We start from the raw sequence: 56,545 nt of genomic DNA, 5'->3' as shown, positions 1-56,545 counted from the left end.
TTCTGACGGGCCGGCGGGCCGCCGAGCGCGTCATCGCGTGAACGACCGAGTCGGGAGCCGTCTCGGCCGAGACAGCGCGCGGCTGCCGACAGCCGCACGAGGTCGGCGGCGCGACCGGCCTGTCCACCATGCACCGGCCCGGGCGAAGCAGGCGCCGCTGTCGTTCCCGCCGGCGATCGTGGCCGGAGACAGCGAAGCGACCGCCACGATCGGGCGTACGGCCAACCGCATTTCACCTTGAGGGAGAGAATTCACATGACAACACGGGAGCAGCATCCGACCCTGCCGTCGGTGGCGGCCGACGCGTCGACGGACGAGATCGTCAAGCCCCTGACCCGCGATGGAGGCGTCATCGTCAGGAACTTCCTGACGAGGGAGCAGATGAACCGCTTCAACACCGAGATCGAGCCGCCGCTGCGGACGCTTCGCCCGGGCTCGACCCACGAGGACGGCATGGTGGCCGCCTTCCACGGCAGCAACACCAAGCGACTCACGAACCTGGTCACGCACAGCGCCACGTTCCGCAACGAGATCCTCGAGCACCGCCTGGTCCACGAGATCTGCGACCGGATCTTCCTCCCGGAGTCGGGTACGTACTGGATGACCACCGCCCAGGTGATCGAGATCGGCCCCCAGAGCCGGGCGCAGATGCTGCACCGGGACCTGGAGAACTGGTTCCCCTTCATCGGCATGGGGCCCAGCGGTCCGGAAGTCACCCTCAACTTCTTGATCGCCCTGACCGACTTCACGGAGGCGAACGGCGCCACCCGCGTCATCCCGGGGAGCAACCGCTGGAGCGACTTCGAGGACCGCGGGACTCCCGAGCAGACGGTTCCCGCCCTCATGAACGCCGGGGACGCCCTGCTGTTCAGCGGCAAGACCGCACACGGTGGTGGGGCGAACCACACCCGCGACGAGTACCGGCGGGCCGTGGCCTTCGCCCTCAACCCGGGGTACCTCACCGGCGAGGAGGCATACCCCTTCCTGGTCGACATGGAGGTCGCCAGGACGCTCTCGCCCCGCGTCCAGCGCATGCTCGGATTCCGCTCCCAGTACCCGACGGGCTCCCCTGGCCTCTGGCAGGTCGACTACGCCGAGCTGGGCGACCATCTCGGTCTCTGAGAGCCCGGCCGGCGGGGAGCGGCCGCAGCCGTCCGGAGTGGGGTTCCGCTGTCGTCCGCGGATCACCCGCGGCACACGGGGATGTGCGCGCCGACCCCGCGCCGGATGACAGGAAGCCAAGTCGTGGCGGTCGAGGCGGTTGACGCGCCGTTCGGCCGGCGACCGGGCCGAGAGCGCTCGGGCCGGCCGCCGAGGAGCAGCCCCCGCCGGACCTGCGCAGAAGGCGGTGTGGTCCGTGGAGCCGGGGGCTCAGCCGCCGCGCCGCACTCGGGCGGCCTTGCGGGCCTCCGCGAGCTTGCGGGCCTCGGTGGTCTTGCGGGACGGCTTGCCGCCGGAGCCGTTGTTCGTGTCCTTGGTGCTGCCCAGGCCGCGGAACGGGGTGTTGTGGTTCTTGGGGCGTGATGCGGCCGGCCCGCCGTCGAGGGGATCGCCGGAGGGGGCCCGGGCGCCGGTGATACGGCTCAGCTCCGCCTCGCCGGAGCGCACCTTGCTGACCTTGGAAGCGACGCCGGCGTCCGCCATGACCTGGCTCGTTTCGCGGCGCTGCCCCGACAGGACGAGGGTCACGACGGTGCCGGAGCGGCCGGCCCGGGCCGTGCGGCCCGCGCGGTGCAGGTAGTCCTTCGGGTCGGTGGCCGGGTCGACGTTGACCACGAGGTCGAGGTCGTCGACGTGGAGGCCGCGTGCGGCGACGTTCGTCGCCACCAGCGCGGTGATCTGTCCGTTCCTGAACTGGGCCAGGGTGCGGGTGCGCTGCGGCTGGGACTTCCCGCTGTGCAGGGCGGCGGCGGCCACGCCGCTGGCCCGCAGGTGCCGCGTGAGCTGGTCGACGCCGTGCTTGGAGTCCAGGAACAGCAGGACGCGGCCGTCCCGGGCGGCGATCTCCGTGGTCACGGCGTACCGGTCGGGGCCGTGCACGACGAAGACGTGGTGCTCGATCGCGGGCACCGCGGCGGACGAGGGGTCCACGGAGTGGACGGCGGGGTCGCGCAGGTAGCCCCGCACCAGTTCGTCGACGTCGCGGTCGAGAGTGGCGGAGAACAGCATCCGCTGTCCGTCGGAACGCACCTGGTCCAGGATCTCGCTGACCTGCGGCAGGAATCCCATGTCACACATCTGGTCCGCCTCGTCCAGGACCGTGATGCGCACCCGTCCCAGTCGGCAGTCCTTGCGCTCGATGAGGTCGTGCAGCCGGCCGGGGGTGGCGACGACGATCTCGGCGCCGTCGCGCAGCGCGGCGGCCTGCCGTCCGACGGACACTCCGCCCACCACGGTCGTGAGCCGCAGCCGCAGCGCCTCGGCGTACGGGGTGAGCGCCTCGCCGACCTGCTGCGCCAGCTCCCGGGTGGGCACCAGCACGAGTGCCAGCGGCTCTTTGGACTGCGCGCGCCGCCCGGCCGTCCGGGCGAGCATCCCCAGGCCGAAGGCGAGGGTCTTGCCGGATCCCGTGCGGCCCCGGCCCAGGACGTCCCGCCCCGCGAGAGCGTTCGGCAGCGCCGCCGCCTGGATGGGGAAGGGCTTGCTCACACCCCGCTCGCCGAGCACCCGCAGCACCTCGGCCGGCAGCCCCAGCTCCGCGAAGGACGCCGCCGCGGGCCGCGCCGGGGTGGCGTCCGATGCCTCGGGCGCGCGGTCCTGTCGCCGGGCATCGGCACGTGCTGATCCGCTGCTCACAGAAAGCCTTCCTTCGAAGAGACCGTACCGAGGAAGGCGCGGCCGGGTCGCGGCCACCAGCCTGGGACACCGCAGGGAGCACCGACACGGCGACGATGCAAACGGGTAAGGGTAGCACGGGGTGCGCGGTCATCGACGAGGCGAGCCAGTGCTCCGTTCCGTCGGTGCGGCCACCGTCGTTCCGGGCCCGTCGGGGCACCGATCACCGGTGACCCCATGCGGCTCGGGCACATCCCCGGTGGGCCACCGCAGCAGGAGCGGCAGACGCGGGTGCGGGCCGGACTGGCCCGGTGAGGACCCCGCGCAGCACCATCGGCTCGGCCACGCGCGCGGCGACCTGCTCACCGGACTGCCCTCCAGGGGCGGTGGGGCCGAACCCGGCCCGGTGAGCCGGACGGTGCGGGTACGACGCCGTGCTCGCCCACGAACAGGCCCTCGTGCGCCTGACCGTGCACACCCTGACCATGGACGTGTCCCGCATCGCGGCCTCCGACCACTTCGGGGCCGTCCTCGGAGTCCTGCGGGCGACGCACCCGCAGCCCGTCGCCATGCCCTTCTGCGGGCTGTGGCGGTTCGCGGACGGACGGCATCGTCGAGCACTGGGAGAACGCCTGCGACCCTGCCGGCCTGCAGGGCCTGTTCGCCCCTCGGGACCCGGGGATGTCAGTGGTGGGCCCTACCGTGGTGGCATGGCGCTTGACAGGTCGGAAGGCGCCAGGGGGAGGCGGCATGCCCGAGTGGGCTCTCGCGATACTCATTCCGGTCGGCCTGCTGGTCGTGGGCCTGGGGACGTTCTGGGTCTGGGCCCGTCTGGGGACGAAGGAACCGTTGCCTCACGACAACCGGATGCCGGAGACCCATTTTCGACAGGGGGGCGGGATCGGCGGCGGCTGACCGCCGCGCCGCTGTACGGGGTGGGTTTCCCCTCCCCGTACAGCGGCCGTACAAGGCGGCCTGGCGTCAGACGGGTTCGGCACAGGCGAGCCGGTCGGGCACCGCTACGCCTCCGGCGTGTCCCGCGGACCGGACGAGGAGCCGGACATGTGGCGGACCGTGGCCGCCGCCCGCCCGTCAGACGGCGCTGAGGGGGTGGGCCGCCGTGGCGGAGCGCGGCGGCCAGGTGCACGGGGTCAGGATGCCGAGGACGTAGGCGCGGGCGACGAGGGCCGGGCGGGTCGCCGCGCCCAGGAGTCGGCGCAGGCGGCCGAGGTGGTAGTCGACCGTCTGCCGGGACAGTTGCAGCGACGTGGCGATGTCGCCGTTGCTGCTGCCCTCCGCCAGGAGGGAGAGGATGCGGACCTGTGCGGCGGTGAGCGGCGCGTGTGCCTCGTGGGCGAGGCTCAGGTGGGTGACGACCGCCCAGACGTGCCGGGCCCGGGTGGTGGAGTGGCCGGTCGTCGTCAGGTGGAGCCGTGCGCGGCGCCGCAGCCCCTGGGCGTCCACGAGCGTCACGGACGTCTCCACCCTCCTGGTGCGGCGCGCTATCAGGCCGTTCCAGCGCCGGAGCAGCCGGTCGGGGTCGGGTTCCGGGGCGAGCAGGGTGTGCGCGCGGCGGCCGACCAGGTCGTGCGGGCTGAGCCGGAGCAGTTCGGCCGCCGCCGCGCTCGCCTCGACCACGCGCCCGTTCGCCGAGAGCAGCGCGCAGGGCAGGCCGCTGTGGTCGCGCAGGGCTTGCAGGTTCTCCTCGGCCTCCTGCCAGCGGACCGTGGCGCGCAGGTGGTCCGTGACGTCCACGTAGATCCCGGCGACGCAGGTCTGCGCGTTCTCCCGGACGGGGAAGCGGTGGCCCACCGCCCGGCCCGCGCTGCCGTCCCGGCGCCGGTAGCCGACGGTGTGGCGCACCGGCGTGCCCCGGCTGAGGATCTCCTGGTCGAGGGTGCGGAACCGGTCGGCCTCGGCGGGCTCGTCGAGGTCCTCTATGTACTTGCCGACGACCTCGTCCGGGACCGTGTCGTAGAGGTGCCCGTAGGCGTGGTTGGCCCACAGGTAGCGTCCGTCGCCGTCCCGTATGAAGGCGGCGGCCGGGGCGAGGTCCACCAGGTCCGCGAAGGCCGCATGGCTGCGCGGGGCCTCGGCGCGGGTGCCGACCTCCATCGCGAGGCCGCGCGTACGACCGCGGGCCCGGCTCTCGCCCGGTAGCCGGCCGACGTCGAAGGTGTGGCCGACCTCGAAAGTGTGGCTGACCTCGAAGGTGCGGCCGTCGAACCGGATCTGCCGGCGGCCTCCCTGCGGCGAGTGGCCCGGGCCGGGGAGTTCCCCGCGCAGCCGGTCCAGGAAGCGCCGTTCCGTGTCCCTGTCGGTGAAGGCGCCGCCCCCCTGTTCCAGCACCTGCCCCGTCTCGTCGGCCTCCCACCAGAACGCGGGAAGGTGCTCGAGCAGCGCTGTGAGCCTGGAATCGTCCACTGCGGTCTCCGTCCGTATATGGCTGGCTGACGCTCAGTCACATAACGCCGGATGTCCCGGCCGCGCTCCGCACACGCCCGGTTCTCGGCCGGGTGCCGCTGTGGCGGGAGCGGCGGCAGAGGCGGAGGCGCTCCGGGACTCAGGCAAATGCCTGAGTCGCGGGCTTCCCCTGAGGCGTCGCGGGCGTCCGCGGCCTGGTCCCCTTGAGTGAGCGGGTGAACACGCCCCGCCACGGGGGCCGCGGAGCCCCCGGAACCACTACACGTTCCCCCGGCATACGGCGATCCGTTGACACCGGACGATTGGAGACGAACTTCAGTGAGCAAGGTGCTGTTAGTGCATGCCAAGGGTGGTCCGCCGCTCGGTCACGTCCTGTCCCGGACGGCCGCGAAGGCGGAAGTGCACCTGCTGGCGCTCAGCGCTCTTCCTCCCGCCGTGGCAGGCTCCGCCCGCAGACTGTGCGCCTCGGTCGTGACCCCGGCCGACGCGCACCGCCGCGACCTGGTGTCCCTGATCGTCGCCCGGGCCGAGGCCGTGGGCGCCGACGCGGTGCTCACCTTCTCCGAGTACGCGGTCGTGGCCGTCGCCGAGGCGTGCGAGGCGCTCGGTCTCGCGGGGGCCGGCGGCGCCGCCGCGCTCGCCCGCGACAAGCGGCTGATGCGCCGCACCTGGCGGCAACACGGTTTGCCGCAGCCCGAGTTCCGTCCGGTGGACACCGAGGCCGACCTGCACGCGGCGGCGCGCGCCCTTCCGGGACCGCTGCTGCTCAAGGCGGCCTGGAGCGCCGGTTCCACCGCGCACCAGATCATCCGCTCCCCGCACGAGGTGCCGGCCGCCTGGGCCCGCTCCCGTGAGGTGATGGCCGAATCGGCCCAACTCGGCTACGCGGAGCTGCATGTGGCCGAGGCCGACGCGCACTACGTGGTCGAGCGGATCGTCACCGGCACCGCGTCGGACTGGTTCGACGAGCCCGGCTGGGGCGACTACGTGAGCGTCGAGGGCGTCGTGACGGACGGCACCTTCCACCCGGTGTGCCTCAGCGGGCGGATGCCCACGGTCGAGCCGTTCACCGAACGCGCGAGCATCACCCCCGCCCTGCTCGCCCGGGACGCCCAGGACCGGATCGTGGACCTGGCCCGCCGCGCGGTCGACGCGCTCGGCCTGCGCGACTGCGGGACCCACACCGAGATCAAGCTCGGCGCCGACGGCAGCATGTGGCTGATCGAGACGGCCGCCCGGTTCGGCGGCGCGATGACCGTGCCGCAGATCGAGGAGGTCTTCGGGCTCGACCTCGTCGGCATGCTCGTCGACCACCTCCTCGGACGCCCGGTCGCATGGCCCGAGCAGGCCCTCACCCCGGCGCGGGCGCGCGGCGCGGCGGGCTCCCTCGTCGTCCTCGCGGTCGACGGCCACGGCCGGGCCTGGCCGGACCGCAGGGTCTGGGACTTCCGCGCCGTCTCGGCGGACGTCCCGCTCAGCCGGGGCAGCCGCCTGTCGGTGGTCGCGGAGAGTTCGCTCCCCGACGGCAGTGCCGTGCCGGTGTACGACCCGGCCGCCGGCGCCAACACCATGGCGGCCCTGTGCCTGCTCTCCGCCGCCGACGCGCGGACCGTGGTCCGCGACTTCGAGACCCTGGTGGACGCCCTGCCCCGGGTGCTGCCCGCCGCCCGCCCGCAGGAGGTTTCGGTATGACCGCCCAACTGCTCACCGGTGCCGCCGAACCGGCCGCGGACCGCACGGTCGTCGGCGAGAACCTGTCCCTGCCGCTCTTCCGTACGCTCTCCGGCGTCCTGGCGGGACACCCGTACCTCAAGGTCGTCGTCGACCGTGCCGAGAACACCTGGCACCTGCTCGACACCGCCGCGCACCCCTTCCACGTCAACTACATCGCCACCCGCGTCCTGGGCATGGACCTGGCCGCGCTCGACGCGGACCTCGACGCCTTCAACGCGTCCGTCTACACGGACCCCGGGCGCCGCTTCCTGCTCGGCGTGCTGTCGCTGCACACCGACGAGGACACGGACGGCCGCGAACGCACGTTCCTCGTCCTGGAGACGACCGAGGCCGACACCATGCACGGTGAACTCCTCGTGTTTTTCTACGAGTTCGTCCGCGCACGGGTCGACGGCAGGCTGCCGCTGCTCCTCAAGCCCGCCAACCACGGGCAGGAGGAGGAGCTGGCGGCGATCAGCGAACAGCGCGTGCCGCGCATCCTCAGCCACGAGCTCTTCGGCTCCCGGACCCGCACGCCGCTCAACCCCGGCGAGGCCACCGGGCGGCTGCGGTACTTCCGTACGCACGACGAGTACGCGGCGTACGCGGCGGCGGGGGCCGGGCTCGGCTGGGCGGACATCGTGGCCATGCCCTGCCTGCCGGACGACGTCCCCCGGGTCGCCGGATTCCTCAACACCGCGCCGATCACGCCGCTTTCGCACACCAACGTCCTCGCCTCCGGCTGGGGCATACCCAACGCGATCGTGCGCGACCTGGAAGAGCTCGTCGAGAAGGACGGCCTGGACGGCGCGTGGGTCCGCTACCGGGTCCGCGAGGACGGGATATCCCTCGAGCGGCTCGACCACGAACCCGACCTGCGGCCTCCGGCCTGGCACCGGCAGCGCATCCGCCTCGACCCGCCGCTGCTCGAAGACGTCCCCGTGCTGGCCCTGCACCGGCTGCGCGCCGCCGACCGCGACCGCTACGGCACCAAGGCGGCCCACCTCGGCGAGCTGCACCACGTGCTCGACAGCCGTACGGCCGACCTGACCGCCTTCTACGGGCGGCCCCGCCCGCCGCGCGAGGACCTCTACGGGCATCTCGCGGCCCGCCTCGGCCTGGACGCCCCCTCCCCCGCCGAACTGCGCGCCGCGGCGGCCGACTTCGTGGCCGCCACGGTCGGCGCCCCCGAAGGCGTCGCGCTGCCGTTCGCGCTCCAGCAGCACTTCCTGGCCTCCTCCCCCGCCATCCAGCAGGGCATCGGCAAGCTCAAGATGGCACTCGAACTCGACGCGGGCGACGTCCTGGACTCGCTCTGCCTCCAGCTCCAGCACCTGATCCGGCACACACCCGTCCCCGAGCCGGTCGCCCGGCAGATCGGCCACGCCCTGCCCGCTCCCGCCGGCCCGGACGGCCGCCTGGTGGTGCGCTCCTCGTCCAACGCCGAGGACCTGCCGGGGTTCTCCGCGGCGGGCGTCTACGACTCCGTCATCGCCGCCCGCGGAGCCGGCGAACTCCTGGACGCCGTACGCCAGGTGTGGGCCTCGCTGCTCTCGCCCCGCAGCGTGCGCCTCCGCCACCAGGTCGGCATCTCCCTGGACGACACCTACATGGGCGTCATCGTCCAGGAGTACGTGCCCGCCTCGCTCGGCGGGGTTCTGGTGACCTGCGATCCGACCCGCCGCCAGGACTTCCGCAACGTCTACCTCAACTGTTTCCCCGGCTCCCCGGAGCAGGTGGTCGAGGGTTCGGTCCTGCCGCAGCAGTACCTGTACAACACCGTGGAGGGCGGCGGCCGTACCGTCTCCCTGGGTTCCCGGGGCCGCGAGCTCTCCGCCGCCACCCGCGCCCGGCTCGCCGACCTGTGCCTGACCGGGCGGCTCCTGCAGGGCCACTTCAGCGCGTCCGACGTGGACCGGCCGCTGGACATCGAGTGGCTGATGACCGACCGGGGCGACTTCCGGCTGGTCCAGATCCGCCCGTACGCGCTGTGAGGGCGGGTACCGGCCGAGGGGCGGCGGGCACCGGCCTCACCGTCACCGCCCGCCGCGTCATCCGGCTCAACTACGGCTTCCAGTTGCTGTTCAACCTGCTCTGGTGGATGCCGGTGTTCTACGCCTACCAGAAGGAGGCCGGACTTTCGGACGGGCAGATCTTCGGCATCCAGAGCGTCTACTACGTGGCCTTCTGCCTGTTCGAGATCCCGACGGGCCTGATCGCCGACCGGATCGGCACCCGCAACTGCCTGCGGGCCGGCGCGGTGGTCATGACCGCGGCGAACCTGGCCCCGGTGCTCAGCGCCTCCTACACCGGCTTCCTCGTCCACTTCCTGGCCATCGCCGCGGGCCGTTCGCTCACCTCGGGAGCGGCCAGCGCCTACCTGTACGACGGTCTGCGCGCCGAGAAGTGCGACGAGCACTACATGCGGGCGGAGGGCACCGCCCGGGCGCTGGGGCTCGTGGCGAAGGTCGTGTGCTGGCCGATGGTCGGGCCCCTGATGGCCGTGGCGCACCCGGCCCCGTACGTGCTCAGCGCCGCCAGTGCGGCGGGCTCCCTCGCCTGCGCCGTCGCACTGCCCCGCCTCGCGGGGACGGGCGGCGGTACGGAGAGGTCGGGCGGCGGGCGCGGGGGCGGCGCGTTCCTGCGGGACGCGGGGGCCGCGCTGCGCTGTGTCGCCTCCTCGCGATGGCTGGCCCTGCTGATGGTGCAGGGCGTCGCGGTCTTCACGCTCTCCCGGATCTGCCAGGTCAACCTCTTCCAGCCGATCCTTCTGGACCACGGCATCGCGGAGGCCTCGCACGGCAGTGTGATGGCGGCGATGACGGTGGCGGAGGCGGTGGCGTCGGCCCGTCCGCAGTGGCTGAGCCGCCGCCTGTCACCGGTCGCCTGGGTCTCGGTCCTCAGCCTCGCGCTGGCGGTCGCCCTGGCGGCCATGACGCTCGGCGGGCCGTGGGCCGTCGTCGCGCTGCTCTGCCTGTTCGCCGCCGCGACCGGCTTCGCGTACCCCGTCCAGCGCAAGCTGGTGAACGACGCGGTGCCCGCGGACGCCCCGCGCGCCACGCTGCTCTCGGTCGAGAGCATCGTGGACCGCGCGGTGTGCGCCCTGGCCGCGATCGCCGTGGGCGCCTATCTCGCCGCCGGGCGCCTGGACGCCCTGCTGTGGCACAGCGCGATCGCCACGGCGGTGCTGATCGGAGTCCTCCAACTGCTGCTGCGCGGCGGGGCGGTCAGGCGGCAGAGCACCGGCCGAGGAGTCCGACCAGCCGGACCGGCAGAAACGCCGGCCGGTACGGCCGGCCGACCTGATACGACACGAAGCCCAGCGAGGAAGCCGCTCTGACCTCCCCGGCCGTCTCCGCCTGATAGACGACGCGGCAGCGGCCCGAGCCGGCCTTCGCCCTCTGCCAGAGAGCGGGGGCCGGTTTGCGTTCCGCCTCGGTACGCGGGGTGAGGACGCGGTCGCCGAAATCCTTCCAGGCGAAGGGCTCGGGCCCCCGCCAGGTGGCGTCGACCTCCTTCCGCAGCCTGGCGGCGCGCTCGGCGTCGGTCGTGCCCCAGGAGGGCGGCACATTGGTGATCAGGCCGACGGGGACGCGGCGTACGCGCAGGGCGCGCAAGTAGGAGGCCGCGCCGGGCCGGTAGCCGATGCCGCCGTCGGCGGCGGTGTGCACGAGGGTCTCGCCCAGGTCGAAATACACGACGGGGCAGCCCCGTTCCCGCGCGGCGGCACTCGCTCTCGCGACTCCGCCCGCGTCGCCGAGCGGCGCCGCGCTCGCCGTGGTGCCGAGCACGGCCCACACCAGGGCCGCGCTCAGCGCGAGGCGTACCCGCACGGAGCCCTTGGAGACGGATCTGTTCATACGTCGTCACCCTTTCCTCACCCGCACCAGTTCACCCCGCCCTACCCCTGCACACCACGTGTCACCCCCATCTCGCGGTGCCTTCCTCGGAGATCACCGCCGCGCGCCCCGTCCTCCCCCGCCCGGCGCCAGGCGGTCAGGCAGGCGGGCAACCGCGTCACGATCGCGCGACTCCGTCGCTCTGGTTCTCGCCGCCCCCGGTGTGCACACTGCACGTGAGGCCGGTGTCCGGCTCCGCGTCACGAGAGAAGATCCGCGACACGAGAAAAGAGGCGGCATGTCCCTTCGCGTCCTGGTGATCGGCGCCACCGGATTCCTCGGCCACCACGTGACGCGGGAGCTCGTGGCGGGCGGACACGACGTCACCGCGGTGGCCCGGCGTCCCGGCGCAAGCGCGCACCGGCACGGGAGCGTGACCACCCGCACGGTGGACATCGCGACCTGCGACCACCTCACCGACCTGGTGAGGGGCCACGACGGCCTCGTCTTCGCCGCCGGCGCGGACGACCGCGCCGTTCCTCCCGCACCGGCCTACCGGTACTTCGAGGCGCGCAACGTCGCACCGGTCAGGCGGCTGATGGCGGCGGCCGCCCGCACCGGGTGCACGCGGGCCGTCGTCCTCGGCTCCTACTTCACGGCTCTGCACCGCACCTGGCCCGGTCTCGACCTGCCGGGCCGGCACCCCTACGTCCGGAGCCGCGTGGAACAGGCCCGGGCCGTCCAGGAGGAGGCGGCGGGCACGGTGGCGGCCACGGTCCTGGAGATCCCCTTCGCGTTCGGTTCCGCGCCGGGCCGGACACCGCTGTGGGCACCGCTCGTCCGCTGGCTGCGCTCACCCCTGCCCCTGACGGCCCCGCCCGGCGGGACGGCCGTCGTCACCGCCCGTACCGTGGCCCGCGCCACCGTCCGGGCGCTCGAACAGCGGACGACCGGACCGTATCCGGTCGTGGACGAGAACCTGGCCTGGGCCACCCTCCTCCACCGCTTCGCCGAGGCGGCGGGCCGCCCCCGCCCCGTCCACCGGCTGCCGCCGCCCCTCCTGCGAGCCGGCGCCGGGGCGCTGCACGCCGTCCACACGGTGTGCCGGCGCCAATCCGGCCTCCAGCCAGCCGCGTTGGCGACCCTGCTGACGCGTGAGCTGTTCCTCGACCCGGCCCCCTGCCGGGCTTTGACCGGCCGGGCCGGACCCTCCGTGCGGGAGGCCTTGAAGGACACCGTCCACGGCTGCCGCGGCTGACCCACCGGGTCCACAGGCTCTGGCCCGTCAGGCGCCTTCGCCCGCCGTCGTCGTCTCCGCCTGCCGGGTCGGGCCTCCCCCGCCCTCCTCCAGCGTCCGCGGCAAGGACTGGAGACGCCGGTTACGGATCAGGGCGCGGTCGACGAGGGGGTTGACGAGGCCCCGGGGCCCGTTCGCCGGCGCCAGGTCGGCGTCCACCAGTTCGCCCGGCCCGCCAGCCGCATCACCGCCGGGACGAGCAGCCCCCGCACGACGGTCGCGTCCAGGAGCACGATCGCGGCGATCGTCGCCCCCAGGACGACCAGCAGACTGATCCGGGCCGCCATCAGCGCCCCCATGCTCACGGCGACGACCAGGGCGGCGGCGGTGAACAGCCGGCCGGTGTGCTCGATGCCGAAGACGATGGAGGCGGTGTTCCGCCGGGTGCGCCGCCATTCCTCCGCCATGCGCGCGACGAGGAAGACCTCGTAGTCCACGCAGAGTCCGAAGGCCAGGGCGGCCGCCAGCAGCGGCATGGTGATCTCCAGCGTGCTCCCGCCCCCGCCGGCCGGAGGTCCGAGGAGGTGCGCCCGCTGGAAGAGCAGCACCGTCAGCCCGATCGCCGCCCCGATGCTGAGGCCGCCCAGGACCGCGGCCTTCACCGCGACCAGGGGGCTCCGGGTGAGGAGCAGGAGCATGACGAACACCCCGCCGAGCATCAGCGCCGCCCACCGGCCGAGGGCGCCCGTCACGGCCTGCCGGGTGTCGGCGAGGTGCGCGGCGGCGCCGGCGACCTGTGCCGGTCCGGGTGCGGCGGTGGCGCGTACGGCCTCGACCAGGGCGGCGGTGCGCGGTGACTGGGGGGCGTCCGCGGCGAACACCACGACCAGCGTTCCGTGCCGCCCGCCCGCGTCGATGTGCCGCGGGGCGGTGAGCCGCCCGCCGGCGTAGTCCCCGGCCTCGGTGCTCACCCGGGCCGCGCCGGGCAGCGCCGCCAGGCGCCGGGCGTAGGCGTCCAGTCCGGCCGCTCCGGCCGCCGGGTCCGTCCGGGGCAGCACCACCGTCAACTGCCGTTCGGGAGCGTGGGCGAAATCCGCCCGGATCGCTTCCGCGGTGGCCCGGGCCTCGGCGTGGCGCGGGAGGATGGTCTCGTCCATCAGCGCGGGCCGCAGTCCGATGACGGGCGCCGCCAGCCCCAGCAGCACAGTGGTTCCGGCCAGCGCCCACAGCAGGGGCCGCCCGGTCACGGTGACGGCGACCCGCCGCCAGAAGGGACTGCCCGCCGGCCGGGCGGTACGGGGGCGCCAGGGGAGGCGGAGGGACAGCTTCGCGTCGTCGAGCCGGCCCCCGAAGGCCGCCACCAGGGCGGGGACCAGGAACAGAGTGCCCGCCGCGCAGAACCCCACGACGACGAGCGAGGCGATCGCCAGGGAGCGGATCAGCCCCAGCGGGAAGACGAGGAGCGACGCCATGCACCAGGCCATCGTCAGCGCGCAGAAGACAACGGCGCGGCCCGTGGTGGACATCGACCGCCCGATGGCCGCCTCCGCGTCCAGGCCGCGGGCGCGTTCCTCCCGGTACCGGGAGAGGGTGAACAGGGCGTAGTCGACGGCCAGTCCGAAGCCGAGAGCGCAGCTGAGGTTGACGGCGAAGACCGAGACGGGCGTCAGCCGGGTCACCGCCGCCAGCAGGGCCAGGGCCCCCGATGCCGCGATCAGGCCGATGCCCAGGGGGACGAGCGTCGCGCTCAGGGAACCGAAGGCCAGCGCCAGGACGACGAACGCGGCCGGCAGGGCGAAGAGTTCCGCACGCAGCAGGTCCCGCTCCGCCTGGTCGGTGGCGGAGACGTTGACCCAGGCGGGGCCGCTCACCGACAGGTCGAGGCCGGAGGAGGCGGCCCGCAGGGCCGGTACCAGGGTCCGCGCGGTGCGGGCGGTCTCGGACTCGCCCCCTTTGAGGTCGATGCGCAGCAGCGCGCCCCGGCCGTCGGTGGAACGGAGCGGATCCAGCCCGGTGTTCCAGTAGGACAGCGCGGACGCGACCCCCGGGGACCGTGCGGCCAGTTCGGTCAGCCGCCGGCCCCGCTCCGCCACCTCGGGCGCGTCGACCGGGCGGCGGGAGCGGGCGTACAGGACCAGGTCCGGTGTGCCCGCCCCGAGCCGCTGGGCGGCCCGCTCGGCCCGCTGCGCGGCCGTACCGTCGGCGATGACGCCGCCGTTGGACCACCGGTCGCCCGCGTGCAGTCCCACGACGGCGCAGAGCAGGAACAGGCAGGCCGCCGAGGCGAGGACCAGCCGGCAGTGCCGGTACGCCCACCGTGCCACCGCGCCCGGCACGTCCGCCCGCTGCTTGGCTTCGCCGTCCGCGGCCGCCACCCGGCGGTGGCGCCCCGAGGGCACGGTGGGACGGAGGGGGACGCGTCCGCGCAGCGCCAGGCGCGCGGTGAGGCGGCGCGCCGCGGGTGCCTCGTCCGCTGTGAGCGTGGCGTTTTCGGTCTTCTTGTCGGCCATCGACTGAACCATTCCTTCTGCGGGCCGGGGGCTTTCGGTCTTCCGGGGTGACGGGCAGGTGGTAGCGGGGAGCCGGTCGCTCAAGGCCGCGAGGGGGCCGGCTCGCTCGGCCGCGCGGAGCGGGGACGGCCGGCCCGGGCGGGTGGTGGAGGGGCGGCACGGGGCGGCACGGGCGTCTCCGTCTCGGCCGGGGAGGCGAGCAGGGCCGCGAGCCGGACGCGGGCGGCCTGCCCGGTGCGTACCCGCCCCGCGCCCAGGGCGATGACGGTCACAGGAGAGCCGAGGCAGAGCAGGAGGAAGAAGAACGTGCCGGAGGTCTCCAGGGACAGGGTCCCGGCGCCGACGCGGTGCGCGGCGGTCACGGTGACCGCCGTCACCGCGAGTTGCCGGGCCGGCCCGACGAGCGGGCCCACGACCGCCTGTGACCGGGTGGCCGCGGTCGAGCGGGCGCCGTAGTCCGCCGCGGCGTCCCGCAGGGCGGCCGCGGCCGCCGTCTCGTAGCGGTAGGTCTTGACGACCGCCAGGGCCTGCGGGCAGTTGAGGAGGCGCTGGTTCAGCCGGCCGAGCGCCTGGAGCTGGGCGGCGACCGCGCGCCGGGTCCCGGCCGGCGGTCAGCTCGGACAGGACGGCGGCTCCCCGGACCTTCGGACGCAGGACGGCGTCGAGGCGTTCGGCCGTCGGCTCCGCGAGCGGGGCGTCATCGAGGGCCATGGCGGCGTGCGGGACGCCCCGCACCGGGTGCCCCGCGCCGTCCGCGTCGGCGAACACCCGGCGCATCGCCTCCCGGTCGCCCACGTCCGCGGCGACCGCGGTCACCCGCGCCCCCGCCTCCGCGAGGCGCGTCAGCAGCGCCGGGGCCTCGGGCGCGTCGGTGTCGCGCCGGCCGACGAGAACGAGGTGCCGGGCCCCGCGCCGCGCCAGGTGCTCCGCCAGGGCCGCGCCGAGTCCGCTCAGTCCTCCGGTGAGCAGGTGGCTTCCGGTGGGCGTGGCCGTCGGCGAGGAGCCTGCGGCACAGATGGGAGCCGAGGAAGCCCGCCCCGCCGGCCACGACGACCGTCTTGAAAGCGTTCACTGGTACGCCCCTTGTCAACTGGTCAGCGCCACCCGGCTCCGCGCCCGGTCGAGGGACCGCTCCACGATGTCGCAGGCCGCCTCGATGCCGGACTCCGCGCGCAGCCGGTGACCGAGTTGTTCGGCCCTGCGGCGCATGTCCTGGTCGTTGACCGCCCGCACGATGGCTCCCGCCAGATTGCGGACGGTCAGATCGGGAGCCGGGATGGGACGGGGTCCCACCCCCAATTCGTGCACGAGGGACCCCCAGAACGGCTGGTCGAAGAAATGGGGGCAGACGACCGTGGGAACTCCCGCCGTCAGACCGGCGCCCACGGTGCCGGCTCCCCCGTGGTGGACGACCGCGGCCATCCGGGGAAAGAGCCAGGAATGCGGAACGCCCGGGACGACATGGACGAGGTCGTCCGACGGCGTCATGTCGGGATCGCCGAGCAGCACGCCCCGCACACCGGCCTTGCCAAGGGCATCGCGCACCAGCTCATGACGGCGCGGCAGATCATCGGTGAGCATGCTCCCGAAGCCGACGTAGACGACCGGCGGACCCTCGGCGCCGAGGAACTCCGCCAACGCACGGGGCGGCTCCCATCCCGCAGGGGTGTCGAACAGCCAGTACCCCGTGACGTGTTCACTCGACGGCCAGTCGGGAGGAGCCGGCAGCACGGACGGGCTGTAGCAGTACAACGTGGGCCGCGATTGACGACGCCATTCACCGAACGGCCCCCCGTCCGCTCGGCGAGAAATGACGGGTAGGACGCAGCGGAACGGAAGAAGCCGCGAACGACACGGCCCCCCAGCACTCCGCGAGACTCTGCGCGGGAACCGCGAACGGCGAGTAGATGACGCAGTCACTCGGCCGCGCCACCGCGGAAATCCCCCGGAACAGCCGATCCGCGGCGGGCCCGCCCACCTGCCGCATCCACCGGGCCAAGGCCACGGGATTGTCCCCGCACGCCGGCAACCGCTGCCCGCCGGAGGTCATGAGCAGCGCATCGGGATCCGGCTCCACAGCGCTGTACACCACCCCGGTACCCCGCACCGTATCCGCGTACCGGCCGGCCCCGATCAATTGCACATCGAAACCCCGCCCCTTCAGCGCTACGCCCAGCACGGCGAGCGGCTGGACGTCCCCGCGAAGCCCTACGGAAATGATGGTAATTTTTTTCGACATCAATCTTCTTCCGCGCACGGATTTGCCCTGCCGAGGAACGTTTTGCCCGATTCAGGCTAGGGCCTGAACCGGGATTTTCCTGACAGGGCGTCACACGGAATGTCACGCAGGCGGCAGGATCTCGACGTACCCGTCGGTTCCGTGCACGCGGATGCGCTGTCCGTCCCGGATCAGCCGGGTGGCCCGCTCCACGCCCACGACGGCCGGCAAGCCGTATTCCCGGGCGACCACCGCGCCGTGGGTCATCAGGCCGCCCACCTCGGTCACCAGGCCCGCGATGCCGACGAACAGCGGCGACCAGCTGGGGTCGGTGAAGGCCGTGACGAGGATGTCGCCCGCTTCGAGATCGGCCTCCGCCATGTCGAGGACGACGCGGGCCCGCCCCTCGACGGTCCCGGCGGAGACCGGCAGGCCGATGAGGGCGCCGGCCGGCACGTCGTCGCGCCGGTACGCGCCGGTGAGGGCCTCGCCGTCCGAGGTGAGCACCCGGGGAGGTGTGAGCGCGTGGTACGACCGGAACGCTTCCTTGCGCCGCTGGATCAGCCCGCCGTCCACCCGGTTCGAGCGCACGGCGTCGTGGAATTCCCGGAAGGTGAGGTAGAAGGCGTCCTCCCGATCGGGAAGCACGCCGGCCCGCACGAGACGCCCGGCCTCCCCCAACAAGGCTTGTTTGTAGAGGAAGTAGCGACTGATGATGTCGTACTTCGGGTACTCCCGGTATCCGATGAACGTTCTGACGCAGTCGATCATCCGCTTGGCCTCGCCGGCCTTCCGGTCCCCGTCCGGCAGGGCGCGCAGGCGCGACAGTACGTCCCGCTCCTTCTTCTCCGCCTTCCGCCGCCCCTCTTCGAAGCGCCGCCCGGCGGCGCCCGGTGCGGAGTTCCTGACGCTGTCGAGGATGACGGGCACGAGCGTGGTGGGACGTTCGCGCCAGCGCGGCCGCGTGATGTCGATCTCGCCGACGCAGCGCATGCCGTACCGGTCGAGATAGGCCACGATGGCGTCGCGCGCCTCGGTCCCGCCCGGAAGCCCCGGCAGCTCGTCGAGGAAGTCCTCGTCCTGCACGCCCCGTAGGAACGCCACCACTTCCGGCAGCGGGCGGATCACGTCCGCGACGTCGAGCAGCGCCAGTCCCATCTCCGACGTGACGTTGCCGGGGGCGGACAGGGTGAGCGTGTCGGCGGCGCTCTTCTCCCCCAGCCACTCCCTCAGCTTGTCGTTGAGCCACCACGTGGCCTCCATCCCCGCCATGATCACCCGCAGGCTCAGCGGATCGGTGAGGATCCGCTTGTGCTCCTCGAACGCCTCCGGCAGGAAGTCGAACAGCGCCGGTCCGGTCTTCGTCCGGATGTCGCGCTCCAGGGCGGCGAGGGACGCCTGGCTCCGCCGGACCAACTCGGTGACGATCGCCGGATCGTTGTCGAGCGGGTCGGGCGCACCGCCGGCCGGCGGGCCGCCGGGAGCCGCGTCCGGGAGCGGCGCGACGAAGTCGGCACGGTCGAGGACGGTCTCCAGGGCGTCCCTGGTCAGCGGGTCGCCCCTGCCGATCACGTCCAGGAGGGCGGCGCGGCTCGCGGGCGCGGCCAGGCGCCGGGTGACGTCGACGAACAGCCTCCCGCCTGCCTCGTGCATGGGCACCATGGCGGTCAGCCGCCACATGGAGAGGCCCAGGGGTTTCATGGGGTCCGTCATCATCTGCCCGTGCCCGACGGAGACATAGACGCGGTTCTCCTGGTCGCCGGCCTCAGGGACGGGGAACAGCGTCGTGATCGGCCGGCTCTGGACGATGCGGAAGCCGTCGTCGGCCAGGCACCACTCGATGTCCTGCGGACGGCCGAAGTGCGCTTCGATCCGCCGCCCGAGCCGCACGAGGCGTACGGCCTGCTCGTCCGTCAGGGCCGGCTGCTCCCGCTGCCGGGGATCGACCGCGACCTCCCGCGTACCACCGCCGGGCACGGCGTGAACGGCTCGCTGTTTCACGGCGATCGTCCTGGCGACGACTTCGTCGTCCCGCACCGTGAAGACGTCCGGGTTCACGAGGCCGGAGACCAGGGCTTCGCCGAGGCCGAAGCCGGCGTCCACGGTGGCGACCTTCCGGTTTCCCGTGACGGGGTCGGCCGTGAACAGGATGCCGGCCGCGCGGGGGAAGACCATCCGCTGGACGACCACGGCCATGTGGACCGTACGGTGGTCGATGCCGTTCCGCCGGCGGTAGGTCACGGCCCGCTCGGTGAACAGCGAGGCCCAGCACCGGCTGATGTGCCGGAGGACCGCCGCGGGTCCCACGATGTTCAGGTACGTGTCCTGCTGGCCGGCGAAGGAGGCCGTCGGCAGGTCCTCCGCGGTGGCGCTGGACCGGACGGCGCAGGCCGCCCCCTCGCCGAGCCGGGCGAGCGCCCGGGTGACCGCCGCCGCGAGGTCGTCCGGGACGGCGATCCCCTCGACGGTCCGGCGGATCTCCGCGCTGAGCATGCGGACCGCCTCCCGGTCGTCCGGGTCCACGCGCGCCAGCCGATCGAGCCGATCGCCGATCGACGGCGCTTCCGCCACGATCCGCCGGAAGGCGTCCGTCGTCACGCAGAAACCGTCCGGCACGCGGATGCCGTCGATCCGCGACAGCGCGCCCAGGTGCGCGCCCTTGCCGCCGACGGCCGCGGCCCGCGTCTCGTCGACCTCCTGGAGATCCAGCACGTCGTGCCCGGTCATCGCGACACCTCCGGGGCGGCCGTGCTCCGGCGTGCCGCGGCGGCCGATCGGTGCAGCGGCGCCTCCGGCTCCGTCGGATCCTTTTGCGTCGACAACAGCACAGACATGTCCTTGCGCCCCTTTTCCGCGACTTGTGGCATCGGCCGACGATTCTGCGCCACCACCGGGGCCTTGCGGCAAGCCCCCGGGCGCGCTATATGTTGAGAGTGGCGAGGAGAGGGTTCTCCTCGCCTTTTCGTTTTTCGCGCTGCCGGCGGGGCGGCGAGGGCCGCCTCGTCATCACGGGGCGGCACGGGCGTTCCGCCGTCGTGTACGGCCTGGGGCCCCCTTTCCCGCCTCTGCCACGGTGCCCCGAGATCGCGATCTCAGCGGGGTGGGCGGGGGCCGTCAGCCGGCCGGAGGCGGAACGGCGGCGGGCTCGGATCCCGCGTTTCCGGCGGCCGGGAAGGTGGACGTCGAGCGTCGGCCGGCGAGAGGCGTCGGGGCTCGGGCCGGGCTCGGGGCCGATGTCCCGGCCGGCCACCGAGGCGGGGCGGGCTGGGGCCGGCGGCCGCGGCCGTCGACGCCGGTCTCGGTGCCGTGACCGCGAAGGCGGCCGGGCGGCTCGCCGCCGGCCTGGCCGGCTCCGTGGCCACGAGGCTCACCGGACCCAACCTCCTCAACGCGCGGTCACCCGCGCGCGCCGCCGGCTGATCGCCATCGGGGACTTCGCCACCTGGTCGCGGCACCGCCGCTTCCGGGACCTGGCCGGGCACGAGCGGATCGGCGGGTGGACGCCGCCGGCCCGCTGAGCCGGCGGTCCCGCCGGGCCCGTACCCGCATGCCCGCCGGGCCCGTACCCGCGTTCCCCGCCGTCCCGGTTCCCGGCGATTCGGACCCTCCCGTACGAAAACGGCTCCCGCACGAAATCGTCCGTCCGCCACGAACGATGGAACGCCCTTATCTGAATTGGCGTCAACTGCCCCGGCTCCTCTAGAATTTGAGCGCATACCGGCAAAAGGGAAAGGCGCCGTCCATGGGCACCAAATTCATCGAGGTAGACGAAACCCACAAGGGTCAGCCCAACGTGGAGGAGGGGGTGAAGACGATCGAGGTCGGCGGTCAGACGATCACGACGCCGATTTACGTGCAGCGCATCGATTTCGACGACCTCGCCCCCGAGGTCACCGACAACCTGACCACGGTCAAGTTCGCGGTGACGGTTCCCGAGGAAATGGAGGACCTTACCGGGGAGGTGGACGAGGACGGTTCGCCGGTGACGGAAATCAAGGAAATCCAGGTGCCCAAGTGGCTCGAAGTCGACCTGGGTCCCGAATCCCTGAAGCAGTACGAGGAAGCGATGGCCCCCTTCTTCGCCGCGGCCCGCGAGACCGAGGCCCCGCTCATCCCCGCGCCCCGCAAGCGCCGGAAGAAGTGACCCCCTGCCCCTCTCCCCGCCATCCGGGAGGGGGGCTTCGTCGATCCCGGCGCCCTGAGGGTCCTCGCCGGTCCGCGCCTCCCGGGGAAAGCGGTTGACCTCCCCCGCGCCCCCCCGGTCGGATGACTCCCCATGAGCATCGACGACGACCTCGTCCGCCGGCTGGTCGCCGGACGGTGCCCGCGCTGGGCCGGCCTGCCGGTGGAGCGGCTGCCGTCCGGCGGGACGGTCAACGCCGTGTACCGGCTGGGCGACGAGCTGCTGGTCCGGCTGCCGCTGGCCGAGGGCGGCGTGGCGGACATCCTGCGGGAACGCGCGTGGCTGCCACTGCTGGCACCCCGGCTGCCCGTCGCCGTGCCCGAGGTGCTCGGGGCCGGCGAGCCCGCCGAGGGGTATCCGTGGCCGTGGTCGGTGTACCGGTGGCTGCCGGGGCGCCTCCCCGAGGAGGGAGCGCTCGACGATCCGGTGCGGCTCGCCGCGGACCTGGCCGCGTTCGTGGCGGCGATGCGGGAGGTGACCCTGCCCGGGACGCCGCCGCGGGCGCACCGCGGCGGGCCGCTCGCCACGCTCGACGCGGCGACCCGGGCGGCGGTCGACGCGCTGCGCCGGACCCCCGGGGAGGACGTCGACTGTGACGCCGCGCTCGCCGTCTGGGAGGACGCGCTGGGCGCCCCCGGCCCGGCCGGGCCGCCGGTGTGGCTGCACGCCGACCTGATGCCGGGCAACCTCCTGGTGTCCGGGGGCCGGCTCGCGGCCGTCATCGACTTCGGGTGCGCGGGGACGGGCGACCCGGCCTGCGACCTGTTCCCGGCGTGGAACCTGCTCCCGCCCGCCGCCCGCGGGGTCTTCCGCGACGCGCTCGGCGTGGACGACGCCGCCTGGCGCCGCGGCCGGGGCCGGACGCTCTCCCAGGCCCTGATCGCCCTCCCCCACTACCGGACGGCCAACCCGTCGATGGCGCGGAACGCCCGGCACGTCCTCCGGGCGGTCCTGACGGAGGACCGGGCCGGCGACTCCCAAGTCGCCTGACGCGCGCGGTGATTGGGGGAAAGGCCGCCGTTCTTCCCCGCATCCGCCGACACGCCCGACACGCCCGGCCCTCCACCGGTGCCCCGGGAACCCCGGGAGGCCCGAGGTTCAGCCCCTTTCCGGCGTGTCCCTCCCCCGCTCGGACCAGCTCCGTCACCGAATGGAGCAATACGGCTACCCTCCGGATGCCGCCGGGAGGGTGCCGGGTGAACCTCGGATCAAGGAGGTACACCCAATGAAGTCAATTCGTACCGCTCTCTGCGGCACTCTGACGGCAGTCGCCGTCTGTGCGGCACCCGCCGCCGCCTACGCCCTCGAGGCCCCCTCGGCCCCCTCGGCCGGCCAGGTCGTCAAGCACGGCGACCACGACCGCGACCACGGTGACCGTGACCACGGCCGGGACGACGACCACGGCCGTGACCATGACGGCCGGGACGACGACCACGACCGGAACAAGGGGCGTGACCACGACGACGGCTGGAACGAGGACCGCGGTCGTGAGGGACACGACGACCACGGCAAGGACGACGACCACGGCCGGAGCCACGAAGGCCGGGACGACGACCACGGCCGCGACCACGGACGGGACGACGACCACGGTCGCGACCACGGCCGTGACCACGAGGGCCGGGGCCACCACGAGGAGCACGGCCGTGACCACGGCCGGCACCACGGCGACCACGACAAGGGCCACCACAACCGCCCGCACGGCTGGTCGCACGCGGGTGGCGGTGCCACCGCGCCGGTGGCCGCCGCGGAGTCGTCGTCCGTCGACACCCCCGTGCTCATCCTCGCGGGTGCCACGGCCGGTATCGCGGGTGGTCTGATCTGGTCCCGTCGCCGGTCCTCCCGCACGGTCAAGCAGTAACAGGGAGCGGACCGGAAACATGTCAGAAAAGCGCACAGGCGGTTTCGGCCGCCTGCTGACAGGGGCGGCCTGGGCAGCACTTCTGCTGGCCCTCTGGCTATGGGGCCATGACATCGCCGAGGAGCCGATATCCACGGCTCCGGTCACCGGTGACGTCAAGCCCTCGGGCCGCCCTCCCGCGCATGGCCTGCTCCCGGCGCATTCACCCCTGCCGGTAGCGGCCCCGCAGACCCTGGCCATCAGGGCCATGGGTCTGCGGGCCCCCATCGAAGGGCACGGCCTCGACCCCCAGGGCGGGGTCGAGGCCCCCCCGTACGACCGGCCCAACACCGTCGCCTGGTACAAGGACGGACCGGCGCCCGGTGCCGTCGGGGCCGCCGTGCTCGTCGGGCACGTCGACACCAAGACCTCGCGGGGCGTCTTCTACGAACTGAGCACCGCGAAGCCGGGGCTGAAGGTGAACGTCGTCCGCAAGGACGGCAGCACCGCCGAGTTCACCGTCGAGGACGTCGCCGTCGTCCCCCGGGACCACTTCGACGCCGACAAGGCGTACGGGCCCAAGGACCCGAAGCGCGCCGAGCTGCGCCTCGTCACCTGCGGCGGCGAGTACGACCGCGAGCGGCACGAATACACCGCCAACGTGGTGGTGTCCGCCTATCTCACCGGGACGGCCGGCGCCCCCGCCGCCCCGTCGCCGGCCGGGAAACCGGCCGAGCCGGCACGACCGGCGCAGCCGGCACAGCCCCAGGAACAGGCCGACGAGGGCGACGACCCCGACGCGTCCTGACGTCCGGCGGGCGGCCCGTGGCCTCAGCCCGCCGGGCGCCGCGCCCGCAGCGCGAACATATGCGGCACCCGGGGCTCCGCGTCCGGCAGCCGCCACCAGCCGCCCGGGTCCCGGACCATGCCGGGCAGCCGCGGCCAGGGCAACAGCTCGGTCTCGCGCAGCACTTCGAGCCCCAGCCCGGCCCCGAGGACGGCCCCGACCGTCTCCCCGAGCCCGTGCCGCCACTCGTAGCTGGTCACGGCCTCCCGGAGCGGGGGGCCGTCGGTGTACGTCAGGGGGTTGTCGCCGCGGATCGGGCCCCGGCCCTCCAGGTAGTCGTGGCGCAGCAGCAGCCCCTCCTCGCCGGGCGCCGGGACCGGTCCCAGGGCGTTGAGCAGCGGGTGGAACTCCACCAGGTACAGGATGCCGCCGGGCCGGAGCAGCCGGGCGATCACGTCGGCCCAGGCCGGCAGGTCGGGGAGGTAGCAGAGCGCGCCCTTGCCGGTGTAGACGACGTCGAACCGCCGTCCGCCGAGCGCCTCGACGGCCCGGTGGACGTCGGCCCGGACGTACTCGACGTCCCGGTCGCGCTCGGCGGCGAGCCGGCGGGCCTCCTCCACGGCGGCCGCGGAGAAGTCCAGGCCGACGGTGCGCGCGCCCCGGTCGGCGAAGGCGTGGGTCTCGGTGCCGAGGTGGCACTGGAGGTGGAGGACGTCGCGGCCGGCCAGGTCGCCGAGGTCGGTCCATTCGAAGGGGGCGAACCAGTCCTCGGCGGTCCGGGAGCCGTCCAGTCCGTAGAAGTCGCTGGCGACGTGGACGGGGGTGCGGGCGTCCCAGTTGCGCTCGTTGGCGCGGAGCATCTCCTCGATGCCGGGCGGCCGTTCACCGGGGAGGCGTTCGCCGGACGCGGTCGTGCGATCGTCTGCCGTCATGGGGCCCTCCTGCCGCGGGATGCCTTCATGGGGCCTTCCTACCACCGTCGGGCACCTCGTCACCTCGCCGGCCGGCGAGGAGGGGCCGGCGCGGAGAAGGCGAGGGCGGCGGCGCGGCGCCAGCGGTTGCCGGGGAGGGCGGGGTGGAGCGCGGCGAGTGCGCCGCAGTACTTGGTGAAGACGGCGGGCCGGACGCCGTGGGCGTGCAGCAGCCGGTCGGCGTCGGTCAGCCGGCCGGTGCCCTTGGTCTCGACGAGGACGAGGCCGGGGGCGCAGCGCACGGTGGCGCCGGTCCGGCGGTCGGCGCAGACGAGTCCGGCGTCGCAGGTGACGCGTTCGCCGTCGGCCACCAGGGTGGCGCGCAGGTAGTCGGTGGTGACCGAGGGGGTGAGGTCCGGCGGGGCGGTGATGCCGTACGCCGTGCGCAGGGTGGTGTCGAGCCAGGCGCGGTATGCCGGGTCGAGCGGGCCGGCGTCGCCGGTGAGCGGGAGCCGGTGTTTGACGGTGTCGCCCCGGCCGCCCTTGAGCTTGAGCTCGAACTGCCGCTCCCCGCTGTCCCGGTAGACCCGTTCGCGGATCTTGAAACGTTGCCGGCGGCCCTGCCGGTGTTCGTGGAAGGAGCGCAGGTTGGGGGTGTCGTAGTAGACGGAGTGGTAGTGGAAGGCCCGTCTGCCGTCGATGGTGAGGACGCGGTAGGCGCCGCCGGGCCGGTGCGGGGCGGTGAGGAGGGCGACGAGGTCGGTGAGCAGCCGGGCGGGGACCAGGTAGCTGCGGTCGAAGCGGGTGAGCAGGCCGGAGCGCGCGTTGACCTCGTCCAGGGAGACGGGCCGGGCGGCGCCGACGACGCGTTCCAGGGGGTGTGGCGTCGGGCTGGGGACGGCGGGGGCCGGGGCGGCGGTGCTCACGCGGCCTCCCAGGCGTGGGCGTCGCGCACCGACGGGCGGGCGACGGGAACCTGTTGGGCGGTGCCGGGCCGGAACTCGCGGTAGCGGACGTCGACGACCATGAGGTCGCGGACGTAGTCGATCTCGGTGACGGTCCAGTGCAGCGGTTCGCCGAGGCGGCGGCCGAGTTCGGCGCGGAGGGCGGCGGGGTCGGTGAGCACCACGTCGAGGGTGACGACGCTGCGGCGGGCGCGGGTGAGCAGCCGCGGGTGGTCGGCGACGTACACGACCAGCAGCAGGACGGCGCTCAGCGTGGCCGCGTAGCCCAGGCCGAGGTGCGGCAGGCCGCAGAGCAGGCCGAGGACGAGGGTGCTGAAGTAGTAGGCGACCTCCTCGTGCTGCACGGCGTCGGAGCGCAGCCGGATGATGGAGAGCACGCCGAAGAGGCCGAAGCCGAGCGCGGTGCCGCCCTTGGCGCCCACCTCGGCGAGCGCCGCCACGACGGAGAACAGGGCGACGTTCAGGGCGAGATAGGCGGGGACGAGGTCCCGCCGCCGGTGCCGCGGATGGTAGATCGCGAAGGTCAGCAGGCATACCGCGAGCAGGTCGAGACCCAGGTGGGTGGCGAGATCACGCACGGGTTCCACGGCTTCTTCCTCCCTGTCCGGCTGCGCCGGGCGGCGCGGCTCCAGGGAAACGATGGGTGAACGGAAGGGATCCTCCGGGTCCATTCGAGCGAACCGTGCGGGTCCTTGACGGCGGAGCGGCGGAGCTGGCCGGATCCGGTGGATTCCCGTCGCGTTCGGCGCACTTGCGGCAGGGGGAGCGGCTGTGCCGGATGGTTCGCGGGACCCGTCCCGGTGCGGCCGACGGGCCTCTGGCGATCAGCCCGAAGCCGGGGCAGGCTGGGCACCCGCGGAACGGATATGCGACTCGCATAAACGGACGTTCGAGGAGGGCACCCGTGACCCCGACCCGATCGCACCCGGACTCCCCCGGGCGCGTCGCCCTCGCCCCGGCGGCGGCCCGGCTGCTCCGGCGGCTGCGCCGCAAGCACGGGCCGCTGATGTTCCACCAGTCCGGCGGCTGCTGCGACGGCAGTTCGCCGATGTGCTACCCGCGGGGCGAGTTCCGCACCGGGAGCAGCGATGTGCTCCTCGCCGAGCTGGCCGTCGAGGGGGTGGCCGAGCCCGTCGGCTTCTGGATGGCGGCGGACCAGTTCGAGCGCTGGCGGCACACCCACCTCACCGTGGACGTGGTGCCGGGGCGCGGCAGCGGCTTCTCGCTGGAGGCCCCGGAGGGCGTCCGCTTCCTGATCCGCTCGCGGCTGCTGACGGACGCGGAGGCGCGGCTGCTCGGCCCGGGGACCGGCGGCCGGCCGGGCACCGGCGGCTCCCGGGACGGGGGTCGGGGGACGGGCTGAACGGCCGGATCAGGACGCGGCGTCCGCCAGGGAGAGCTTGTGCAGCCGCTCCGGCGGGCCCGGCCGGGCGTAGTACCAGCCCTGGGCCGTCTCACAGCCCAGTATCCGCAGGTGGTCCGCCTGGGTGCCGGTCTCCACGCCCTCCACCGTCACGGACAGGTCCAGGGTGTGGGCGAGCGAGACGATCCCCTCGACGATCTTCACGTCGACGGGGTCGGCGGGCGCGCGCTGCATGCCGCGGGTGAAGGAGCGGTCGAGCTTGAGGGTGCTGACGGGGAGCCGGCGCAGGTAGGACAGGTTGGAGTAGCCGGTGCCGAAGTCGTCGAGGGCGATGTCCACGCCCAGGTCGGCGAGTTGCCGCAGCGGGCGGAGCTGTTCCTCGTCGGCGCCGATGAGGGCGTTCTCGGTGACCTCCAGGCAGAGCGCCGACGGGTCGAGGCCGGCGTTGTCGAGGACGGCGATGGTCTCGGCGACGAGCGCGGGGTAACGCAGCTGGGACGGCGAGAGGTTGACGTTGACGCGGAGCGGCACCCGGCAGCGGCCGTCGCTGCGCCAGGCGCGGGCCTGCCGGGCCGCCTCCTCCAGGACCCAGCGGCCGAGCGGGACGATCAGCCCGGTGCTCTCGGCGAGCGGGATGAACTGGTCCGGGCCGAGCACCCCGTGCACCGGGTGCAGCCAGCGGACGAGCGCCTCGGCGCCGCGCACGGTGCCGTCGGAGAGCCGGACCAGCGGCTGGTACTCGATGAAGAACTCGCCGTTCTCCAGGGCGCCGGGCAGGCAGTTGGTGAGGTCGTGCCGGGCGATGACCCGGGCGTCGGAGTCGGCGTCGGCGAGCTCGTAACGGTTGCCGCCGGCGGCCTTGGCCCGGTACATGGTGATGTCGGCGCTGCGCAGCACCTCGGCGGCGTCCGCCTCGCCGGGGCGGCCGGTCACGATGCCGATGCTGGCGCGGACGGCCAGGTGGCGGCCGTCGAGGTGGACGGGGCCGGCGAGGGCGGCGAGCATCCGGCGGGCGAGGGCGGTGACGTCGCGCTGGGCGGTGGGGCCGGTGGTGAGGGCCACGAACTCGTCGCCGCCCAGCCGGGCCACCAGTTCGTCGGGCCCGGAGGCGCAGGCGCGCAGCCGCTCGGCGACGGCGACGAGGAGCTGGTCGCCGACGGCGTGGCCGAGGCTGTCGTTGACGGCCTTGAAGCCGTCCAGGTCGAGGTAGCAGAGGCCGAAGTGGCTGTCGGGACCCAGGAGACCGCCGGGTTCCAGGGTGCGGTCGAGGCGTTCGAAGAAGAGGGTGCGGTTGGGCAGGCCGGTGAGGTCGTCGTGGGTGGCCTGGTGGCGGAGGCGCTCGTGCAGCTCGCGGCGCTCGGTGATGTCCTCCATGAGCGCGAGCTGGTACTGGGGGCGGCCGGTGGCGTCGCGCAGCAGGGAGACCGTCAGATCGGTCCAGAGGACGCTGCCGTCGCCGCGGTAGTACGGCTTCTCGACGCGGTAGTGGTCGCGGTCGCCGCGGACCAGCTCGGCGTAGAGGCCCCAGACCTCGGGCGAGTCGTCGGGGTGGACGAGCTCGCCGACGTTGCGGCCGGCCACGGGGCGGTCGATGCTGCCGAACATCCGGCAGAGCGCCTCGTTGACGTCGGTGATGTGCCCGTCGACGTCGGCGATGCCGACCCCGATGGCCGCGCCCTCGAAGACCGCGCGGAACCGCTCCTCGCTGGTGTGCAGGGCCTGTTCGGTCTCGGCCCGGGCGGCGAGGGCGGCGCGGGAGATGGCCTCCTGCTCGGCGAGGGCGCGTTCGCGGAGCTCGGCGGCGAAGCCGGCGGCGAGGGCGTGCTGGAGCCGGGTGCAGCGGGCGCGGCACTCGTCGGCGGGGACGGCGTCGTCCGGCGGGCAGTAGAGCAGCAGATAGGCGTCGACGGCGCCGAGGACCAGCGGGAGGGTGGCGGGGTCGGTGCAGTGGCCGCGGACCAGGGCGGCGCCGACCTCGGTACCGGGGGCGGGGTCGAACGTCCGGGCGTGCAGCGCGTCGCGGAGCCGGGCGGCCAGCGGGACCAGGAAGCGCTCGAACTCGGCGCGGGTCAGCGGGGTGGACGCGGCCGGGTGGACGGCCCGGCTCCACAGCGCGGCGAACCGCCGCAGCCGCTCGTCCTGCACCGCGCTGTCGCCGGTGGGGTACGGGGCGGGGTACGGGAGCGGCTCGGCGGTGCCGGGCAGGGTGCGGCCGTTCGAGGTGCCGGTCACGGCTTGCGCCCCACACCGGCCACTCCGGCGAACCCCGCCGTGAAGACGGGGTCGGCGGCGTGGTCCGGATCCGCGGCGGCCCCGGCTTTCCCGGCGCCGCGCGCCTCCGGCCCGCCCTGGGCACCGCGCGGCGCCTCGGGCTCGCCCTCCGGGTCCTCCCGGGGCTCGGGACGCCAGGTGGGCATGGGCACCAGCCCGGGCTCCACCAGGGAGAAGCCCTTGAAGAACCGGGCCACGTCACGGCGCGAACGGGTGCACAGCGGTGAGCCGATGGTGCGGTAGACGCTCTCCACCTTCTCGCCCTCCTCGGGTTTCATCGGCCCGCCTTCCGTCGCGGCGTGGGTCAGGATCAGCAGGCTGCCCGGCGCGAGCGCGTCGCGCAGCCGGGCCACCGCCGCCCAGGGGTCGTCCTCGTCCGGTACGAAGTGCAGCACGGCGACGAGGAGCAGGGCGACGGGCCGCCCCGGGGCGAGCAGGCGGGTGACCTCCGGGCTGCGCAGGATGGCCTCGGGCGAGCGCAGGTCGGCGGCGACGACCCCGGCCCGGTCGTTCCCCTCCAGCACCGTGCGGCTGTGCGCGACGGCGACCGGGTCGTGGTCCACGTAGACGACGCGGGCCTCGGGGTCGGCGGCCCGGGCGATCTCATGGACGCTGCCGAAGGTGGGGATGCCGGAGCCGACGTCCAGGAACCGGTTGACGCCCCGCTCGACCGCGTAGCGCACGGCGCGCCGCATGAACGCGCGGTTGGCCTGCATGATCTTCGGCATGTCCGGGAACGCCTCGATGGCGCGCCGTCCGGCCTCCCGGTCGACCTCGAAGTTGTGCGAGCCGCCCAGGTAGTAGTCGTAGATGCGGGACACGCTCGGCACGGACAGGTCGATGCCCGAAGGGGCCCGGCAAGGACGCTCCATCACTCTGTCTCTCCAGCTCATCGCAGGGGTGTTGAGGGGTCTGAGCAGAGGCTACTGATCGTTCGTTCGAATGGTAGAAGCAAGCGGAGAGGTGCGGTCCGCATGCGCTCGCCGCTCCCCTTTCGACTCCAGCAGGTCTGCGGTTCATCGCGGTTCAAAACCACTCGTTCGCGTGAGATGCGTCTCTGTCCGCCGTCATGGGTGCCCTCGCGTCCACGGCGGCCCGTGCCGCCGGCCGGCGCTTCCCCTTCTTCGCCCTTCTTCGGCCCCCCGCCCCGCCTCCTCCGCCCTTCTCTGCCCTTCTTCGGCCCTCCGCCTCCCGGCCCGTACGGATCGGGACCAGCTCTCGCATTATTGATCACATCATTGCCGACTACAGCAAATGATCATGGACCGCCGCTCCCCGCGCAAGGGGCGCGTCCCGGTTCGCGAGGGCGCGCGGACGTGCGACAGGGACCGCCCCGGGCGTCGGCCGCCGGGGGTGCGGCCCCTGTCGTACGTCTGGTGCCCACGGGAGGTTTGCCCGGCCGGAAGCCGGTGCACGGGCCCGTCGCACGGCGCGCGTGCTACGGGCGCAGCGCGCCCGGTTCCGCCAGCGGCGCCGCGTGCGCCACGGCGTTCTTGGGGTGGTGCGGGTCCAGGAACCACCGGCGGGCCGACACCAGCCACCACACCCCGGCGAAGCCGAGCACCGCGGCCACCGCCACGGGCGCGTAGTTGAAGGTCTCCAGGGTCACCGGGTGCACCTGCGGCAGCATGAACAGCACGGTGATCAGCGCCACCCACCCGACGGCCACCACACCGATCGGCCGCGACCAGCGGCCCAGGTGCCAGGGGCCGCGCTCGAAGCGGTCGCCGAGGCGCAGCCGCAGGAAGGTCGGGATGACGTAGGCGATGTACAGCCCGATGGTGGCGATGCTGGTCACGGCCGCGTAGGCGGTCTGGTTGATCAGGTACGGCAGACCGAGGACGAACGCTCCCCCGGCCGCGAGCCACACGGCGTTGGTGGGCGTGCGGGTCGACGGGTTGATCCGGTGCCAGACGCGGGAGAAGGGCAGCGCCCCGTCGCGCGAGAAGGCGTAGATCATCCGGGAGTTGGCCGTCACGGAGGCCATCCCGCAGAACAGCTGGGCGGCGATGATGACCAGCAGCAGCGCCTTGCCGCCGCTCGCGCCGAGCGCGTCCATCAGGATCTGGGCCGGCGGCACCCCGGTCGTCGACTCCAGCGAGCCGTCGTAGCTCTGGATGGCGAACGTCATGCCGACGAGCAGGACGAACCCGGCGATCCAGGAGAGCCAGATGGAACGGACGATGCCGCGCGGACCGGCCGTCGACGCGTCGTTGGTCTCCTCGGTCATATGGGCGGACGCGTCATAGCCGGTGAAGGTGTACTGCGCCATCAGCAGCGACAGCAGCCCCACGTAGAAGCCCGAGTCCCAGCCGGTGCGGTTGACGAACTCGCCGAAGACGACGGAGGCCGACTGGTGGTGGTCCGGGACGAGCGCCAGGGCGCCGACGATGACGAGCACGCCGACGACGTGCCACCAGACGCTGACGCTGTTGAGCACGGCGACGATGCGGACGCCGAAGGTGTTCAGGACGGCGTGCAGCAGCAGGATGACCCCGAACAGCGCGATGGTGTGGCCGGGCGTCGCCGCGAAGTCGAACTGGAGGTCGAGGTAGGCGTTGAGGAAGGAGGCCGCGCCGAAGTCGACGCCCGCGGTCACCGCGATCTGGCCGAGGACGTTGAACCAGCCGGTGAACCAGGCCCACGCCGCCCGGCTGCGCTCCGGGGCCATCCGGTGAGCCCAGAAGTACAGCCCGGCGCTGGTCGGGTAGGAGGAGCACACCTCGGCCATGGCCAGCCCCACGATCAGGGTCATCAGGCCGACCCCGACCCAGCCCCAGGAGATCATGGCGGGCCCGCCGGTCGTCATCCCGTAGCCGTACATGGTCATGCAGCCGGACAGCACCGAGATGATGGTGAACGAGACGGCGAAGTTGGCGAACCCGCTCATGCTGCGGGCGAGGGTCTGGCGGTAGCCGAGCTGTGCGAGGCGCTCTTCATCGGAAACACCGGAAGCGCCGGAGGCGCCGGGGACGCCTGAGACGCCGGGGACTTCGAGTGGCACGGAAACCTCTTCCTCGGTTCGTTGGGCCGGGGGGCGGTGGGGGAAACCGTGGTGCGGTCGTGCTGTCGTGCTTCTGGATCCGGGGGGACTCAGCCCGGCCGCGGCGGCCGGGGCGGCCGGCCGGCGGCGGCGCGGGCCGCCCAGCCGCGGTACCGCAGGAACAGCTCACGCGGTTCGCCGCAGTACGACCAGGGCGCGTCGCAGGCGTACGGGCCGATCGCGGTGAACACCTCGTGCGCCTCGGCGTGCCGGCCGGCGAAGCCGAGGGCGTGCGCGAGGTAGTTGGCGTCGTCCGCGAACTGTGCGTGCGGCCGGGGCGACCGGTGCCGCCACCAGCCGTCGAGGACCCGGTCGATGTGCGGACAGTCGTTCCAGGGGTGCACCGTCAGCCCGTACGCGCCGCCGCTCTCCGCCCTGCGCTGCCGGTAGGACTCGGCGAGGGCGACCAGCGGGAGGACGGCCAGCGGGAGCCCGGCGGGCGCGGTCTGGGCCCGTTCGAGCGCCCAGTGGAACATCTCACCGCCGGAGCCGTGGTTCCGGTCGAACAGGAAGGTGAGAACCTCGTGGTGCGCCTCCCGGTTGTACGGGTCCCGGGCGGTCGCCTCGTTCCAGATCTGCCCGAGCAGCTCACGGTCCGGGGCGTGGACGCGCACCAGGGCCAGCAGGACCACCCACGGCGAGGGGTCCGCCGGGGCCGCCTCGGCGGTGGCCAGGCAGGTCTCCCACGCCCGCTCCATCAGCTCCCGGCCCGCGTCCCGGCCGGCGACCAGCGACCGCAGGGCCTGGACGTGGGCCAGCACGGCCAGGGCGTCCGGGGAACCGGGTTCGGCCCGGCTCCAGGTCTCGGCGAAGCGGAGGTTCACCCCGGCCCGGGCGAGGACCTGGAGCCGGAAGATCCGCCGGTCCCAGTCGTGGCCGGTGGCCGCGAGCAGGTCGCGGGGCCCCTCCCAGCGGCCCATGGCGGCGTCGTCCACGGCGGCGCGCAGCGGGCGGTCGTCGCGCGCGGGGTGGGCGTCGAGCTCCGCCTCCACGGGGTCGGCCGGCCCCGCCCGCCGCGCGGAGCGGCCGAATCGTCGGCGCTGCATCGGGTGCGCCCCTCCCTGCCTCGCGGTCGTCTGCCGAACGGTTCACGTGCGGTGTCGCAGCGCCCGCGGAGGAACATTGGCATTGTCATGACAAGTCGCACGACGGGCCACGCGAGCGGGAAAGGTGCACACCGGAACCGGATCGACGGCCGTCGGGCGGCGGGACGGGCGGAGACCCGCCCCGGACACACCGGTGGGCGCACGCCCGACGGAACCACCGCGACCGGAGACGATCGGTCCTGGGCCTCGGTGCGGCCTCAGCTTATACACACAGCCGTGCGAACGGGCCGTGCTCCCGGATATTCACTGGGTGAACTTCACTCACTCCACTCCCACTTGCCGCAGAGCACGCCGCTGAGCGGCCGAGAGCTCCAGCGGGAAGTAGAGGTAACACACCCCACCCGAACCGCCCTTGACCCGCCCCTGCGCGTCATGCCGCTTGGTCCGCAGCCAGACGTTCTCGAACTGACGCCTCTTGTACACCCGTTGGACGGCGGCGTCCGAGGGGGCCGCCGGATCGTGGACGACCACGTCCCCGCCCTTGGTGAAGCCGGTGAGGCACATCAGGTGCCCCGCCGTGCCGTACCCGGCCCCGTCCAGCTCGGCGGCGAGGAAGGACTGCGAGGTGATGACCGGGACGCCGGCCCGGACCAGCCGCTCGGCGTCGTTCAGCGACCGCAGCCGGGTGACCGTGCTCTGCAGGTCCCGGTAGGTCGCCGCGTAGGCCGCGTTGAACGGCCAGTTGCCGCACCCCTTGTACTGGTAGTCGTAGGTGAAGCGGGCCGCGTGGCAGACCTGTGGGTCGGCGTAGGACGGATCCACCCAGGCCAGGTCGGCGGCGGACGGCCGGCGCCCCCAGTACTCCACCGCCATCTGCGAGGAGGTCGGACTGCACCACGCCTCGCCCCCGTTGTCGTACTCCGGGTACTGCCCCTTGTGGATCTCCTGCGAGTAGCGCGGGACGGACAGCCGGTGCCCCGCCCCCTCCCCCGGCTTCGAGGCGGGCACCGTGAACCGGTCGGGAATCTCGGACCCCATCACCCCCACCCGCCACACCGTGGGGGTGCGCCCGCCGCCCGGCCGCCGGAAGAGGGTCAGGCGCAGGGCGTACGAGACGAACCGCGCGCCGCTCGCCGGCACGACGGCGAGGGTGTCGGTGGAGACGGCGCTCCGGCCGTCCTTCTGCCCGTCGACGGAGGTGCGCCGGATGTCGCCGGCCGCGTCGCCCGACGTCCAGCGGCCCATCACGTACCAGGGCGTGTGCGCGCGGTCGGCGTAGGCGGCGCGCACCTCGGCCTGGATCCAGGTGCCGGGCGGGGTGTGGGCGTTCCAGGAGGCGATGATCTCGGTCGCCGGGGCGGACAGGGTGTGCACCGGGGAGGTCCAGGTGGCGTACTCCCAGCGGGCGGTGGACCCGGTGTGCGGGTCGGTGTACTCCAGGGTGCCCGCCGGCCGGTCGAGGACCACGCCCGGCCGCCGGCCGTCGCGGACCGCCGTTCCCGCGCGGGTGCCGGCGCGCCAGTCGGCGAGGGTGGCCCAGGAGTGGTGGTCGACCGTCCCGGACGCCCGCCGGGCCCCGCCCTCGGGGACGGCGGCCAGGGCGGTGCCCGCCCGGGAGAGCGACGCGGCCGCCGTGACGGCGAGGGCGGCGGCCAGCAGGGAGCGGCGGGGCGGGCGGGGCGAGGGGCCCGAGGGGGGTGAGGCGGAGGGAGTCGGTCTGCTGGACATGGCGTGGTCTCCCGGTTCGGCTGTCAGTTGCGGCTGTCAGTGACCGTGCGGGGGCCGCCCACGCGGTCCGGACGGCCCACTATCCCGGGCGGGACCGCCGGTAGCCAGTGACGCGACGTGCGGCGCGTCAGGCGCACCGCGCGGGAGGCGCGTACGGGCCCGCCGCCTAAGGTGACCCCGTGCACGACCCCAGCGCCCCCCTCTCCCCCCTCACCGTCCTCGCCCGCCGGATCCGCGCCCGCCCCCCGTCCCTCGGCCCGGTCCGGCTGGTCGCCGTCGACGGATACGCGGGCTCCGGGAAGACGACGTTCACGGCCCGGCTCGCCGAGGCGCTGGGTGGCGGCACGCCGGTGCTGCACCTGGACGACCTGGCGACGCACGACGAGCTGTTCGCGTGGACGGACCGGCTCCGCACCGGGATCCTCGCCCCGCTCGCCCGGGGCGCGACCGCACACTACCGGGCCTACGACTGGGCGGAACGCCGCTTCGCCGGCCCCGAACGCGCTCTACCCGCCGCGCCGGTGGTCCTGCTGGAGGGGGTGGGCGCGGGGCGCAGCGCCCTGCGCCCGCACCTCGCCTGCCTGCTGTGGATGGACATGGACCGCAGTGACTCCTGGGACAGGGGTCAACTCCGCGACGGGGCGGAGCAAGCGGAATTCTGGGCCGGATGGATGCGGGCGGAGCGCGCGCATTTCGCGGCGGACCCCACGCACCCCTATGCAGAACTCCTGGTGCGGCAGGGCCCCTTGGGGTACGAGGTGCTGCCGGGACCCCACGGGACCGTCTGAACCCCGCCCTTCCCTACGCTGCGTAGCCAACCGCCCCGGGACCCGGCACCCCCGCGTGCCCCGCGCTCATGGACCGCCCCAACTCGGCTTGACCCCGGGCCCGTACAGGACTTACGTTCAGAAGGAGCGACCCGACGCGGTCGCCGGAGAACGCGAAGCCCCCGGTTGTTCCCCCGTGACCGGGGGCTTCGTCCTTCCCACCGGACACCCTTACGCCCCTTTTGCCCCACCGCCCGGACGGGAGGCCATCACCCACGGTGACGGGCCGCCGCGGCACCTCCCGGACGCCCCGCACACCACCCCGGGCGCCCACGAAGGAAGCCCCCGCACCCTACGGGCCACGCCGATCGCGCAGGTACGATGCCAAGCGGCGCACCCGTCGTCGGCGGGCGCCGGCAACACTGGTCAACTCCCGCCCACAGAACAATGGTTCGAACGACGCGGCCGGGCACCCGCCCGGCGGCGCGGCACGGGGGCAGGGTTTGTGGGGGATGCGATGGACTTCGGCACACAGGGCCCGCCCGCCCCGGCAGATCTCGCCTGGCTGCGCGGCGTGGACGCCTGCACGATGGGCGCCTACGCCCAGGCGGAGGAGGAGTTCCGGACGGCGGTGCGCGTCGACCCCGGGATGGCGGACGCCTGGCTGGGCCTGCACGCCCTGCGGGCCGAGACCTCCACGGCACTGCTGCGCATGTACCGCCACCGCGACCGGTTCGGCCAGCAGCGCGCCCGCCACCGGCGCCCGCTCAACTCCTGGTACTGGCTGGGCTGGTGGGTCCAGCCGGTCCTGGAGACCGGCCGCGACCTGCTGCTCGCCCACGCCTCCCACTGGCTGGACGGCCGGCACGTCCCCGAGCTGGACCGGGCGCTCGCCGAGTGCCCGCCCGCCGACACCGACCCGCAGGTCCGCTTCCTGCACGCCTGCCGCGCCTACCTCGTCAAGGACTGGGAACAGCTCGTCCGCCACACCGAACCCTTACTCGACGACCCGCTGCTGGGCATCGAGGCCGGGCTGTTCGGCGGCATGGCCCGGGTCCGCCTGGAGATGTACGGCCAGGCGGAGCCGCTGCTCTCCACGGCCCTGATGCGCTGCCGCAGCGAACAGCCGCAGCGCAAGGAGCTCCGCTACTGGCTGGCCCGCGCCCACGAGGGCACCGGGCGCAGCGCGGCCGCGCTCCCCCTCTACCGTGCCGTGCACCGGGTGGACCCCACCTTCATGGACACCTCCGCCCGGCTGACCGCCATCTCGGCCGGCGACGGACTCGACGAGCACACGGACCTCTCCCCGCCGTTCCCCTTCGGCGGCCCCGGCCAGGACCCGCCGGACGCCGCGGACACCGCCGGCGACCCCGAGGCGCGGGCCGGCGACGTCCTCACCGGCACGGCCCCGGCCCCCTCCCCCGTCGGCGGGGTACGGGAGGTGGCCCGGGTCCCCCCACAGCCGTCCTCCCCTCCCGCGCCCGGCCCCTCCGACCCCGTCCTGCTCGCCAAGGCGCTCGCCGAACTGGAGCGCATGGTGGGCCTGGAGCCGGTCAAACGGCAGGTCAGAGCGTTGTCCGCGCAACTGCACATGGCCCGCCTCCGGGCCGGCCAGGGCCTGCCCGTCCAGCCCCCCAAACGCCACTTCGTCTTCTCCGGCCCCTCCGGCACCGGCAAGACCACGGTGGCCCGGATCCTCGGCCGGGTCTTCTACGCCCTCGGGCTGCTCGGCGGCGACCACCTGGTGGAGGCCCAGCGGGCCGACCTCGTCGGCGAGTTCCTGGGCCAGACGGCGGTCAAGGCCAACGAGCTGATCGACTCCGCGCTCGGCGGCGTCCTCTTCGTCGACGAGGCGTACAGCCTCTCCAACTCCGGCTACAGCAAGGGCGACGCCTACGGCGACGAGGCCCTCCAGGTCCTCCTCAAACGCGCCGAGGACAACCGCGACCGCCTCGTCGTCATCCTGGCCGGCTACCCCGAGGGCATGGACCGCCTCCTCGCCACCAACCCCGGCCTCGGCTCCCGCTTCACCACCCGCGTCGACTTCCCCAGCTACCGCCCGTCCGAACTCACCTCCATCGGCGAGGTCCTCGCCGGTGAGAACGGTGACGCGTGGGACGAGGAGGCGCTGGAGGAACTCCGCTCCATCAGCACCCACGTCGTCGGCCAGGGCTGGATCGACGAACTGGGGAACGGGCGGTTCCTGCGCACCCTGTACGAAAAGAGCTGCGCGTACCGGGATCTGCGGCTGTCCGGCTACACGGGTGCGCTGTCGCGCGACGATCTGGCGACGCTGCGGTTGCCGGACCTGATGCAGGCGTACGGGGAGGTCCTGTCCGGGCGGGGCCCGGAGAGGTAGGCCCCGGACCCGCCCCTTCACCGTTTCTCGCGGGGGCAAGCCCCCGCACCCCCGAAGCACCCTGCGGGCGCTGTCCTCAAACGCCGGACGGGCTGAATATCAGCCCGTCCGGCGTCTGAGGACAAGGGGGTCTGGGGGCGCAGCCCCCGGGAAACGGCGAAAGGGCGGGACCGGGGCACCCTCACCCCGTGACAACCTCCCGCACCCGCGGATCCGGCACCACCGGCGTCACAGCCGCCACCCGATGCGAAGGATCCCGCACCTCCCCCACCAGCATCTCCAGCACATCCTCCAACGCCACCAACCCGAGCACCTTCCCGGAAGCGTCGGCGACCGCGGCCAGATGAGCGGCAGCCCGCCGCATCACCGTCAGCGCGTCATCGAGCGGCAACTCGGCCCGCAGCGTCTCGACCCGCCGCCACACGTGCTGCGGCACGGGCCGGTCCCGTTCCTCCAGGTCCAGAACGTCCTTCACATGGATGTAGCCCATGAAGGCACCACCGGACGCGCGCACCGGGAATCGCGAATACCCGGTCCGCACGGTCAGCCCCTCGATCTCCCGAGGAGTGACCGCCGGCGTGACGGTGACGAGACCGCCCGGATCCAGCAACACATCCGTCACCGGCCGAGTGCCCAGCTCCAGTGCGTCCTCCAGCCGCTCCTGCTCGACGGAATCGAGCAAGCCGGCCTGCCGGGAGTCCTCCACCAGGTGAGTCAGCTGCTCACTGGTGAAGACCGCCTCGACCTCGTCCTTGGGCTCGACCCGGAACAGCCGCAGCACCCCGTGCGCGCACGCGCCGAGCAGCCGGGTGACCGGCCGGCAGAGCCGGGCGAAGGCGACCAGGCCGGGGCCCAGCCAGAGGGCCGCCCGGTCGGGGGCGGACATGGCGAGGTTCTTCGGCACCATCTCGCCGATGACCAGGTGCAGGAAGACCACCAGGGCCAGCGCGATGACGTACCCGAGCGGATGGATCAGCCCGGCGGGCAGCCCCACCGCGTGGAACACCGGTTCCAGCAGCTGCGCCACGGTCGGTTCCGCGACCGCGCCGAGCGTCAGCGAGCAGACGGTGATGCCGAACTGGGCCGCCGCCATCATCTGCGGCAGGTTCTCCAGCCCGGTCAGGACGGTCCGGGCCTGCTTGGACCCTTCCGCCGCCCGCGGCTCGATCTGGCTCCGGCGCACCGAGACCAGGGCGAACTCGGCGCCCACGAAGAACCCGTTGGCCAGCACCAGCACCAGGGCGAAGAGGAGTTGCAGCACGCTCATCGCACGTCTCCCCTCACCAACGCCGCCCGCACGAACCGCACCCGCTCCGCCCGGTGGTGCCCCACCCGGCGCACCGACAGCCGCCAGCCCTCGGGCAGTTCGGCGGTGTCCCCGGGAACGGGGATCCGGCCGAGCAGGTCGGCGACGAGTCCGGCGACGGTCTCGTACGGCCCCTCCGGCGCGTCGAGCCCGATCCGGTGCAGGGCGTCGACGCGGCAGCTGCCCTCCGCGTCCCAGGCCGGGCGCCCGTCCTCGCAGGGGACGGGGGCCAGGTCGGGGCGGGCGGCGTCGGCGTGGTCGTGCTCGTCGCGGACCTCGCCGACGAGCTCCTCGACGATGTCCTCCAGGGTGACCACGCCGGCCGTGCCGCCGTACTCGTCGACGACGACGGCCATGGGCTGCTCGCTGCGCAGCCGTTCCAGCAGCGGCTGCACCGGCAGGCTCTGCGGGACGAGCAGCGGGGCGACGGCGATCCGGGTGAGCGGCGTCCGCAGCCGCTCCTCGGCGGGCACGGCCAGCGCGTCCTTGAGGTGGACCACGCCGACGACCTCGTCCAGCCGCTCCCGGTAGACGGGGAAGCGGGACAGGCCGGTGGCCCGCGTCAGGTTGAGGACGTCCTCGGCGGTGGCGCCCGCCTGGAGGGCGCTGACCTTGACCCGGGGCGTCATCACGTGCTGGGCGGTCAGCTCGCCCAGGGAGAGGGTCCGCACGAACAGGTCGGCGGTGTCCTGCTCCAGGGCCCCGGCGAGGGCCGAGTGCCGGGCGAGCGAGACGAGCTCGCCGGGGGTGCGGGCGGAGGCCAGCTCCTCGGCCGGCTCCACGCCCAGCGCCCGCACCATCCGGTTGGCGACCGTGTTCAGCAGGGTGATCACGGGCCGGAAGAAGTGCGAGAACGCGCTCTGCGGGCGGGCGACGAAGCGGGCGACCTGGAGCGGCCGGGAGACCGCCCAGTTCTTGGGCACCAGCTCGCCGAGGACCATCTGCACGGCGGCGGCCACCAGCATGCCGGTGACCACCGCCACGCCGGGCGCGGCGCCGGAGGGCAGCCCGGCCGCCTCGAAGACCCCGGTGAGCAGCCGCCCGAGGGCGGGCTCGGCGAGCATGCCGACCACCAAGGAGGTGATGGTGATGCCCAGTTGGGTGCCGGAGAGCTGGAAGGAGAGTTCGCGCAGGGCCTCGACGACGGTGCGGGCCCGCTGGTCGCCGTCCGCCGCGGCCCGCTCGGCCTCGGGCTTCTCGACGGTCACGAGGCCGAACTCGGCGGCGACGAAGAAGCCGTTCGCGAGGATCAGGAGCAGGGCCGCCGCCAGGAGCAGCAGCGAGACGGTGATACTCATGGCGCCGCCTCACGATGGGGGGCGGCGCAGGTACTACAGGACGGTCCGTCCATCCCGGAGGGGATCACTCCTCGGTTCGCAGGTGTCCCGCGGGCCGCCGGGAGGCGGCCGGGTGGGCGGGACGGGGCAGGTGGGTGCCCGTGCACACCAGAGTAATCAAGGAACCGGCGCCGGGGGCGGCCGACCGGGCTCAGGTCGTGGAGCCGCCGGTGCCGAACTCGGCGACGAGCGCGCTCAGGGTACGGGCCTGGGTGACGGCCCGCTCCCTGGCCATGCCGGGCTGAATGCCCATGGCGGGCAGCGTCGTTCCGTCGGCGAGGTCGAGGTGGACCCAGGAGTCGCCGGGCCGCAGGTTGACGCGGACGATCTCGGCCCAGGCCAGCCGCCGGACGGTCGTGAGGTTCACCACGGTGACGCCCTCGGGCGTGGCGACCACCTTGGGCCGGGCGAGCAGGGCGAGGACGCCCAGGCCCAGCAGCCCGGTGCCGATGAAGGTGACCCGGTCCCCCGCGGTGAAGGACTCCAGCATGAACGACATGACGGCCATCACGAGGACGAGCGCACCGCCGATGCCCAGCAGCACCACCCGGGTGAGGGTCGGGCGGAAGACGGCCGGGAGGGTGGTCTTGGCGCTTCCGGGCGCTGCTGGGCTGGTCACGTCGGTGCGTTCCTTCGTCGGGCGGTGCGCGGCGTCGCGGGGGCCGGGGTCGGCGGACCTGGTGCGGCCGGGGCCGGGGTCAGAGGCGGCAGGCGTGGATGCCGGTGGTGAGGATGGCGCGCGCGCCCAGGTCGTACAGCTCGTCCATGACGCGCTGCGCGTCCTTGGCCGGGACCATCGAGCGGACGGCGACCCAGCCCTCGTGGTGCAGCGGCGAGACGGTCGGCGACTCCAGGCCGGGGGTGAGCGCGACGGCGCGCTCGACGTGCTCGACGCGGATGTCGTAGTCCATCATCACGTAGCGCCGGGCGACCAGGACGCCCTGCATCCGGCGGAGGAACTGCTGGACCTTGGGGTCGTCCGCGGGGGCGCCGGCACGGCGGATGACGACGGCCTCGGACTCCAGGATCGGCTCGCCGATGATCTCCAGTCCGGCGTTGCGCAGGGTGGTGCCGGTCTCGACGACGTCGGCGATGACCTGGGCGACACCGAGCTGGATGGCGGTCTCGACGGCGCCGTCCAGGTGGACGACGTCGGCGTCGACGCCGTGGTCGGCGAGGTGCTTGGTGACCAGGCCGGCGAAGGAGGTGGCGATGGTCATGCCGCCGAACTCGGAGACGTCCTGGGCCATGCCCGGGCGGGTGGCGTAGCGGAACGTCGAGCCGGCGAAGCCGAGCTGCATGATCTCCTCGGCCCGGGAGCCGGAGTCCAGCAGCAGGTCGCGGCCGGTGATGCCGATGTCGAGCTTGCCGGAGCCCACGTAGACGGCGATGTCGCGGGGGCGGAGGAAGAAGAACTCGACCTCGTTGGCGGCGTCGACGAGGACGAGTTCCCTGCGGTCCTTGCGCTGCCGGTAACCGGCCTCATGGAGCATCTCCGACGCAGGCTCGGAGAGAGAACCCTTGTTGGGGACGGCGATGCGCAGCATGAGGGCGGTTCCTTAGTGCAGGGGGATAGGGGAAAGAGAGGGTAAGGATCAGAGGTGGGCGTACACGTCGTCGAGGGAGATGCCGCGGGCGACCATCATCACCTGGAGGTGGTAGAGGAGCTGGGAGATCTCCTCGGCGGTCGCCTCGGCGCCCTCGTACTCGGCGGCCATCCACACCTCGGCCGCCTCTTCGACGACCTTCTTGCCGATGGCATGGACGCCCTTGCCCACCAGTTCCGCGGTGCGGGAGGTGGCGGGGTCGCCTGCGGCCTTCTGCTGGAGCTCGGCGAAGAGCTCCTCGAACGTCTTCCTGTCCATGGTGGTCCCTACCCTACGGGGTCCGTCCCGGCCGTCAGTGCCAGGGCTCCGACACCGAACGGAGGGTGACCGCCGTGGCGACGGCCGCGGTGACCGCCTCGTGGCCCTTGTCCTCGGTCGAGCCCTCCAGCCCGGCGCGGTCCAGGGCCTGTTCGTCGGTGTCACAGGTGAGGACGCCGAAGCCGACCGGGACGCCGGTGTCGGTGGAGACCTGGGTGAGGCCCTGGGTGACGCCCTGGCACACGTAGTCGAAGTGGGGCGTACCGCCCCGGATGACGACGCCGAGGGCGACGATCGCGTCGTAGCCGCGGCCGGCGAGCGCCTTGGCGGCGACGGGCAGCTCCCAGCTGCCGGGGACGCGCAGCAGCGTCGGCTCGTCGATGCCGAGGTCGTGCAGGGCGCGCAGGGCGCCGTCGACCAGGCCGTCCATGACCTTCTCGTGCCACTGGGCGGCGATCACGGCCACCCGCAGGTCACGACAGTTCTTCACACTCAGCTGGGGGGCGCCCTTGCCGCTCACGTCACTCCTTGGTTTGTCGCAGTTGCCGGTGGTGCTACTGGTTGTCGCAGGGGGAGACCTGGTGGTCGTCCAGCCAGGGCAGGTCGTGCCCCATCCGGTCCCGCTTGGTGCGCAGGTACCGGAGATTGTGCTCGCCCGCCGCCACGGGCATCGGCTCCCGCCCGGAGATCTTGATGCCGTGTTGTTCCAGGGCGATGGTCTTGTCGGGGTTGTTGGTCATCAGCCGGATGGAGCGCACGCCCAGGTCGGTGAGCATCTGGGCGCCGGCCGCGTAGTCCCGGGCGTCCGCGGGGAGGCCGAGTTCGAGGTTGGCGTCCAGCGTGTCGTGGCCGGCCTCCTGGAGCTCGTAGGCCCGCAGCTTGGACAGCAGTCCGATGCCGCGACCCTCGTGGCCGCGCAGGTAGACGACGACGCCGCGGCCCTCGGTGGCCACCCGTTCGAGGGACGCCTCCAGCTGGGGGCCGCAGTCGCAGCGCAGAGAGCCGAAGACGTCGCCGGTGAGGCACTCGGAGTGGACCCGGACCAGGACGTCCTCGCCGTCGCCCAGGTCGCCGGCGACGAGGGCGATGTGCTCGACGCCGTCGCGGACGGAGCGGTAGCCGTGCGCCCGGAACTCGCCGAAGGCGGTGGGCAGCCGGGTGCTGGCCTCGCGCTTGACGGTGGGTTCGGCGGACTTCAGGTAGGTGATCAGGTCCTCGATGGAGATGATCGCCAGGCCGTGCTTCCGCGCGAACGGGATCAGCTCGGGCAGCCGCAGCATCCGGCCGTCCTCGCCGGCGATCTCCACGATGGCGGCGGCGGGCCGCAGTCCGGCCAGCCGGGCCAGGTCGCAGCCGGCCTCGGTGTGGCCGGGGCGGGCGAGGACGCCGCCGGGCCGGGCGCGCAGCGGGAAGACGTGGCCGGGCCGGACGAAGTCCTCGGAGCGGCTGTCGGGGGAGGCCAGCAGCCGGATGGTGGTGGCCCGGTCGGCCGCCGAGATGCCGGTGCCGACGCCGTGCGCGGCGCTCGCGTCGACGCTGACGGTGAAGGCGGTGCGCATGGTCTCGGTGTTCTTCTCGACCATCTGCGGGAGGTCGAGCCGGTCGACGTCCTCCGCCTCCATCGGCACGCAGATCAGGCCGCGGCACTCGCTCATCATGAAGGCGAGGGTCTCGGCGGTGGCGAGCTCGGCGGCGACGACGAGGTCTCCCTCGTTCTCCCGGCTCTCGTCGTCCACCACCACGACGGGCCGGCCGGCCGCGATGTCGGCGATGGCGCGCTCGACCGGGTCGAGTCCTGAGGCCGCGGGGGCCTCGTGCGGGGCGGTCATGGGTCACTCCGTGGGGGTCGTGGGCGGGCTGTGCGGAACGGCCGGCGGGTCAGGCGGCCCGGGTGAGGGCCGGCTCGGCGGCCGGGGCGCGGCGGGCGGCGGCGCGGGAGCGCAGCCACCAGTCACGCATGCCCCACAGGACGAGGCCGAGGTAGACGACGTAGACGACGCCGCCGAAGGCCAGTCCGCTGGAGAAGGCGAGGGGGACGCCGACGAAGTCCACCAGCAGCCAGGCGAACCAGAACTCGACGAGCCCGCGGGCCTGGGCGACCATCGCGGCGAGCGTGCCGACGAAGATGTACGCGTCCGGCCAGGGGTTCCAGGACAGCCCGGGCACGGCGGTGAACAGGCCGCCGACGGCGAGCGTGCCCGCGGCCGTCCCGGCGAGCAGCACGGCCCGCTCGCGCCAGGTCGCGAAGCGCACGGCGAGGCCGTCCTGCGTGTCGCGCCGCCCGAGGTGCCACTGCCGCCAGCCCCACACCGAGACGCCGATGACGAGGAGCTGCTTGCCGACTCCGCCGCCGAGGTGGGCGGTGGCGTAGGCGGTGACGAGGATCAGGCCGGCGAGGAACTGGACGGGCCAGGTCCATATGGACCGCTTCCAGCCGAGGGCCAGGGCGACCAGCCCGGCCGTGTTGCCGATCAGGTCGGACCAGATGACGTGCTGGCCGAAGGCGGCGAACGCCTCGTCGCCGAGCCAGGAGACCGCGCTCATGCCCGGCCTCCCGCGCTCAGCAGCCGCTCCGTGTACTTCGCGAGCACGTCGACCTCCAGGTTGACCGGATCACCGGTCTTCTTGATGCCGAGGGTGGTCATCTCCAGCGTGGTGGGGATGAGGCTGACGGTGAACCAGTCGTCCCCGGCCTCGACCACGGTCAGGCTGACGCCGTCCACGGTGATCGAGCCCTTGTCGACGACGTACCGGGCGAGGTGGGCGGGGAGCGAGATCCGTACGGTCTCCCAGTGCTCGCCGGGCGTCCGCTCGGTGATCGTCCCGGTGCCGTCCACGTGCCCCTGGACCAGATGGCCGCCGAGCCGTCCGCCGAGCTTCATCGGGCGTTCGAGGTTGACGCGCGCGCCGGCGTCGAGGGCGCCCAGGCTGGAGCGGTCGAGGGTCTCGGCCATCACGTCGGCGGTGAACTCGCCGTCCGCGGTGGTGACGACCGTCAGGCAGACGCCGTTGACCGCGATCGAGTCGCCGTGCCCGGCGTCCTCGGTGACGAGCGGGCCGCGCAGCCGGAAGCGGGCCGAGTCGCCCTGGCGTTCCACGGCGACGACCTCGCCCAGTTCTTCGACGATTCCGGTGAACACTTCTCAGTTCTCCTCTGGGGCGGTGGCGAGGGGTGCGGCGGTGACCCGCAGGTCGGGGCCGATGCGGACGACGTCGGTCACGTCCAGGCGCAGGGCCCGGTCGATGGTGCCGATGCCGGCGTCCCCGAGGGCGGCGGGTCCGGCGCCGAGGAGGGCCGGGGCGAGGTAGGCGACGACGCGGTCCACGGCGCCCGCGGCCAGGAAGGCGCCGGCGAGCCGGGGGCCGCCCTCCAGCAGGACGGAGCGCACGCCGCGGCCGTACAACTCGGCGAGCAGGGCGGGGATGTCGATCCCGGTGCCGTCGGCGGGCAGCCGGGCGACGTCCACCCCGGGCAGGTGCCCGGTGTCGGCGTCCTTGCCGACGGCGATCAGGGTGGGCGCCGCGTCGTCCAGGACCCGGGCGCCGGGCCGGACGGTGGCGTGGGTGTCGACGACGACGCGCAGCGGCTGGGTGACGGCCCGGTCCTCCGGGCGGCCGCGGGCGGCGAGGTGCGGGTCGTCGGCGCGCAGGGTGCCGGAGCCGACGACGACGGCGTCGGCCTCGGCGCGCAGCCGGTGGACGTCGGCGCGGGAGCCGGCCGAGGTGATCCAGCGGCTGGTGCCGTCGGCGGCTGCGCTGCGGCCGTCCAGGGTGGCGGCGTACTTCCAGAGCACGAAGGGCCGGCCGCGCAGCACGGCGGTGAGCCAGGCGGTGTTGCCGGCCGCGGCCTCGTCGGCGAGCAGGCCGCCCTCGGTGTCCACCCCGGCCGCCGCGAGGGTGGCCGCGCCACCGGTGGCCGCCGGAGTGGGGTCGGCGACGGCGTAGACGACCCGGGCGACGCCGGCGGCGATCAGCGCCTGGGCGCAGGGGCCGGTGCGTCCGGTGTGGTTGCAGGGTTCGAGAGTGACGACGGCGGTGCCGCCCCGGACGTCGCGTCCGGCCGCGGCGGCGGCGCGCAGCGCTTCCACCTCGGCGTGCGCGGCTCCGGCGCGCCGGTGCCAGCCCTCGCCGGCGACCCGTCCGGCGGCGTCGAGGACGACGCAGCCGACGACGGGGTTGGGGCTCGTGGAACCGAGGGCGCGCGCGGCGAGCGCGATGGCGCGTCGCATCGCGTCTGCTTCGATCGCGGTGGCCACCGGGGTCCTCCTGCCTCTTCGGGCATGGACTCCGGGGCTGTCGTGAGAAACGACGAAAAGCGGGGATGACGGCGCCGGGAACGCCGCGTGCCCCGTGCGGGACGTGCCTGGAGAGGACGGCCGCACGGCCACGGCTCTGCTGCCGGTGCCTGCCCGCCGCGCACTGCCTCCCATCCGGACTTTAACCGTCGGTCCAGGAATTTCACCTGGTCAACCGGCCGCTGGCTGCGGCCGGGTCGCGGACTGTAACCGCCGGTTCGGAATTACACCGACCCCGGAGTGCGCTGCGTGATGATCTGTTCTGGTACAGGGCGCCCGAGCCGTTGTCCAGGGGACTTCCGGCTCCGACGCTCCGAGCGTACGCCGAGCCGCCGCGCGGTGTCCACGGGACTTGACAGAGCGTGTGGCAGGTCACGCGCGGGCCCGCGTACCGTGCCCCAGGGGGCCGGCGGCAGCGACGGGACTGGGGGTCCGCGGCATGGAGGTCCAGGGCGGGAACCGCACGGAGGGCACCGGCGGCCGGAAGGCCCGCCTCCGGGAGGGGGCCGCGGAACCGCGGCTGCGCCGGGCCCGGCTGGCCGTCGCGGCCGTCTTCGCCGTGCACGGCGCGGTCACCGGCAGCTTCGCCACCCGCGTCCCCTGGATCAGGGACCACCTGCGGCTGGACGCGGGCGAGTTGGGTCTGGCGCTGGCCTTCCCCGCGATCGGGGCGGCGCTGGCGATGCCGCTCGCCGGACGGGTCGCCCACCGCTTCGGGACCCGCGCCGCGCTGCGCGGACTGCTCGCCCTGTGGTGCGCGTCCCTCGCCCTGCCCGCCCTCTCCCCCGGCCTGCCGGTGCTCTGCGCGGCGCTCGCGGCGTACGGCGCGGCGTCCGGGACGGCGGACGTCGCCATGAACGCGCTGGGGGTGGAGACGGAGGAGCGGCTGGGCCGGTCGATCATGTCCGGGCTGCACGGGATGTGGAGCGCGGGGGCGCTGGCCGGCTCGGCGGCGGGCACGGTGGCGGCGCACGCGGGCACGGACGCGCGGTGGCACCTCGGCACGGCGGCCGTCGTCCTGACACTGCTGGGCGCGGTGGTGTGCGGTCCGGTGCTGGACGTCCGGCCGCGGGCGGAGGAGCACGCGCCGCCGCGGTTCGCGCTGCCGCCGAGGTCGGCGCTGGTCATCGGGGCGGTCGGGTTCTGCGCGGTGTTCGCCGAGGGGGCGAGCCTGGAGTGGTCGGCGGTCTATCTGCGGGACGTCGTCGGCTCCGGGGCGGGGCTGGCGGCCGCCTGCACCACGGCCTTCTCCTGCGCGATGGCGGCGGCCCGGTTCGCCGGGGACGCGGCGGTCCGCCGGTTCGGGCCGGTGCGCACGGTCCGGGCGGGCGGGGTGCTGGCGGGCTGCGGCGGGGTGCTGGTGGTCGGCGCGCCGGGGGCGGGGCCGGCGATCGCCGGGTTCGCGCTGGTGGGGCTGGGCATCGCGGTGGTCGTGCCACTCGCCTTCGCGGCGGCGGCGCGCAGCGGGCCGGAGCCGAGCCAGGCCATCGCGGGGGTGGCGACGATCACGTACACGTCGAGCCTGGTCGCCCCGTCGGCCATCGGGCAGCTCGCGGACGCCACTTCGCTGACGGTCTCTTTCGGACTGGTGACGGTGCTGGCGGCGCTGCTGGCGGTGACGGCGGGGGCGCTGCGGCCGGGGGCCGGCGGTGCGGCGCGGGCCGCGGTGGCGGAGGGCGGCTGAGCGTCACCCCATCGGGGGTGCCGCTCCTTTGAGGGGCGTCGGCGTGGAGCGTCACTCCTTCGAGGGATGGAACGCCTCCGCGGGCCGCACGGCCGGGGTTTCCGGTCGCACGGCCCGCGGTGGAAGGGGACCTCAGAGGGTGAACGTTGGCTCAGAGGCCTCAGAGGCTGATGCCCAGGATGTTGACGGTGTTGCGGACGTACTTGCCGCCGTGACCGCCCTTGTGGCCCCAGCCGTCGTTCCCGTCGCAGTCGCGGTCACGGTCGCGGTGCTTCCAGCCGTTGTCGCAGTCGTCACCGCGGCCCCAGCCTTCGTGGCCCCAGCCACTGTGGTGACCCCAGCCACCCTCGTGGCCCCAGCCGCCCTCGCGGCCCCAGCCGCCACCGTGACCCCAGCCACCGTTGTGGCCCCAGCCACCGCGGTCGCAGTCACGGTCCCAGCCGCCCCAGCCCTTGTGGTGGCCGCCGCCCCAGTTGCCCCAGCCACCCCAAATGTTGATGTTGCCCCAGCCGTTGCCCCAGCCGCCGTGGTGACGACCGCGGTCGCAGTCGTCGTCGTGGTGACGGCCCCAACGGCCACGGTCGCAGTCACGGTCCCGGTCCCGGTCCCGGTCCCGGTCCCAACGACCGTGGTCGCAGTCGCGGTCGCGGTCGCGGTGGTGACGGCCCCGGTCGCAGTCACGGTCCCGGTCGCGGTCGCGGCGGTCGCGGCGGTCACGGTCGCGGTCGCGGTGCTTGTCGCGGCCCTTGTCGCGGTCGCGGTCGCGGTCCCGGTCCCGGCCGTGGTCCCGACCGTGGTCGTCGTCCCAGCTCGCCACCTTGGGCGTGGACGACGACTGCGGCGCGGCGACGGCCACCCCGGCGGCCGGAACGATGACGCCCGCGGCGAGGACCGCGGCGGCCGCTGAGCGGCCGACGAGCTTACGCATGTATGTCTCCTGGTTTGGCAGGAAATCGGACAATCCACGCATACCTCGCACGCGGCGGGGACCTGCCGAGCGTCCCGGGCATACAGCCTTACGAGGTGTTAATTGCGCCGATCGCAGCAGCGTCCGGCCGTTCCACCAGCCACCTCGCCGAGCCGCCCACCGGCCGTCAGCGACCGGCCCGCCACCCGCCGTTCTCCGCCCGCCGTTCTCCGCGCGGACCACTCCTGACCCGCGCTTAACATGGTGCGGATCACCTCGAACAACCACAGTGGGAGCATTCATGGGCCTCGGCGTGCGCTGGACCCTGCACGGTGACGGGCGCACCCCCGCCCCCGGGGCCGTCGTCGCGCCGGACGAACGGCTCTCCTGGCCGCGGACCGCGGGCCTCGGCGCCCAGCACGTGGTGGCAATGTTCGGCGCATCGTTCGTCAGTCCGGTGCTCATGGGCCTGGACCCCAACCTGGCGATCATGATGTCGGGCGTCGCCACCATCCTCTTCCTGCTCGCGACGCGCGGCCGGATCCCCAGCTACCTGGGGTGCAGCCTCTCGTTCGTCGGTGTGGCGGCCGTCATCCGCGCCCAGGGCGGCGACAGCGCGGCCGTCACCGGCGCGATCTTCGTGGTCGGCGCCGCGCTGTTCCTCAGCGGCCTGGCGGTACGCCGGTTCGGCGCCAGGATCATCCACGCGGCGATGCCGCCGGTGGTGACGGGCGCGGTGGTGATGCTGATCGGCTTCAACCTGGCCCCGGTCACCGCGAGCACCTACTGGCCGCAGGACCAGTGGACGGCCCTGCTCACCATGCTCTTCACCGGGCTCGCCGTGGTCTGCCTGCGCGGCTTCTGGTCGCGGGTGGCGATCTTCCTGGGCCTGCTCTTCGGCTACGCCCTCTCCTGGGCTCTCGACCGGATCTTCGGAAAGATCCATTCCGTCAACGGCGGCCCCCAGGCCGTCGACCACTGGCGGCTCGACCTGTCGGGCGTCGGCAAGGCGGACTGGATCGGCCTGCCCTCCCTGCACGGCCCGTCCTTCGGCTGGTCGGCGGCGCTGGTGGCACTGCCGGTGGTCATCGCCCTCATCGCGGAGAACGCGGGGCACGTCAAGGCCGTGGGCGAGATGACCGGCGACCCGCTGGACGACCAGCTCGGCACCGCGATCTCGGCCGACGGCGCGGCGACGATGCTGTCCACGGCGGTCGGCGGGCCGGCGAACACCACCTACTCCGAGAACATCGGCGTCATGGCGGCCACCCGCGTCTACTCGACCGCCGCCTACTGGGCGGCGGCCTGCTTCGCGCTCCTCTTCGGCATCTGCCCGAAGTTCGGCGCGGTCGTCGCGGCCGTCCCCGGGGGCGTGCTGGGCGGGATCACCGTCATCCTGTACGGCATGATCGGCCTGCTCGGCGCGCAGATCTGGGTGCACAACAAGGTGGACCTGCGCAATCCCCTGAACCTGGTGCCGATCGCGGCCGGCGTGATCATCGGCGTCGGCGGCGTCAGCCTCAAGGTCAGCAAGAACTTCGAGCTCAACGGCATCGCCCTGGGCACGATCGTGGTCCTCACCGGCTACCACGCGCTGCGCTTCCTGGCGCCGCCGCACCTCAAGCGGCAGGAGCCGCTGCTGGACGAGGGGACGAGCGGGTACGACGGGCTGTCGGCGGAGGATGCGCGGGACGGCGGGGAGCCGGACGGCGACGGGACCGCGCCCCGGCGGCCCGGAGCCTGACGGGCCGGGGCCTGACGGGACGCCCGGACCTGCGGCTTCATCACGCAGCGTCACCCGTTCCGGTTAACTCGAAGGCCAGAACCCCTACTCTCCGCATTCGCCTGTCACTCTGTGTGCATGGAGATGACGCGAGCACGGACCACGACACCCATGACCGGCATCGAGCGGGTCGTCGCCCGCATGCGGGCGCTGGCCGCCGAGTTGCCGCCGGAGGACGGGGTGGCGGTCTTCAACGGGGTGTACCTGACGGTCACCGAGGAAGTGGCGCGGCGGGTGCCGGAGGGCGGGTTCCGGGACCGCCTGGCCACCACCACGCTGGACGTGCTGTTCGCGAGCCGCTATCTGGACGCGGTCGACGAGGCGGCGGCGGGGCGAAGACCGCCGGCCTGCTGGCGTCCGCTGTTCCAGCTCCGCGGCCATCCCGCCATCCGGCCGGTGCAGTTCGCGCTGGCGGGTGTCAACGCCCACATCGGCCACGATCTGCCGCTCGCCCTCGCCGACACCTGCCGGGGCCTGGGCGCCGAACCACGGGATCTGGAGGGGGACTTCCACCGGGTCGGCGAGCTGCTGGTCTCTGTGGAGGAGCGGATCCGCGAGGCCCTGATGCCGGGCCCCGACTTGCTGGACGTGGCCGATCCGCTCACCCACCTGCTCGGGTCCTGGACCCTGGAGGCCGCGCGCGGCGCCGCGTGGGCGGCGTTCCGGGCGCTGTGGGCGCTGCGCGAACGGCCGGTGGTGGCGGCGGAGTTCGCGGAGCGCGTCGACGCGAGCGTGGGACTGGTGGGGCGCTGTCTGCTGACGCCGCTGGGATGCGGGGACGGCCGGGACGACGGGAAAGACGGGAAGCGCCCCGCGCGCCGGGCGGGCGGCGGGGCACTTCCTCGAAGACAGCCCTTCGGCCGGCCCTTGCCTCAGTCCTCGGGCAGCTCGACGGGCGCGATCTCGTCGTAGACGTCGCCGGGGCCGGGGTTGGTCGGGTCGGTGGCGCCGCCGAACTGGTGCATCACACCCCAGACGGCGTTCAGGGCGGTCTGCACGGCGCCCTCGGCCCAGCCGGCCGTCCAGGAGATGTCGTCGCCCGCGAGGAAGATGCCGCGCTTGTCCTCGGGGAGGCGGTCCTGCATGAAGTGGGTGAACAGCCGGCGCTGGTAGCGGTAGTGACCGGGGAGGTTGGCCTTGAACGCGCCCATGAAGTAGGGCTCGTTCTCCCAGGAGACCGTCACCGGGTTGCCGATGATGTGCTTGCGGATGTCGACACCGGGATAGATCTCGCCGAGCGACTTGAGCATGACCTCCAGGCGCTCGTTGGCGGAGAGCGGCAGCCACTTGAGGCTGTCGTCGCACCAGGTGTAGGAGAGGCAGATCACGGCGGGCTTGTCGGGCCCGTCGTCCAGGAGGTAGGTGCCGCGCGTCATGCGGTCGGTGAGCGTCATCGACATGACGTCCCGGCCCGACGCGTCCTTGTCCAGCCAGAACGGCCGGTCCACCGGCACGAACAGCTTGGAGGACTCCATGTAGTGGGTGCGCTCGACCGCCGTCCAGTGATCGATCGGGAGGAGCGCGTCGTCGCACTCGATCTTCGACAGCAGCATCCAGGACTGGGCCGTGAAGATGGCCGCCCGGTAGGTGCGGATGTCGCCGGCGGCGTCGGTGACCGTGATCCGGTTGCCGGCCGTGCGGTGCAGCCGGGTCACGGCCGGGCGGGGCGCGCCGTCGTGCAGCGAGGAGAGCGAGGTGCCCTGCGGCCAGTGGATGATCTTCTCCGGCTCGCGCTCCCAGAGCCGGAGGGGGAGCTGCTGGCTGCCGCCGACGATGCCGCGGTGGTGGTCGTCCGCCTCGGTGTAGACGACGCGCAGGATCTCCAGGATGGAGTTGGGGAAGTCGGTGTCCCAGCCGCCGGTGCCGAAGCCGACCTGGCCGAAGATCTCCCGGTGGCGGAAGGACTTGAACGCCTCCGACTCGCAGAGGAAGCCGTAGAAGGTCTGGTTGTCGAGCTTCTCGACGAGCTTGGCCCAGATCTCGCGGATGCGGGGCACGTCGCGCTCGCGCATGGCGCGGTTCATGTCGGAGAAGTCCGCGCCCTCCTCCAGACAGGCGTTCCAGGCGGCGGCGACGTCGCGGTAGACCTGCGGCAGGTCGTCGACGGTCTCCGCGTAGTGGCTCTCGCCCTTGAGGTCCACGACGGTGGAGGGGGTGCAGGGGGCCAGCGGGTTGGGGAACGGCTTGGTCTCCAGGCCCACCAGGTCGATGTAGTGCTGGAAGGCGGTGGAGGACGGGGGGAAGCGCATGGCGCCCATCTCGGCGGTCAGGCCGGCGTCCTGGCCCTCGGTGCAGCCGTCGAAGCCGACCGTACGCAGCCGGCCGCCGATCTGGTCCGCCTCGTAGACGACGGGCTTGAGGCCCATCTTCATCAGCTCGTACGCGGCCACGATGCCGGAGAGCCCGCCGCCGATGACCGCGACCTCGGCGCCGTGCTCGGTGGCCGGTATCTGGCCCAGCCCGGCCGGGTGGGTCAGGTAGTCGTCGTAGGCGAAGGGAAAGTCCGGGCCGAACATGGTGATCGGCGGCTCGTTCTGCTGGACCTGCTCGTCGTGGACGGCGGTGGGCACCGTGGACGTCATCGGCTGAACTCTCCTGCGTGCAAGGGGGTGTGGAGTGAAGCGAGGGAGTACGAGGTGAAGCGAGGGGGTGGAGCGAGGGGGGCTCAGACGAGCCGCGTGTAGAGCTCCGGCCTGCGGTCGGCCAGGTAGGTGTTCTCGGCGCGCGACCGGTGGAGCAGGGCGGGGTCGGCCTCGGCGACGAGCAGGTCCTCGTCGGCGCCGGCCCGGGCGCGTACGGTCCCGTCCGGGGCGGCGAGGCAGGACAGTCCGGCGAAGGCGAACTCGCCTTCCGTGCCGCACCGGTTGACGTAGGCGATGTAGAGCTGGCTCTCCCAGGCGCGGGCCGGGACGATCGTCTGCGGCACGATCTCGTAGGGCCGCATCAGCGCGGTCGGCGCGAGCAGCAGCTCCGTGCCGGCGAGGGCGTGCGCCCGCACGGGCTCCGGGAACTCGACGTCGTAGCAGATCAGCAGCCCCAGCCGGACGCCGTCGAGCTCGGCCTGCACCACCGCCTCGGCGCCGGGCGTGAAGTACGTGGTCTCGTACGCGCCGAAGAGGTGGGTCTTGCGGTAGTGGGCGAGCGGGGTGCCCTGCGGGCCCATGAGCTGGAGCGCGTTGTACACGGCCGCGCCGTCCCGCTCCGGGTAGCCGTACCCGATGGCGAGCCCGTGCCGGGCGGCGATCGCGGCCACGGCCTCGGCGCCGGGGCCGTCGGCGGGTTCGGCGCGGTCGGGGACCAGGTCGCCGAGCGCGTAGCCGGTCAGGTAGAGCTCGTTGGTGAGCAGCAGCCGGGCGCCGGACTCCGCCGCGCGGCGGGCCGCGTCGTCCAGCGCGCCGAGGGCGGCGGCCGTCGAGGACGGAACGCCGCAGGGCCCTTGGAACAGCGCGATACGCAGCGGCTTCATATGTCCTCTTCGGGTGGGCGGCATGCAGGCGTTTCGATGAACTTTCGACGGGATTCCGGTCAGGATTCCGTTAAACGCCTTGACGGTACGGCCCGGCCTCTTGGGGCGACAAGCTACGGATGTTGCGTGCTGCCGAGCGATTCGTTGCGCCTTTTCCGGCCTTGGCGGCGATTCGTTGCACGCCCGTCGGTGCCCCGGGGCGGACGGTCCTCCACGGCCCTCGGTCACACAGCCGGAGCGGCCGGGACCGGCCGCCGTCGGCCGCGCGGCGCGCACCGCTCCCCCGGGCACCCTTCGGCCGGCCGCCGGTGATCGTCAGCGGCCCGACGCGGCCGCGGCGTTGCCCATCATCCGCCCCAGCACCCGCGCCAGCACGGACCGCTCCTCGGCGGACAGGCCCGCCGTCAGCGGGCCCTCCAGCCCGGCGAGGACCCGCCGCATGTCGTCGAGCATCCGCCGGCCCCGCTCGGTGACCTGGAGCTCCGCCTTCCGCCCCCGCCCGGCGGGCGTCGTGCGCGCCACGGCACCGGCCTCCTCCAGCCGGAGAACCGTGGCCTGCATGCTCTGCGCCGTCACCCCGGCGCGGCGTGCCAGTTCGCTGTAGGAGAGGCCGGGCTCGCGGGCGAGATGACCGAGGGCGCCCATCATCCGCAGCGAGTACCCGTCCCGGGCGGACAGCACATGGTGGGCCGCGTCCTGGACGAACCGGCCGAGCCCGATCAGCATCAACGGCAGCGGCATGCCGGGCGGGCCCCCGGCGGGCGGGCCCCCACCGGATGGGAGGCCACCGGATGGCAGGCCCCTGGGGGACGGACCCACGCCGGAAGAACGTTCGCCGGACGGGCCTCCGCCGGGATCTCCCCCGCCGAGCACCCCTCCGGCAGGCGCACCCCCACCGGACGCACTCCCGGCGGACGGGCCCCCGTCAGGCGCGCCTCCGCCGGGCCGGCACCCCTCACCAGCGGACGGTACGTCCGCCGCGGCTCCGGGTTCGGCGCGGACCGCTTCCGTCCGCTCGTCCCCGGCCATCGCCATCACCCCTCGCCCGCATCCTCGCCCGCATTCCGCCCGCATGACCCCCGGCCATCACACCCGGGGCCACTTCCGGCCACGTCGCCCAGGGATGCTAGCGTCTCACGATGTTTAAGCCAGACTGAAACCCTCGGCCGGCCCGGTTCTGCCCGCCCGACCGCGATGGGAGCGGAAAGCCATGACGAAACTCCTGCTCAGCCTGCATGTGCTGGCAGCGATCCTGCTCATAGGTCCGGCGACCGTGGCCGCCAGCCTCTTCCCCCGCTTCGCGCGGCAGGCCCTGGCCCCGGACGGCGACCGCACCAAGAAGGGCACCGCGGCCCTGCGGATCCTCCACCGCATCACCCGGGTCTACTCGGCGATCTCGGTGACCGTTCCCGCCTTCGGCATGGCGACCGCGCAGCGGATGGGCGTCCTGGGCGACACCTGGCTGGTCGTCTCGATGGCGCTGACCGCGGTGGCGGCGGTGCTGCTGGCCATCGCGGTGTTCAGCCAGGATGCGATCATCGACGCGCTCGACCTCCACGACACCGAGCCGGAGGCGGCCCCCAAGCTCGCCGCGGGCCTGCCCCGACTGTCGATGATCACCGGGCTCTTCGCCCTGACCTGGGCGATCGTCACCGTTCTGATGATCGTCCGCCCCGGCTCGACGACCGGAGCCTGAACCCGGCACGATCGATTCCTCGCGTTCGCACACCCGACCGTGAGGAATCCTCATGCAGGACACGACGGCATGGCAGTTGACGCGGACCTTCGCCGGGCCCACCGGCGAGGTCCGCTGGGACCGTCTCGGCGAGCAGGGCCGGCCGCCGGTCGTCCTGCTGCACGGCACCCCGTTCTCGTCCTTCGTCCGGCGCGCGGTGGCCCGGTCTCTCGCCCGCGACCATCAGGTGT

Annotated in this window: 47 protein-coding genes, 4 pseudogenes and 1 riboswitch (2 of these 52 only partly in view); of the genes and pseudogenes, 19 read left to right on the top strand and 32 right to left on the bottom strand. The window is 73.6% G+C overall.

All coding sequences use genetic code 11. The features are described from left to right. Together ACH4PU_RS11695 and ACH4PU_RS11690 are read left to right on the top strand one after the other, a co-directional pair. A protein-coding gene (locus ACH4PU_RS11695; protein ID WP_398269647.1) for an FAD-dependent oxidoreductase crosses the window boundary here: on the top strand, positions 1–41 show its 3' portion. The gene continues 271 nt to the left of window position 1, outside the view; 41 of the gene's 312 nt are visible here — the last part of the coding sequence; the start codon falls outside the window, past its left edge; it ends in the stop codon at positions 39–41. A gap of 214 nt (positions 42–255) precedes the next feature. After that, positions 256–1,122: a phytanoyl-CoA dioxygenase family protein gene (locus tag ACH4PU_RS11690; protein ID WP_398269644.1), complete on the top strand. Its 867-nt coding sequence runs from the start codon at positions 256–258 to the stop codon at positions 1,120–1,122. Positions 1,123–1,371: 249 nt separating this feature from the next. On the opposite strand, the gene ACH4PU_RS11685 is transcribed toward ACH4PU_RS11690, so the two are convergent. Next, a complete protein-coding gene (locus tag ACH4PU_RS11685; RefSeq protein ID WP_398269909.1) occupies positions 1,372–2,694 on the bottom strand; it encodes a DEAD/DEAH box helicase in 1,323 nt (440 codons plus the stop codon). An 831-nt stretch (positions 2,695–3,525) separates the two neighbouring features. On the opposite strand from ACH4PU_RS11685, the gene ACH4PU_RS11680 reads away from it, so the two are divergent. After that, positions 3,526–3,690, top strand: a complete 165-nt coding sequence (locus tag ACH4PU_RS11680; RefSeq protein ID WP_398269641.1) for a hypothetical protein — start codon at positions 3,526–3,528, stop codon at positions 3,688–3,690. Between the two features lie 177 nt (positions 3,691–3,867). Here the strand turns inward: ACH4PU_RS11680 and ACH4PU_RS11675 are convergent, their stop codons facing one another. Next, positions 3,868–5,199, bottom strand: a complete 1,332-nt coding sequence (locus tag ACH4PU_RS11675) for a PAS domain S-box protein (RefSeq protein WP_398269638.1) — start codon at positions 5,197–5,199, stop codon at positions 3,868–3,870. Positions 5,200–5,517: 318 nt separating this feature from the next. On the opposite strand from ACH4PU_RS11675, the gene ACH4PU_RS11670 reads away from it, so the two are divergent. From ACH4PU_RS11670 to ACH4PU_RS11660, 3 genes are read left to right on the top strand one after another with little or no spacing between them, the layout of a single operon-like run. Beyond that, the gene (locus tag ACH4PU_RS11670) at positions 5,518–6,891 is read left to right on the top strand and encodes an acetyl-CoA carboxylase biotin carboxylase subunit family protein (RefSeq protein ID WP_398269635.1); all 1,374 of its coding nucleotides are present in this window, start codon (positions 5,518–5,520) and stop codon (positions 6,889–6,891) included. After that, positions 6,888–8,906 carry a PEP/pyruvate-binding domain-containing protein gene (locus ACH4PU_RS11665; RefSeq protein WP_398269632.1) on the top strand — a complete coding sequence of 673 codons (2,019 nt, stop codon included), beginning with the start codon at positions 6,888–6,890 and terminating at the stop codon, positions 8,904–8,906. Before ACH4PU_RS11670 ends, ACH4PU_RS11665 begins: the two co-directional genes overlap by 4 nt. Next, on the top strand, positions 8,903–10,252 hold the full coding sequence (locus tag ACH4PU_RS11660) for an MFS transporter (protein ID WP_398269629.1): 1,350 nt from the start codon (positions 8,903–8,905) through the stop codon (positions 10,250–10,252). Before ACH4PU_RS11665 ends, ACH4PU_RS11660 begins: the two co-directional genes overlap by 4 nt. On the opposite strand, the gene ACH4PU_RS11655 is transcribed toward ACH4PU_RS11660, so the two are convergent. Further along, entirely contained in the window at positions 10,140–10,772 is a 633-nt protein-coding gene (locus ACH4PU_RS11655; RefSeq protein ID WP_398269626.1) for a hypothetical protein, read from the bottom strand. The two genes, ACH4PU_RS11660 and ACH4PU_RS11655, sit on opposite strands and share 113 nt — an antisense overlap. A 277-nt stretch (positions 10,773–11,049) precedes the next feature. Between ACH4PU_RS11655 and ACH4PU_RS11650 the strand changes: the two genes are divergently transcribed. Next, positions 11,050–12,009 carry an NAD-dependent epimerase/dehydratase family protein gene (locus ACH4PU_RS11650; protein ID WP_398269623.1) on the top strand — a complete coding sequence of 320 codons (960 nt, stop codon included), beginning with the start codon at positions 11,050–11,052 and terminating at the stop codon, positions 12,007–12,009. A gap of 128 nt (positions 12,010–12,137) precedes the next feature. Here the strand turns inward: ACH4PU_RS11650 and ACH4PU_RS11645 are convergent, their stop codons facing one another. The 7 genes and pseudogenes from ACH4PU_RS11645 to rph form a co-directional block, all read right to left on the bottom strand. After that, positions 12,138–14,498 (bottom strand): MMPL family transporter, encoded by a 2,361-nt coding sequence (locus ACH4PU_RS11645; RefSeq protein ID WP_398269620.1) that lies wholly within the window; start codon positions 14,496–14,498, stop codon positions 12,138–12,140. A gap of 80 nt (positions 14,499–14,578) precedes the next feature. Next, on the bottom strand, positions 14,579–14,911 hold the full coding sequence (locus ACH4PU_RS11640) for a hypothetical protein (RefSeq protein WP_398269617.1): 333 nt from the start codon (positions 14,909–14,911) through the stop codon (positions 14,579–14,581). Between the two features lie 202 nt (positions 14,912–15,113). Then, positions 15,114–15,467, bottom strand: a pseudogene (locus ACH4PU_RS11635) (ketoreductase domain-containing protein); the annotation flags it as partial. 22 nt (positions 15,468–15,489) lie between these two features. Then, positions 15,490–15,546: pseudogene (locus ACH4PU_RS11630) on the bottom strand (hypothetical protein); the annotation flags it as partial. A 38-nt stretch (positions 15,547–15,584) separates the two neighbouring features. Next, entirely contained in the window at positions 15,585–16,229 is a 645-nt protein-coding gene (locus ACH4PU_RS11625; RefSeq protein ID WP_398269614.1) for a glycosyltransferase, read from the bottom strand. A gap of 46 nt (positions 16,230–16,275) precedes the next feature. Beyond that, positions 16,276–16,737, bottom strand: a complete 462-nt coding sequence (locus ACH4PU_RS11620) for a hypothetical protein (protein WP_398269611.1) — start codon at positions 16,735–16,737, stop codon at positions 16,276–16,278. 102 nt (positions 16,738–16,839) lie between these two features. After that, positions 16,840–19,443, bottom strand: a complete 2,604-nt coding sequence (gene rph / locus ACH4PU_RS11615) for a rifamycin-inactivating phosphotransferase (RefSeq protein ID WP_398269608.1) — start codon at positions 19,441–19,443, stop codon at positions 16,840–16,842. Between the two features lie 1,015 nt (positions 19,444–20,458). On the opposite strand from rph, the gene ACH4PU_RS11610 reads away from it, so the two are divergent. The 4 genes from ACH4PU_RS11610 (at position 20,459) to ACH4PU_RS11595 (ending at position 23,544) form a co-directional block, all read left to right on the top strand. Beyond that, on the top strand, positions 20,459–20,860 hold the full coding sequence (locus ACH4PU_RS11610; protein ID WP_185944471.1) for a hypothetical protein: 402 nt from the start codon (positions 20,459–20,461) through the stop codon (positions 20,858–20,860). 132 nt (positions 20,861–20,992) lie between these two features. Beyond that, positions 20,993–21,889, top strand: coding sequence for an aminoglycoside phosphotransferase family protein (locus tag ACH4PU_RS11605; protein ID WP_398269605.1), 897 nt, complete (start codon positions 20,993–20,995; stop codon positions 21,887–21,889). Positions 21,890–22,124: 235 nt separating this feature from the next. After that, positions 22,125–22,757, top strand: a complete 633-nt coding sequence (locus tag ACH4PU_RS11600) for a hypothetical protein (RefSeq protein ID WP_398269602.1) — start codon at positions 22,125–22,127, stop codon at positions 22,755–22,757. Between the two features lie 19 nt (positions 22,758–22,776). Next, positions 22,777–23,544, top strand: a complete 768-nt coding sequence (locus ACH4PU_RS11595) for a class F sortase (protein ID WP_398269599.1) — start codon at positions 22,777–22,779, stop codon at positions 23,542–23,544. Between the two features lie 23 nt (positions 23,545–23,567). On the opposite strand, the gene ACH4PU_RS11590 is transcribed toward ACH4PU_RS11595, so the two are convergent. From ACH4PU_RS11590 to ACH4PU_RS11580, 3 genes are read right to left on the bottom strand one after another with little or no spacing between them, the layout of a single operon-like run. Then, positions 23,568–24,455 (bottom strand): class I SAM-dependent methyltransferase, encoded by an 888-nt coding sequence (locus ACH4PU_RS11590; RefSeq protein WP_398269596.1) that lies wholly within the window; start codon positions 24,453–24,455, stop codon positions 23,568–23,570. Positions 24,456–24,514: 59 nt separating this feature from the next. Then, positions 24,515–25,360 carry a polyphosphate polymerase domain-containing protein gene (locus tag ACH4PU_RS11585; protein ID WP_398269593.1) on the bottom strand — a complete coding sequence of 282 codons (846 nt, stop codon included), beginning with the start codon at positions 25,358–25,360 and terminating at the stop codon, positions 24,515–24,517. Further along, positions 25,357–25,986, bottom strand: a complete 630-nt coding sequence (locus ACH4PU_RS11580) for a DUF4956 domain-containing protein (protein WP_398269590.1) — start codon at positions 25,984–25,986, stop codon at positions 25,357–25,359. The genes ACH4PU_RS11585 and ACH4PU_RS11580 overlap by 4 nt, the downstream gene beginning before the upstream one ends. Before the next feature lie 317 nt (positions 25,987–26,303). Between ACH4PU_RS11580 and ACH4PU_RS11575 the strand changes: the two genes are divergently transcribed. Continuing rightward, positions 26,304–26,762, top strand: coding sequence for a DUF779 domain-containing protein (locus ACH4PU_RS11575; RefSeq protein ID WP_398269587.1), 459 nt, complete (start codon positions 26,304–26,306; stop codon positions 26,760–26,762). A gap of 9 nt (positions 26,763–26,771) precedes the next feature. Here the strand turns inward: ACH4PU_RS11575 and ACH4PU_RS11570 are convergent, their stop codons facing one another. The 5 genes from ACH4PU_RS11570 to ACH4PU_RS11550 form a co-directional block, all read right to left on the bottom strand. Continuing rightward, entirely contained in the window at positions 26,772–28,994 is a 2,223-nt protein-coding gene (locus tag ACH4PU_RS11570) for a putative bifunctional diguanylate cyclase/phosphodiesterase (RefSeq protein ID WP_398269584.1), read from the bottom strand. After that, positions 28,991–29,905 (bottom strand): SAM-dependent methyltransferase, encoded by a 915-nt coding sequence (locus ACH4PU_RS11565; protein WP_398269581.1) that lies wholly within the window; start codon positions 29,903–29,905, stop codon positions 28,991–28,993. The genes ACH4PU_RS11570 and ACH4PU_RS11565 overlap by 4 nt, the downstream gene beginning before the upstream one ends. A gap of 566 nt (positions 29,906–30,471) precedes the next feature. Continuing rightward, on the bottom strand, positions 30,472–32,037 hold the full coding sequence (locus tag ACH4PU_RS11560) for an amino acid permease (protein ID WP_398269578.1): 1,566 nt from the start codon (positions 32,035–32,037) through the stop codon (positions 30,472–30,474). 89 nt (positions 32,038–32,126) lie between these two features. Then, positions 32,127–33,122 carry a hypothetical protein gene (locus ACH4PU_RS11555; RefSeq protein ID WP_398269576.1) on the bottom strand — a complete coding sequence of 332 codons (996 nt, stop codon included), beginning with the start codon at positions 33,120–33,122 and terminating at the stop codon, positions 32,127–32,129. 321 nt (positions 33,123–33,443) lie between these two features. Then, a complete protein-coding gene (locus tag ACH4PU_RS11550; protein ID WP_398269573.1) occupies positions 33,444–34,850 on the bottom strand; it encodes a C39 family peptidase in 1,407 nt (468 codons plus the stop codon). A gap of 179 nt (positions 34,851–35,029) precedes the next feature. Here ACH4PU_RS11550 and ACH4PU_RS11545 point away from each other — a divergent pair, with 179 nt between their 5' ends. Together ACH4PU_RS11545 and ACH4PU_RS11540 are read left to right on the top strand one after the other, a co-directional pair. Beyond that, complete coding sequence (locus ACH4PU_RS11545) at positions 35,030–35,638, top strand: uridine kinase (protein WP_398269570.1); 609 nt, start codon at positions 35,030–35,032, stop codon at positions 35,636–35,638. Positions 35,639–36,134: 496 nt separating this feature from the next. Beyond that, positions 36,135–37,976 (top strand): AAA family ATPase, encoded by a 1,842-nt coding sequence (locus ACH4PU_RS11540; protein ID WP_398269567.1) that lies wholly within the window; start codon positions 36,135–36,137, stop codon positions 37,974–37,976. A 181-nt stretch (positions 37,977–38,157) separates the two neighbouring features. Here the strand turns inward: ACH4PU_RS11540 and ACH4PU_RS11535 are convergent, their stop codons facing one another. From ACH4PU_RS11535 to ribD, 10 genes are all read right to left on the bottom strand, one after another. Further along, positions 38,158–39,243 carry a hemolysin family protein gene (locus tag ACH4PU_RS11535; protein ID WP_398269564.1) on the bottom strand — a complete coding sequence of 362 codons (1,086 nt, stop codon included), beginning with the start codon at positions 39,241–39,243 and terminating at the stop codon, positions 38,158–38,160. Then, complete coding sequence (locus ACH4PU_RS11530; RefSeq protein ID WP_398269906.1) at positions 39,240–40,574, bottom strand: hemolysin family protein; 1,335 nt, start codon at positions 40,572–40,574, stop codon at positions 39,240–39,242. Before ACH4PU_RS11530 ends, ACH4PU_RS11535 begins: the two co-directional genes overlap by 4 nt. Positions 40,575–40,770: 196 nt before the next feature. Then, positions 40,771–41,238, bottom strand: coding sequence for a PH domain-containing protein (locus ACH4PU_RS11525; RefSeq protein WP_398269561.1), 468 nt, complete (start codon positions 41,236–41,238; stop codon positions 40,771–40,773). 79 nt (positions 41,239–41,317) lie between these two features. After that, positions 41,318–42,166, bottom strand: coding sequence for an ATP phosphoribosyltransferase (gene hisG / locus ACH4PU_RS11520; RefSeq protein ID WP_398269558.1), 849 nt, complete (start codon positions 42,164–42,166; stop codon positions 41,318–41,320). A gap of 48 nt (positions 42,167–42,214) precedes the next feature. Next, entirely contained in the window at positions 42,215–42,484 is a 270-nt protein-coding gene (locus tag ACH4PU_RS11515; RefSeq protein WP_004952249.1) for a phosphoribosyl-ATP diphosphatase, read from the bottom strand. A gap of 34 nt (positions 42,485–42,518) precedes the next feature. After that, a complete protein-coding gene (gene ribH, locus ACH4PU_RS11510; RefSeq protein ID WP_185944461.1) occupies positions 42,519–43,004 on the bottom strand; it encodes a 6,7-dimethyl-8-ribityllumazine synthase in 486 nt (161 codons plus the stop codon). 34 nt (positions 43,005–43,038) lie between these two features. Beyond that, positions 43,039–44,313 (bottom strand): bifunctional 3,4-dihydroxy-2-butanone-4-phosphate synthase/GTP cyclohydrolase II, encoded by a 1,275-nt coding sequence (locus tag ACH4PU_RS11505; protein ID WP_398269554.1) that lies wholly within the window; start codon positions 44,311–44,313, stop codon positions 43,039–43,041. 49 nt (positions 44,314–44,362) lie between these two features. Beyond that, a complete protein-coding gene (locus ACH4PU_RS11500) occupies positions 44,363–45,028 on the bottom strand; it encodes a nicotinamide riboside transporter PnuC (protein WP_398269551.1) in 666 nt (221 codons plus the stop codon). Beyond that, positions 45,025–45,624, bottom strand: coding sequence for a riboflavin synthase (locus ACH4PU_RS11495; protein WP_398269548.1), 600 nt, complete (start codon positions 45,622–45,624; stop codon positions 45,025–45,027). Before ACH4PU_RS11495 ends, ACH4PU_RS11500 begins: the two co-directional genes overlap by 4 nt. 3 nt (positions 45,625–45,627) lie before the next feature. Further along, on the bottom strand, positions 45,628–46,740 hold the full coding sequence (gene ribD / locus ACH4PU_RS11490; protein ID WP_398269545.1) for a bifunctional diaminohydroxyphosphoribosylaminopyrimidine deaminase/5-amino-6-(5-phosphoribosylamino)uracil reductase RibD: 1,113 nt from the start codon (positions 46,738–46,740) through the stop codon (positions 45,628–45,630). A 156-nt stretch (positions 46,741–46,896) separates the two neighbouring features. Then, positions 46,897–47,027, bottom strand: a riboswitch (FMN riboswitch). 191 nt (positions 47,028–47,218) lie between these two features. On the opposite strand from ribD, the gene ACH4PU_RS11485 reads away from it, so the two are divergent. Beyond that, entirely contained in the window at positions 47,219–48,463 is a 1,245-nt protein-coding gene (locus ACH4PU_RS11485; protein ID WP_398269542.1) for an MFS transporter, read from the top strand. 160 nt (positions 48,464–48,623) lie between these two features. On the opposite strand, the gene ACH4PU_RS11480 is transcribed toward ACH4PU_RS11485, so the two are convergent. Further along, positions 48,624–49,391 carry a hypothetical protein gene (locus ACH4PU_RS11480; protein ID WP_398269539.1) on the bottom strand — a complete coding sequence of 256 codons (768 nt, stop codon included), beginning with the start codon at positions 49,389–49,391 and terminating at the stop codon, positions 48,624–48,626. Positions 49,392–49,671: 280 nt separating this feature from the next. On the opposite strand from ACH4PU_RS11480, the gene ACH4PU_RS11475 reads away from it, so the two are divergent. Continuing rightward, on the top strand, positions 49,672–51,114 hold the full coding sequence (locus tag ACH4PU_RS11475) for a uracil-xanthine permease family protein (RefSeq protein ID WP_398269536.1): 1,443 nt from the start codon (positions 49,672–49,674) through the stop codon (positions 51,112–51,114). Positions 51,115–51,237: 123 nt separating this feature from the next. Next, a pseudogene (locus tag ACH4PU_RS11470) lies at positions 51,238–51,921 on the top strand (DUF5995 family protein); the annotation flags it as partial. A gap of 104 nt (positions 51,922–52,025) precedes the next feature. Here the strand turns inward: ACH4PU_RS11470 and ACH4PU_RS11465 are convergent. The 3 genes from ACH4PU_RS11465 to ACH4PU_RS11455 form a co-directional block, all read right to left on the bottom strand. Further along, positions 52,026–53,735 carry a flavin monoamine oxidase family protein gene (locus ACH4PU_RS11465; protein ID WP_398269532.1) on the bottom strand — a complete coding sequence of 570 codons (1,710 nt, stop codon included), beginning with the start codon at positions 53,733–53,735 and terminating at the stop codon, positions 52,026–52,028. Between the two features lie 83 nt (positions 53,736–53,818). Further along, on the bottom strand, positions 53,819–54,619 hold the full coding sequence (locus ACH4PU_RS11460; protein ID WP_398269529.1) for a carbon-nitrogen hydrolase family protein: 801 nt from the start codon (positions 54,617–54,619) through the stop codon (positions 53,819–53,821). A 315-nt stretch (positions 54,620–54,934) separates the two neighbouring features. Beyond that, positions 54,935–55,360, bottom strand: coding sequence for a MarR family winged helix-turn-helix transcriptional regulator (locus tag ACH4PU_RS11455; protein ID WP_398269521.1), 426 nt, complete (start codon positions 55,358–55,360; stop codon positions 54,935–54,937). Positions 55,361–55,829: 469 nt separating this feature from the next. Between ACH4PU_RS11455 and ACH4PU_RS11450 the strand changes: the two genes are divergently transcribed. Together ACH4PU_RS11450 and ACH4PU_RS11445 are read left to right on the top strand one after the other, a co-directional pair. Next, a complete protein-coding gene (locus ACH4PU_RS11450; protein WP_351507430.1) occupies positions 55,830–56,315 on the top strand; it encodes a DUF2269 family protein in 486 nt (161 codons plus the stop codon). 52 nt (positions 56,316–56,367) lie between these two features. Continuing rightward, positions 56,368–56,545 (top strand): annotated as a pseudogene (locus ACH4PU_RS11445) (alpha/beta fold hydrolase) (it continues 674 nt past the right edge of the window).

The organism is Streptomyces sp. NPDC021100 (assembly GCF_044333095.1).
Lineage (GTDB): Bacteria > Actinomycetota > Actinomycetes > Streptomycetales > Streptomycetaceae > Streptomyces.
Note: the sequence above shows the minus strand (reverse complement) of the source record. Positions and strands in the feature narration are given on the sequence as shown.

What these genes read in the sequence shown, in the direction of transcription:
- ACH4PU_RS11465 (WP_398269532.1), bottom strand. Translation starts at nt 53,735, where the DNA reads ATGACGTCCACGGTGCCCACCGCCGTCCACGACGAGCAGGTCCAGCAG.
- hisG (WP_398269558.1), bottom strand. Translation starts at nt 42,166, where the DNA reads ATGCTGCGCATCGCCGTCCCCAACAAGGGTTCTCTCTCCGAGCCTGCG.
- ACH4PU_RS11690 (WP_398269644.1), top strand. Translation starts at nt 256, where the DNA reads ATGACAACACGGGAGCAGCATCCGACCCTGCCGTCGGTGGCGGCCGAC.
- ACH4PU_RS11610 (WP_185944471.1), top strand. Translation starts at nt 20,459, where the DNA reads ATGGGCACCAAATTCATCGAGGTAGACGAAACCCACAAGGGTCAGCCC.
- ACH4PU_RS11450 (WP_351507430.1), top strand. Translation starts at nt 55,830, where the DNA reads ATGACGAAACTCCTGCTCAGCCTGCATGTGCTGGCAGCGATCCTGCTC.
- ACH4PU_RS11620 (WP_398269611.1), bottom strand. Translation starts at nt 16,737, where the DNA reads ATGTCGAAAAAAATTACCATCATTTCCGTAGGGCTTCGCGGGGACGTC.
- ACH4PU_RS11500 (WP_398269551.1), bottom strand. Translation starts at nt 45,028, where the DNA reads ATGAGCGCGGTCTCCTGGCTCGGCGACGAGGCGTTCGCCGCCTTCGGC.
- ACH4PU_RS11455 (WP_398269521.1), bottom strand. Translation starts at nt 55,360, where the DNA reads ATGCCGCTGCCGTTGATGCTGATCGGGCTCGGCCGGTTCGTCCAGGAC.
- ACH4PU_RS11590 (WP_398269596.1), bottom strand. Translation starts at nt 24,455, where the DNA reads ATGACGGCAGACGATCGCACGACCGCGTCCGGCGAACGCCTCCCCGGT.
- ACH4PU_RS11555 (WP_398269576.1), bottom strand. Translation starts at nt 33,122, where the DNA reads ATGCAGCGCCGACGATTCGGCCGCTCCGCGCGGCGGGCGGGGCCGGCC.
- ACH4PU_RS11565 (WP_398269581.1), bottom strand. Translation starts at nt 29,905, where the DNA reads ATGGAGCGTCCTTGCCGGGCCCCTTCGGGCATCGACCTGTCCGTGCCG.
- ACH4PU_RS11480 (WP_398269539.1), bottom strand. Translation starts at nt 49,391, where the DNA reads ATGCGTAAGCTCGTCGGCCGCTCAGCGGCCGCCGCGGTCCTCGCCGCG.
- ACH4PU_RS11595 (WP_398269599.1), top strand. Translation starts at nt 22,777, where the DNA reads ATGTCAGAAAAGCGCACAGGCGGTTTCGGCCGCCTGCTGACAGGGGCG.
- ACH4PU_RS11600 (WP_398269602.1), top strand. Translation starts at nt 22,125, where the DNA reads ATGAAGTCAATTCGTACCGCTCTCTGCGGCACTCTGACGGCAGTCGCC.
- ACH4PU_RS11460 (WP_398269529.1), bottom strand. Translation starts at nt 54,619, where the DNA reads ATGAAGCCGCTGCGTATCGCGCTGTTCCAAGGGCCCTGCGGCGTTCCG.
- ACH4PU_RS11535 (WP_398269564.1), bottom strand. Translation starts at nt 39,243, where the DNA reads ATGAGCGTGCTGCAACTCCTCTTCGCCCTGGTGCTGGTGCTGGCCAAC.
- ACH4PU_RS11505 (WP_398269554.1), bottom strand. Translation starts at nt 44,313, where the DNA reads ATGACCGCCCCGCACGAGGCCCCCGCGGCCTCAGGACTCGACCCGGTC.
- ACH4PU_RS11680 (WP_398269641.1), top strand. Translation starts at nt 3,526, where the DNA reads ATGCCCGAGTGGGCTCTCGCGATACTCATTCCGGTCGGCCTGCTGGTC.
- ACH4PU_RS11655 (WP_398269626.1), bottom strand. Translation starts at nt 10,772, where the DNA reads ATGAACAGATCCGTCTCCAAGGGCTCCGTGCGGGTACGCCTCGCGCTG.
- rph (WP_398269608.1), bottom strand. Translation starts at nt 19,443, where the DNA reads ATGACCGGGCACGACGTGCTGGATCTCCAGGAGGTCGACGAGACGCGG.
- ACH4PU_RS11645 (WP_398269620.1), bottom strand. Translation starts at nt 14,498, where the DNA reads ATGGCCGACAAGAAGACCGAAAACGCCACGCTCACAGCGGACGAGGCA.
- ACH4PU_RS11540 (WP_398269567.1), top strand. Translation starts at nt 36,135, where the DNA reads ATGGACTTCGGCACACAGGGCCCGCCCGCCCCGGCAGATCTCGCCTGG.
- ACH4PU_RS11485 (WP_398269542.1), top strand. Translation starts at nt 47,219, where the DNA reads ATGGAGGTCCAGGGCGGGAACCGCACGGAGGGCACCGGCGGCCGGAAG.
- ACH4PU_RS11515 (WP_004952249.1), bottom strand. Translation starts at nt 42,484, where the DNA reads ATGGACAGGAAGACGTTCGAGGAGCTCTTCGCCGAGCTCCAGCAGAAG.
- ACH4PU_RS11665 (WP_398269632.1), top strand. Translation starts at nt 6,888, where the DNA reads ATGACCGCCCAACTGCTCACCGGTGCCGCCGAACCGGCCGCGGACCGC.
- ACH4PU_RS11475 (WP_398269536.1), top strand. Translation starts at nt 49,672, where the DNA reads ATGGGCCTCGGCGTGCGCTGGACCCTGCACGGTGACGGGCGCACCCCC.
- ACH4PU_RS11605 (WP_398269605.1), top strand. Translation starts at nt 20,993, where the DNA reads ATGAGCATCGACGACGACCTCGTCCGCCGGCTGGTCGCCGGACGGTGC.
- ACH4PU_RS11550 (WP_398269573.1), bottom strand. Translation starts at nt 34,850, where the DNA reads ATGTCCAGCAGACCGACTCCCTCCGCCTCACCCCCCTCGGGCCCCTCG.
- ACH4PU_RS11650 (WP_398269623.1), top strand. Translation starts at nt 11,050, where the DNA reads ATGTCCCTTCGCGTCCTGGTGATCGGCGCCACCGGATTCCTCGGCCAC.